This window comes from Streptomyces sp. NPDC048644 (genome assembly GCF_043199105.1).
Classification (GTDB): Bacteria; Actinomycetota; Actinomycetes; order Streptomycetales; family Streptomycetaceae; genus Streptomyces.
The window spans coordinates 1-56,853 of record NZ_JBICVO010000007.1 but is presented as its reverse complement, the minus strand read 5'-3'; the positions used below and the strand labels follow the sequence as shown (position 1 = coordinate 56,853).

At 71.5% G+C, this 56,853-nt stretch carries 50 protein-coding genes, 2 pseudogenes and 1 riboswitch (1 of these 53 only partly in view); of the genes and pseudogenes, 30 read left to right on the top strand and 22 right to left on the bottom strand.

What is annotated here, in order from left to right; translation table 11 throughout:
• Together ACGFNI_RS17730 and ACGFNI_RS17725 are read left to right on the top strand one after the other, a co-directional pair.
• Positions 1-614 carry the 3' portion of a LysR family transcriptional regulator gene (locus ACGFNI_RS17730; protein ID WP_393684752.1) on the top strand. It extends 457 nt beyond the left edge of the window, so the window shows 614 of its 1,071 coding nt (coding positions 458-1,071); its start codon lies off the left edge, out of view; the stop codon is at positions 612-614.
• A 14-nt stretch (positions 615-628) separates the two neighbouring features.
• Entirely contained in the window at positions 629-1,963 is a 1,335-nt protein-coding gene (locus tag ACGFNI_RS17725) for a methyltransferase domain-containing protein (RefSeq protein ID WP_393684750.1), read from the top strand.
• Between the two features lie 83 nt (positions 1,964-2,046).
• Here the strand turns inward: ACGFNI_RS17725 and ACGFNI_RS17720 are convergent, their stop codons facing one another.
• Positions 2,047-2,373 (bottom strand): nucleoside triphosphate pyrophosphohydrolase, encoded by a 327-nt coding sequence (locus tag ACGFNI_RS17720; RefSeq protein WP_393684748.1) that lies wholly within the window; start codon positions 2,371-2,373, stop codon positions 2,047-2,049.
• A 247-nt stretch (positions 2,374-2,620) separates the two neighbouring features.
• The gene (locus ACGFNI_RS17715; protein WP_393684746.1) at positions 2,621-4,267 is read right to left on the bottom strand and encodes an amino acid adenylation domain-containing protein; all 1,647 of its coding nucleotides are present in this window, start codon (positions 4,265-4,267) and stop codon (positions 2,621-2,623) included.
• A gap of 775 nt (positions 4,268-5,042) precedes the next feature.
• Here ACGFNI_RS17715 and ACGFNI_RS17710 point away from each other — a divergent pair.
• From ACGFNI_RS17710 to ACGFNI_RS17675, 8 genes are read left to right on the top strand one after another with little or no spacing between them, the layout of a single operon-like run.
• Positions 5,043-5,783 carry a class II aldolase/adducin family protein gene (locus ACGFNI_RS17710; RefSeq protein WP_393684744.1) on the top strand — a complete coding sequence of 247 codons (741 nt, stop codon included), beginning with the start codon at positions 5,043-5,045 and terminating at the stop codon, positions 5,781-5,783.
• 31 nt (positions 5,784-5,814) lie between these two features.
• Positions 5,815-5,946: a hypothetical protein gene (locus tag ACGFNI_RS17705; protein ID WP_393684743.1), complete on the top strand. Its 132-nt coding sequence runs from the start codon at positions 5,815-5,817 to the stop codon at positions 5,944-5,946.
• Positions 5,943-7,820 (top strand): non-ribosomal peptide synthetase, encoded by a 1,878-nt coding sequence (locus ACGFNI_RS17700; RefSeq protein WP_393684741.1) that lies wholly within the window; start codon positions 5,943-5,945, stop codon positions 7,818-7,820. Before ACGFNI_RS17705 ends, ACGFNI_RS17700 begins: the two co-directional genes overlap by 4 nt.
• The gene (locus ACGFNI_RS17695; RefSeq protein WP_393684740.1) at positions 7,817-9,523 is read left to right on the top strand and encodes a condensation domain-containing protein; all 1,707 of its coding nucleotides are present in this window, start codon (positions 7,817-7,819) and stop codon (positions 9,521-9,523) included. Before ACGFNI_RS17700 ends, ACGFNI_RS17695 begins: the two co-directional genes overlap by 4 nt.
• Positions 9,504-10,847: an MFS transporter gene (locus ACGFNI_RS17690; RefSeq protein ID WP_393684739.1), complete on the top strand. Its 1,344-nt coding sequence runs from the start codon at positions 9,504-9,506 to the stop codon at positions 10,845-10,847. The genes ACGFNI_RS17695 and ACGFNI_RS17690 overlap by 20 nt, the downstream gene beginning before the upstream one ends.
• On the top strand, positions 10,831-11,016 hold the full coding sequence (locus ACGFNI_RS17685) for an MbtH family protein (RefSeq protein WP_393684738.1): 186 nt from the start codon (positions 10,831-10,833) through the stop codon (positions 11,014-11,016). Before ACGFNI_RS17690 ends, ACGFNI_RS17685 begins: the two co-directional genes overlap by 17 nt.
• Positions 11,017-11,072: 56 nt before the next feature.
• Entirely contained in the window at positions 11,073-11,810 is a 738-nt protein-coding gene (locus ACGFNI_RS17680) for a class I SAM-dependent methyltransferase (RefSeq protein WP_393684737.1), read from the top strand.
• Positions 11,811-11,843: 33 nt separating this feature from the next.
• Positions 11,844-13,202 carry a condensation domain-containing protein gene (locus ACGFNI_RS17675; RefSeq protein WP_393684736.1) on the top strand — a complete coding sequence of 453 codons (1,359 nt, stop codon included), beginning with the start codon at positions 11,844-11,846 and terminating at the stop codon, positions 13,200-13,202.
• Here the strand turns inward: ACGFNI_RS17675 and ACGFNI_RS17670 are convergent.
• The gene (locus ACGFNI_RS17670; protein WP_393684735.1) at positions 13,183-13,932 is read right to left on the bottom strand and encodes a GlxA family transcriptional regulator; all 750 of its coding nucleotides are present in this window, start codon (positions 13,930-13,932) and stop codon (positions 13,183-13,185) included. The two genes, ACGFNI_RS17675 and ACGFNI_RS17670, sit on opposite strands and share 20 nt — an antisense overlap.
• A 36-nt stretch (positions 13,933-13,968) precedes the next feature.
• Between ACGFNI_RS17670 and ACGFNI_RS17665 the strand changes: the two genes are divergently transcribed.
• Positions 13,969-14,301, top strand: a complete 333-nt coding sequence (locus tag ACGFNI_RS17665; protein ID WP_393684733.1) for a cupin domain-containing protein — start codon at positions 13,969-13,971, stop codon at positions 14,299-14,301.
• A gap of 27 nt (positions 14,302-14,328) precedes the next feature.
• Here the strand turns inward: ACGFNI_RS17665 and ACGFNI_RS17660 are convergent, their stop codons facing one another.
• A complete protein-coding gene (locus tag ACGFNI_RS17660; protein ID WP_393684731.1) occupies positions 14,329-16,347 on the bottom strand; it encodes an NACHT domain-containing protein in 2,019 nt (672 codons plus the stop codon).
• Between the two features lie 118 nt (positions 16,348-16,465).
• Positions 16,466-17,389 carry a LysR family transcriptional regulator gene (locus tag ACGFNI_RS17655; RefSeq protein ID WP_393684729.1) on the bottom strand — a complete coding sequence of 308 codons (924 nt, stop codon included), beginning with the start codon at positions 17,387-17,389 and terminating at the stop codon, positions 16,466-16,468.
• A gap of 84 nt (positions 17,390-17,473) precedes the next feature.
• On the opposite strand from ACGFNI_RS17655, the gene ACGFNI_RS17650 reads away from it, so the two are divergent.
• From ACGFNI_RS17650 to ACGFNI_RS17630, 5 genes are all read left to right on the top strand, one after another.
• A complete protein-coding gene (locus ACGFNI_RS17650; RefSeq protein ID WP_393684727.1) occupies positions 17,474-18,235 on the top strand; it encodes a sulfite exporter TauE/SafE family protein in 762 nt (253 codons plus the stop codon).
• Between the two features lie 248 nt (positions 18,236-18,483).
• On the top strand, positions 18,484-20,436 hold the full coding sequence (locus ACGFNI_RS17645) for a potassium transporter TrkA (protein WP_393684725.1): 1,953 nt from the start codon (positions 18,484-18,486) through the stop codon (positions 20,434-20,436).
• Positions 20,437-20,564: 128 nt separating this feature from the next.
• Complete coding sequence (locus tag ACGFNI_RS17640; protein ID WP_393684724.1) at positions 20,565-21,206, top strand: transglycosylase SLT domain-containing protein; 642 nt, start codon at positions 20,565-20,567, stop codon at positions 21,204-21,206.
• Positions 21,207-21,312: 106 nt separating this feature from the next.
• A complete protein-coding gene (locus ACGFNI_RS17635) occupies positions 21,313-22,407 on the top strand; it encodes a TerD family protein (RefSeq protein ID WP_393684722.1) in 1,095 nt (364 codons plus the stop codon).
• Between the two features lie 537 nt (positions 22,408-22,944).
• Positions 22,945-23,727: a chitinase gene (locus ACGFNI_RS17630; RefSeq protein ID WP_393684720.1), complete on the top strand. Its 783-nt coding sequence runs from the start codon at positions 22,945-22,947 to the stop codon at positions 23,725-23,727.
• A gap of 143 nt (positions 23,728-23,870) precedes the next feature.
• Here the strand turns inward: ACGFNI_RS17630 and def are convergent, their stop codons facing one another.
• The gene (gene def / locus ACGFNI_RS17625; RefSeq protein ID WP_393684719.1) at positions 23,871-24,533 is read right to left on the bottom strand and encodes a peptide deformylase; all 663 of its coding nucleotides are present in this window, start codon (positions 24,531-24,533) and stop codon (positions 23,871-23,873) included.
• A 111-nt stretch (positions 24,534-24,644) separates the two neighbouring features.
• Between def and ACGFNI_RS17620 the strand changes: the two genes are divergently transcribed.
• Positions 24,645-25,223: a helix-turn-helix domain-containing protein gene (locus tag ACGFNI_RS17620; protein ID WP_393684717.1), complete on the top strand. Its 579-nt coding sequence runs from the start codon at positions 24,645-24,647 to the stop codon at positions 25,221-25,223.
• A 31-nt stretch (positions 25,224-25,254) separates the two neighbouring features.
• Here the strand turns inward: ACGFNI_RS17620 and ACGFNI_RS17615 are convergent, their stop codons facing one another.
• Together ACGFNI_RS17615 and ACGFNI_RS17610 are read right to left on the bottom strand one after the other, a co-directional pair.
• Positions 25,255-26,406, bottom strand: coding sequence for a cation diffusion facilitator family transporter (locus tag ACGFNI_RS17615; protein WP_393684715.1), 1,152 nt, complete (start codon positions 26,404-26,406; stop codon positions 25,255-25,257).
• A 150-nt stretch (positions 26,407-26,556) separates the two neighbouring features.
• Positions 26,557-27,492 (bottom strand): LysR family transcriptional regulator, encoded by a 936-nt coding sequence (locus tag ACGFNI_RS17610; RefSeq protein ID WP_393684713.1) that lies wholly within the window; start codon positions 27,490-27,492, stop codon positions 26,557-26,559.
• 123 nt (positions 27,493-27,615) lie between these two features.
• Between ACGFNI_RS17610 and ACGFNI_RS17605 the strand changes: the two genes are divergently transcribed.
• Positions 27,616-28,869 (top strand): MFS transporter, encoded by a 1,254-nt coding sequence (locus ACGFNI_RS17605; RefSeq protein WP_393684711.1) that lies wholly within the window; start codon positions 27,616-27,618, stop codon positions 28,867-28,869.
• 154 nt (positions 28,870-29,023) lie between these two features.
• Here the strand turns inward: ACGFNI_RS17605 and ACGFNI_RS17600 are convergent, their stop codons facing one another.
• The gene (locus tag ACGFNI_RS17600; protein ID WP_393684709.1) at positions 29,024-29,356 is read right to left on the bottom strand and encodes a hypothetical protein; all 333 of its coding nucleotides are present in this window, start codon (positions 29,354-29,356) and stop codon (positions 29,024-29,026) included.
• A 167-nt stretch (positions 29,357-29,523) separates the two neighbouring features.
• Positions 29,524-29,988, bottom strand: coding sequence for a redox-sensitive transcriptional activator SoxR (gene soxR / locus ACGFNI_RS17595; protein WP_393684707.1), 465 nt, complete (start codon positions 29,986-29,988; stop codon positions 29,524-29,526).
• A 55-nt stretch (positions 29,989-30,043) separates the two neighbouring features.
• Between soxR and ACGFNI_RS17590 the strand changes: the two genes are divergently transcribed.
• The 4 genes from ACGFNI_RS17590 to ACGFNI_RS17575 all read left to right on the top strand — a co-directional run bounded on the left by ACGFNI_RS17590 (position 30,044) and on the right by ACGFNI_RS17575 (position 37,156).
• Positions 30,044-31,576, top strand: coding sequence for an MFS transporter (locus ACGFNI_RS17590; RefSeq protein ID WP_393684706.1), 1,533 nt, complete (start codon positions 30,044-30,046; stop codon positions 31,574-31,576).
• Between the two features lie 241 nt (positions 31,577-31,817).
• The gene (locus ACGFNI_RS17585) at positions 31,818-32,534 is read left to right on the top strand and encodes a FadR/GntR family transcriptional regulator (RefSeq protein WP_393684704.1); all 717 of its coding nucleotides are present in this window, start codon (positions 31,818-31,820) and stop codon (positions 32,532-32,534) included.
• 25 nt (positions 32,535-32,559) lie between these two features.
• A complete protein-coding gene (locus ACGFNI_RS17580; RefSeq protein ID WP_393685220.1) occupies positions 32,560-35,502 on the top strand; it encodes an AAA family ATPase in 2,943 nt (980 codons plus the stop codon).
• Positions 35,503-35,557: 55 nt separating this feature from the next.
• Positions 35,558-37,156, top strand: coding sequence for a carboxylesterase family protein (locus ACGFNI_RS17575; protein WP_393684702.1), 1,599 nt, complete (start codon positions 35,558-35,560; stop codon positions 37,154-37,156).
• Positions 37,157-37,225: 69 nt separating this feature from the next.
• Here the strand turns inward: ACGFNI_RS17575 and ACGFNI_RS17570 are convergent, their stop codons facing one another.
• The 6 genes from ACGFNI_RS17570 to ACGFNI_RS17545 form a co-directional block, all read right to left on the bottom strand.
• A complete protein-coding gene (locus ACGFNI_RS17570; protein ID WP_393684700.1) occupies positions 37,226-38,161 on the bottom strand; it encodes a TauD/TfdA family dioxygenase in 936 nt (311 codons plus the stop codon).
• A 43-nt stretch (positions 38,162-38,204) separates the two neighbouring features.
• Positions 38,205-39,788, bottom strand: a complete 1,584-nt coding sequence (locus ACGFNI_RS17565; protein WP_393684698.1) for an AMP-binding protein — start codon at positions 39,786-39,788, stop codon at positions 38,205-38,207.
• A complete protein-coding gene (locus ACGFNI_RS17560) occupies positions 39,775-40,413 on the bottom strand; it encodes a thermostable hemolysin (protein ID WP_393684696.1) in 639 nt (212 codons plus the stop codon). Before ACGFNI_RS17560 ends, ACGFNI_RS17565 begins: the two co-directional genes overlap by 14 nt.
• Positions 40,414-40,428: 15 nt before the next feature.
• Positions 40,429-41,808 carry an aspartate aminotransferase family protein gene (locus ACGFNI_RS17555; RefSeq protein WP_393684694.1) on the bottom strand — a complete coding sequence of 460 codons (1,380 nt, stop codon included), beginning with the start codon at positions 41,806-41,808 and terminating at the stop codon, positions 40,429-40,431.
• Positions 41,805-43,115 carry an aminotransferase class III-fold pyridoxal phosphate-dependent enzyme gene (locus tag ACGFNI_RS17550; protein ID WP_393684692.1) on the bottom strand — a complete coding sequence of 437 codons (1,311 nt, stop codon included), beginning with the start codon at positions 43,113-43,115 and terminating at the stop codon, positions 41,805-41,807. Before ACGFNI_RS17550 ends, ACGFNI_RS17555 begins: the two co-directional genes overlap by 4 nt.
• 846 nt (positions 43,116-43,961) lie before the next feature.
• On the bottom strand, positions 43,962-45,401 hold the full coding sequence (locus ACGFNI_RS17545) for a glutamate-cysteine ligase family protein (protein WP_393684690.1): 1,440 nt from the start codon (positions 45,399-45,401) through the stop codon (positions 43,962-43,964).
• Between the two features lie 404 nt (positions 45,402-45,805).
• Between ACGFNI_RS17545 and ACGFNI_RS17540 the strand changes: the two genes are divergently transcribed.
• Positions 45,806-46,315 (top strand): DUF4232 domain-containing protein, encoded by a 510-nt coding sequence (locus ACGFNI_RS17540; protein ID WP_393684689.1) that lies wholly within the window; start codon positions 45,806-45,808, stop codon positions 46,313-46,315.
• Positions 46,316-46,347: 32 nt separating this feature from the next.
• On the opposite strand, the gene ACGFNI_RS17535 is transcribed toward ACGFNI_RS17540, so the two are convergent.
• Positions 46,348-47,058, bottom strand: coding sequence for a TetR/AcrR family transcriptional regulator (locus tag ACGFNI_RS17535; protein ID WP_393684687.1), 711 nt, complete (start codon positions 47,056-47,058; stop codon positions 46,348-46,350).
• An 81-nt stretch (positions 47,059-47,139) separates the two neighbouring features.
• Between ACGFNI_RS17535 and ACGFNI_RS17530 the strand changes: the two genes are divergently transcribed.
• The gene (locus tag ACGFNI_RS17530) at positions 47,140-48,090 is read left to right on the top strand and encodes an alpha/beta fold hydrolase (RefSeq protein WP_393684685.1); all 951 of its coding nucleotides are present in this window, start codon (positions 47,140-47,142) and stop codon (positions 48,088-48,090) included.
• A gap of 12 nt (positions 48,091-48,102) precedes the next feature.
• Here ACGFNI_RS17530 and ACGFNI_RS17525 read toward each other — a convergent pair whose 3' ends face one another.
• On the bottom strand, positions 48,103-48,948 hold the full coding sequence (locus tag ACGFNI_RS17525; RefSeq protein WP_393684683.1) for an alpha/beta fold hydrolase: 846 nt from the start codon (positions 48,946-48,948) through the stop codon (positions 48,103-48,105).
• A 92-nt stretch (positions 48,949-49,040) separates the two neighbouring features.
• Here ACGFNI_RS17525 and ACGFNI_RS17520 point away from each other — a divergent pair, with 92 nt between their 5' ends.
• From ACGFNI_RS17520 to ACGFNI_RS17510, 3 genes are all read left to right on the top strand, one after another.
• The gene (locus tag ACGFNI_RS17520) at positions 49,041-49,988 is read left to right on the top strand and encodes a LysR family transcriptional regulator (protein WP_393684681.1); all 948 of its coding nucleotides are present in this window, start codon (positions 49,041-49,043) and stop codon (positions 49,986-49,988) included.
• Positions 49,989-50,192: 204 nt separating this feature from the next.
• On the top strand, positions 50,193-51,170 hold the full coding sequence (locus tag ACGFNI_RS17515; RefSeq protein ID WP_393684679.1) for a sensor histidine kinase: 978 nt from the start codon (positions 50,193-50,195) through the stop codon (positions 51,168-51,170).
• Positions 51,158-51,820, top strand: a complete 663-nt coding sequence (locus ACGFNI_RS17510; protein WP_393685219.1) for a response regulator — start codon at positions 51,158-51,160, stop codon at positions 51,818-51,820. The genes ACGFNI_RS17515 and ACGFNI_RS17510 overlap by 13 nt, the downstream gene beginning before the upstream one ends.
• 86 nt (positions 51,821-51,906) lie before the next feature.
• Here ACGFNI_RS17510 and ACGFNI_RS17505 read toward each other — a convergent pair whose 3' ends face one another.
• The 3 genes and pseudogenes from ACGFNI_RS17505 to ACGFNI_RS17495 form a co-directional block, all read right to left on the bottom strand.
• Positions 51,907-52,542 carry a carboxylesterase family protein gene (locus tag ACGFNI_RS17505; protein WP_393684677.1) on the bottom strand — a complete coding sequence of 212 codons (636 nt, stop codon included), beginning with the start codon at positions 52,540-52,542 and terminating at the stop codon, positions 51,907-51,909.
• A 103-nt stretch (positions 52,543-52,645) separates the two neighbouring features.
• A pseudogene (locus ACGFNI_RS17500) lies at positions 52,646-52,894 on the bottom strand (carboxylesterase family protein); the annotation flags it as partial.
• A 30-nt stretch (positions 52,895-52,924) separates the two neighbouring features.
• Positions 52,925-53,485 (bottom strand): lanthionine synthetase LanC family protein, encoded by a 561-nt coding sequence (locus ACGFNI_RS17495; protein ID WP_393684675.1) that lies wholly within the window; start codon positions 53,483-53,485, stop codon positions 52,925-52,927.
• A gap of 245 nt (positions 53,486-53,730) precedes the next feature.
• Here ACGFNI_RS17495 and ACGFNI_RS17490 point away from each other — a divergent pair.
• From ACGFNI_RS17490 to ACGFNI_RS17480, 3 genes and pseudogenes are all read left to right on the top strand, one after another.
• A pseudogene (locus ACGFNI_RS17490) lies at positions 53,731-54,396 on the top strand (aldo/keto reductase); the annotation flags it as partial.
• 212 nt (positions 54,397-54,608) lie between these two features.
• Positions 54,609-55,430: a phosphotransferase family protein gene (locus ACGFNI_RS17485; RefSeq protein WP_393684673.1), complete on the top strand. Its 822-nt coding sequence runs from the start codon at positions 54,609-54,611 to the stop codon at positions 55,428-55,430.
• A gap of 115 nt (positions 55,431-55,545) precedes the next feature.
• A riboswitch (ZMP/ZTP riboswitch) is annotated at positions 55,546-55,631 on the top strand.
• A 21-nt stretch (positions 55,632-55,652) separates the two neighbouring features.
• Entirely contained in the window at positions 55,653-56,519 is an 867-nt protein-coding gene (locus ACGFNI_RS17480) for a bifunctional 5,10-methylenetetrahydrofolate dehydrogenase/5,10-methenyltetrahydrofolate cyclohydrolase (protein ID WP_393684672.1), read from the top strand.
• Between the two features lie 100 nt (positions 56,520-56,619).
• On the opposite strand, the gene ACGFNI_RS17475 is transcribed toward ACGFNI_RS17480, so the two are convergent.
• Positions 56,620-56,853: MTH1187 family thiamine-binding protein (locus ACGFNI_RS17475; protein WP_393684670.1), on the bottom strand; the 234-nt coding region annotated here is incomplete at its 5' end.

Genomic DNA, 56,853 nt, shown 5'->3' with positions numbered 1-56,853 from the left:
AGGAAGTCGAACTGAAGGTCGTGCATGTGCGCACCCGCGACTTCTGGACCCGCTTGGACTCCAACCAAGTCGACCTTTTGTGTGGTGGGTTGGCCGCCGATACCGCCGCCGAGCGGGTTGCCCCCGACTACGACTTCCTCGAATGGCATCGCGAGGGCCTCGCCCTGCTGACGAACCTTCCTGTGCGCGAACTCGCCGCCAAGACCGTCGGCGTCGACCGGCTGCGGAACCTGCCGTTGGTCATTCCTTCCCGAGGAGTGATCACCGACTTCGTCGAGCGCTGGTACGGGCCCGACTTCCGCTCACAACTGCAGATTTCCGCCGAGATCGACGACATCTATTACGGACTCGCCCTGCTGCGCTCCCGCATGACCTATGGGTGCATGCTGTGCGCCCGCTCCATCGGGCAGGCCGCCGTCGACGGCCGCCTGCCCACCAGCGACGACTTCCGGCTCATCGACCTCGCCGACGGGTTCGCCCCCACGCTCCAACTGATCTCCGGCGTCTTCGCCCGCAAAGGCGAACGCGAGACATATGACGCCTCCCACCCACTGAACATTCTGTGGGACGCCTTCCGCGACGAAGCCGCCTCCGGCAGGCCCCTTCCCCTGTGACGTAAGGAGCTCTCGTGCTGCTGGCCTCGATCAACCTCAACAAGCGTCTCGGCGCCGCCGGCGCCCGCGCGAACCTCACCGCGTGGCTGGGCGAGCACGGCGTCCAAGCTGTGCTCGCCCAGGAACCTTTCAAGCCCGCAGACCGGACACCGCCCATCCTGCAAGGCTTCACCTTCGCCGGCGGCGACGGAAACCTGGCCGCCTGGATCAGCGAGGACCTCACCTCGCCCACCGTGTCCTCACCCCACCCATGGGTCCAGCGGATCGAGCTGGCATGGCTGGTCGTCCTCCAGGTACATCTCGACGCCTATGCCGGCGCGGCCCGTGCCGCCCAACTGGCCGAACTGACCGCGATGGTCGTCGCCGAGGGGGGCCGCCCGCTGCTGATCTGCGGGGACTTCAACCTCGCCCCTCGCCCCGAGGATGGCCTGCTCGGCGAGAACATCAGCACCTTCACCACCGGAACCGAACGTGCGGCGCTGCGCAAGCTCATGCAGAGTACCGGCCTGATTGACACCACCGCCGAGGCTGCGCCCGTCTTCACCTTCGAGCGACTCTCCGCCGGCAAGCTCAGCCGCTTCCGTTGCGATCTCGCGCTGCTCAGCGACCACCTCACGGCCACCGTCACCGCCGACGCCTCGGTGCGAACCGGCCGACAGGCGTTCACCGATCACTCCGCGCTGCTCGTCGACCTGCCCGTCACCCTTCAGAAGACCGAGCCGGACGACGTGCTTTTCGCGCTGAGCGAGCTGACCGGTCATGACCCCAGCATCCCTTCCGCGAAAGAGGGGTACCGGCCGCACAAGACCGCGATGAGCCGCCAGGCCCCCTCACCCGCCTCCCGAGTGGTGACCGAGTACCTGACCGGCCCGCTGGGATTGACCAGCGTCCTGGACCACGGCTGCGGTCGCGGCGCCGACATCGCCCACTACCGCTCAATGGGCCTGGACACCGAAGGCTTTGACCCGCACGATGACTTCGGCTGGCCCCGCCCCGCCCGCACCGGCTTCGACCTGATCACCTCGGTCTACGTCCTCAACGTACTGCCCGACCCCTGGCAGCGGATCCAGGCACTCAAGGACGCGGCGTCCTTCGCCCGCCCCGGCGGCCACATCGTGATCGTCACCCGCTCACCGGAGGAGATCGCCAAGGCAGCTGCCGACGGCGGATGGGCGCCGCACCACGACGGCTTCTGGTCCAGCCCGAGCAAGGGAACCTTCCAACGGGGCATCGACACCGCCGAGATCACCGTACTTTCCCGCCGTGCCGGGCTCGTCCCTGCCTCTGATGCTCCCGCGCTGCCACTGGCCGGGGGGTGCCACGCCGTCCTGACCAAGCCTGAAGCTTAAGGCGCCCACCCACCAGCGGCGCCCATCGCGTGCGGCATTGCGCACGAAGACGCGTACCGAGCGACCACCGGAGTGGTCATCGATCAGCAGTTGCCCGTCCAGACGATCCGTTCGGCGAAGCCGCCCCGTTCGCTCGCCTTGGTCTCGCGGATCTTCTCCAACTGCTCCGCATCGATTCCCAGATCTGCGGCGAGCGCGCGTACGACCTCCAGCACATCCGCGAGTTCCTCCGGCGCCGCGTCCTCGTCCGCGGTGAGGAACTCCGCCACCTCTTCGCCCAGCTTGTCCCGCAGCCTGCTGCGGTACTCCGCCGGCGCCGCGGTGTAGGTGACCGGCTCGGCCCCGTCCTCGCGGATGATCTGCGGGATCCGGTCCCGCACCAACTTGCCGGATGCCCTGTAGCTGTCCATGCGTTGCTCTCCCCGCGCCGATCGTCGCGAGGCGGCCGGCCGCTTTGCCGCCGCCTTCATGCCGCCGCAGCCTAGAGAAGCCGCCTCACTACTGGCCATGGGGAACGTCAATCCCACCCGTTCGAATTGGTACCGCGACGCTGGGTGACGCGTCATGGCCGCCCCTATGGGAGAAACAGGCGTGAACTGGGCGGGGCCACGGCGTCACGGCGTCACGATGCCGCACCCCGCCTCGGTCTCCCGGAGTTCAGGCGCGCTCGTGGGGAACGACGCCCCCGCCCCCGGCATCCGATGGCCCCGGGCTCCGCCGGCGGCCTCGTGCGGGTCGTGGCAGTGCCGTGCGGTCCACCTTGCCGTTTGGGGTGAGGGGCAGGGTGGTGAGCGGGACGATGAACGCCGGGAGCATGTAGGGGGGAAGCGTCTTTGCGAGATGGGCGGTGAGGGACTGGGGCGTCAGCTCGCCGTTGCCCACCACGTATGCCGCCAGTCTGGGCGTGCTCCCCATGTCCTCCCGGACGACCACCACGGCGCGCGTCACCGCGGGGTGTGTCAGGAGCTGGGCCTCGATCTCGCCGAGCTCCACCCGCAGCCCGTCCACCTTGACCTGGTGGTCGGTCCGTCCGAGGAATTCCAGGTGGCCTGCCGGATGACGGCGGACGAGGTCGCCCGTACGGTACAGCCGGGCACCGGCCGTGCCCGAGACGTGGTCGGGGACGAACTGTGCCGCCGTCAGTCCCGGGTTCCCCAGGTAGCCGCGGGCCAAGAACCCGCCGCCCAGGTGGAGTTCGCCGGTGGCGCCGGTGGGGACCGGGCTCCCGGAGTCGTCCAGGACGTGGGCCGAGACACCTGCCATGGGGTGGCCGATGGGGACGGTGCCGGGCGGTTCGACGGCCCTGCACGGCCAGTGGGTGACCCCGACCGATGCCTCGGTGGGGCCGTAGAGGTTGTGCAGTTCCGCTGTCGAGACCTCCCGGAACCTGTTGGCCGTCGTCGACTGGAGGGCCTCACCGATGCACAGCACGCGGCGCAGCGACTCGGCGCCGACCAGCAGATCCCCTTCCACCAGGAGGGCGAGCAACGACGGAACGGTCTGCACCGTGGTGACGGACTCGGTGCGTATCAGCTCCGCCAGGTACGCCGGATCCCGATGCCCTCCCGGCTCGGCCAGCACGATGCGGGCGCCCGCGGTCAGCGGCCAGAAGATCTCCCACAGCGACGAGTCGAAGGAGTACGGGGCCTTTTGCAGCACCGAGTCGTCTCGCCCGAGCCCGTACCTGGACTGCATCTCGCCGAGGTTGGCGACTATCCCTCGGTGCGGTACCGCCACGCCCTTGGGTGTTCCCGTCGAACCGGACGTGAAGAGGACGTACGCCAGGTCGGTGGGCTGCGGCGGCCTGCGTGCCGGCGTCGGCGGATGGGTGGGGGAGTGCAGGAGTTCCAGTCCCTGTAGGGGGACGGATGCCGTGTGCGCATGCTCGCCGAGTGCCTGTAGGGCCGTCGGCCGGTTCCGTTCGTCGGCGAGCACCAGCGGCGTGGCCGTCACCCGCACCATGTGTGCCAGGCGCGCCACCGGGTGCTCCGGGTCGAGTGCCAGGTAGGCGCCGTCGGCCAGCAGGATGCCCAGGAGGGACACCACCAGCCGTACGGAACGTTCCATGCAGACTCCGACGAGTGCGTCGGGGCCGGTGCCGGCCGTGCGCAGTGCGGCGGCCAGCGCGTCCGCCCGCGCGAGCAACTGCTGGTAGGTCAGCGCCTCTTGGGGGTCCTGGACGGCGATGGCATCGGGAGTGATCTGTGCCTGTCGTAGAACGAGATCGTGGAGGAGGCGGGGGCCGCCGGAGGAGCTTGGTGTGGTGTCAAGTTGCCGTCGTTCAGGGGGTGTTCGGTAGGGCATGCGGGTCCTCTCCTGCCGCTACCGCCTCCGGAATGCCTGAGGGAATACCCAGTGAATGGATATGGCAAACGGAATCGGGTGTTTCGGTGTGTGAATCCAACGGCCGCACATGCGTGTGGCGTATGTCACATGCGCTTTCGGTCGGCTCGCGAGGAGCCTTACCGGCATGCGGAAATTCACTGCTCAGAGCCTCGCGGCGGACCGTCCGGCGGAAAGGGAACGGAGAGTTCCTCCCGCGGATTCCGGGCCGCGGTTTCGGGTGAGGCGTGTGAGCCCTCTTGTTCATCTCGTCGATCGTTGCCTACCTTCTCATTGGTCAGCAGTTCCGTGATCGCCTGACTTCCCCCCACACACACAGACCATTCGTCGGCTGCCCCTCCTTCTGTAATGACGCGATGTGCCCTATGAGCTGCCGTGTTCCTGCACGGCGATCTGGTGATCTGTCAACGTCCACAAGGAGGTGATTTTCATGACGAACGAGGACTTCCTCGCTTCCCGCGAAGCCGGTGAGGCTGCCACCAAGTGGTAGTCATTCGCCTCTCGTAAGAAATCGGCCCCGGGCGGACCGGTCGGTCCGCCCGGGGCTCGCACGGGCCGCAGGCGAACGGGGGCGCGGGATGCCGGGAAAGCCACGGATAGTATTCGGCTCAATTCTTTGGGTGGCGCGGGGTATCGCGCCCGCATCCGCGAGACCGCATCGGAAATCGCCGGTGACCAGGCATAGCGAATTCGGTTTCCGGTGCGTATGCGACGCCGTCCCGCAAGGAGAATGAGAATGTCCCAGACCATGGCAGCAGCCGCGCGGGACCACCTGCCGCGTACCCGGGAAGAGCAGCGGCACGCCCTGGTGGAAGCGATCCACCTCTTCGCCGCACTCGGATACAGCGAGGGGATCGCCGGCCACATCAGTGTGCGGGACATCGAGAACGAAGACGCCTACTGGGTCAATCCCTTCGGCCTCGACTTTCACCAGGTGACGGTGGACGACCTCCTGCTGGTGGGGAACGAGGGCGTCATTCTGGCCGGTGAGGGGGAGTTGAACCCGTCGGTCGATCCGATCCACGGGGAACTCCACCGGGCGCGCCCCGACCTCGTCGCCTTCGCCCATACGCACTCGATGTACGGCAAGACCTGGTCGTCCCTCGGCAGGAAGCTCGACCCCATTACGCAGGACGCCTGCGCGCTCTATCAACGACACGGAATCTATTCGCAGTTCCTGGGGCTCGTCGACGCCAGGCGGGAGGGAAAGGCGATAGTCGAGGCCATGGGGGAAGGCACGGCCGTCATCATGCAGAACCACGGGTTCCTCGCGGGCGGGCGGAGCATCGGCGAGGCCGCCTGGCTCTTCATCGTGATGGAGCGGGCGGCCAAGTCGCAGCTCATGGCGGAGGCGGCCGGAAACCCGCTGAAGATACCGCACGACGTGGCTCTGGACACCGGCCGCGCCCTAGCGAAAATCGAGTTCGCGGAGAAGCAGTACCGGAACCTGTACGACTCGACGTGCGGTCGCCGATGAGCTGTCCCCGACGCGGTCAAGGGGCGAGGAAATGAAACGTGGACTCACCTTCCTTCCGGCCGTGGGTCCGAAGGAGTACGACGCGGACGGGTTCTACGACGCGTGCACGGAGCTGTCCGATTCGGCCGGTGAACTCGGGTCGCTGTCGGGGAACGCCGCGTGACGGAACCGGGCCGGAGCACCGTACCCGGCGCCACCGACGCGTCCTCGCCCCGCGCCGCGACGCACGAGCTGTTCGAGCGGCAGGCCCGGCGGCGGCCCCGGGCCCCGGCCGTCAGGGGAGGCGGCCGGACCGTCGGCTACGGCGAACTCGACAGCCGCGCCCACGCCCTGGCCCAGCGCCTCACCGCCGCAGGGGCGGGCCCCGGCACCCCCGTCGCGGTCGCCTCGCCCCGGTCGGTCGGACACATCGTCGCCACGCTCGCCGTATGGAAGACGGGCGGGGTCTGCGTGCCCGTGGACCCGCTGCTGCCGAGGGAACGCAGCGAGCGGCTGCTGGTGATGTCCGGCGCGCAGCTCGTCGTCGGACCGCACGAGCAGATCACCGGGGCCGGCGCCGCGGGGGAGCGGGGCACCGCGTGGTCACCCCGGAGCCAGGGCGACGAACGGACCGCGTACGTCTTCTTCACCTCCGGATCCAGCGGCGAACCCAAGGCCGTCGGCATCCCGCACCGCGGCATCGTCAACGAAGCGCTCTGGACCCGGGACACCTTCGGGCTCGGCCCCGGCACCATCGGCAGCTGGCTGTCCTCACCCGGCTTCGCCCTCACCCGCTGGGAGCTGTGGTCACCGCTGACCAGCGGCGCCTGCGTGGCCTTCGCCGACGAGGGCACCGAGTGGGACGCCGCAGCCGTGCAGCGCCTCCTGCTGGCGGCGGGGGTGACCTGGAGCGTGGCGGTCACACGGCTGGGGGAACAGCTCATGGAACTCGACTGGCCGACCGGGACGTCCCTCCAGGCCCTCGTCACCGGTGGCGAGCAACTGCGCACCTGGCCACGGAACCTCCCCTTCCGCGTCTACAACTCCTATGGCATCACCGAGACTTCCGGCGTACGCCTGATCGCCCCGCTGCCCGCGTCCCCACCCGGCCCTGACGGGGACTCCCTCCCCCCGATCGGCCTCCCCATACGCGGCACGCACGCCTACGTACTCGACGACGAGCACACCCCGGTGGCCGAAGGCGCGGCGGGAGAGCTGTACATCGGCGGCATCGGTCTGGCACACGGCTATCTGGGCAGACCCGGCATGACGGCCGCACGTTTCCTGCCCGACCCGTTCCGGGGCCGGGGACAGCGGATGTACCGCACAGGTGATCTCGTCCGCCGGCCGGCCGACGGACTCCTGAGATACGTCGGACGCGCCGACGACGAGGTGAAGATCAAGGGCGTCAGGCTCAGCCCCGCCGAGGTCGAATCGGCGCTGCTCGCCCACGACGCGGTCGCATCCGCCCTGGTTCGGGTCGATTCCCGTTCCGGTGTGGTCTGTTACCTCGTCCGCCGCCCGGGGCACACCGTGACCGCGCACGACCTGCGCGCCTTCCTCGCGCAACGGCTGCCGAGCGTCGTCGCCTCCCCGGTATTCGTCGAACTGTCCGCCCTTCCCTTGCTCAGCAGCGGTAAGGCGGACCGCAGGGCGCTGCCGGAACCGCACCCGGACAACACGCTGACGGATACCTTCGAGCAGCCGCACGACGGGCTTGAGACGACGGTGGCCACGGCGTTCCGCACCGTCCTGGGCGTACCGGCGGTGAGCCGGCACGACGACTTCTTCGCCCTGGGCGGCGACTCGCTGCAACTCGGCCGCCTCAAGGGCCTGCTGGAGCAGGACCTCGGCCTGACGGTGCCCGCCTCCGCGCTCTTCGCGGAGCGCACTCCCAGGCAACTCGCCTCCCTGCTGTCCGCGCTGCCCGCAGCCCCCGCGCCGGAAGCGGCAGCGGACCTGGCACCGCGGGCGGCGGACACGCGGTGGATCGACGGGCTCAGCGACGACGAAGTCGCCGATCTGCTGACGGTCATCGAGCGGACGGAGGGGCCATGAACCGCGCACCGGCCGCCCAGGACCCGGAGTCGGCCCGCCGGCGGCTGCGCGCACTCGCCGCCCGGCACGGGAGCGCACCCGGGCCAGACCGGGAGCCGCCGCTCGCCGTACCGCTCTCCGGCAGCCAGCGCAGCATGTGGCTGCACGACCGCCTCGCCCCGGAGTCCGCCACCTACGTGGAGACCGTCGCCTTCGACCTGTCGGGCCCGCTCGACAGCGCGGCGCTCCGCAGCGCCCTGCGCACGGTCGTACGGGACCAGGACGCGCTCCGCACCGTCTTCGTGACGGGGGAATCGGGCCCCGTCCAAGTGGTGCGGACCGGCCCCGATGCCGGGCCCGGCCTCACCGAGGTGACGTGCCGGGCCGGTGCGCACACGCTGGACGACGCCATCGCCCTGGCGGACGCCGATGGCCTGTTCGCGCCCTTCGACCTCGGCAACGGGCCCTTGGCACGGGCCCGCCTCTACCGGCTGTCACCCACGCGCGCGGTGTTCGTCCTCGCGGTCCACCACCTCATCTGGGACGGTGCGAGCACCGGCATCCTCCTCCACGCGCTGTTCACCGCGTACGAGACCGCGCTTGGCGGTACGGCACCCGCGCCGCAGCCACCCGCCGTGACCTACCCGGAGTACGTACGCGCGGAGCGCGGCCGGTGGACGAGCACCCGGTTCCGCGGCTCCGTCGGCCACTGGGCGAACCGGCTCGCCAAGGCAGCCCCGCCCGGCGGCACCCCGGCTCCCGGCATGGCGTCCAGGCCCGGCGCCGTTCTCGAACGACCGGTGCCGGCCGCGGTCGTCGACACCCTGCGCAGCACCGCTCCGCGGCTCGGATGCACCCCCTTCATGCTCCTCGTCGCCGCACTGAGCGCCGCCCTGCGTCCCGCTTCGCTCCCCGCCGACACCGTGCTGGCGGCCCCGATGTCGGTACGCACACCCGGCACGGAAAGGCTGATCGGCAACCTGGTCCACACCCTGCCCATCCCGCTGGAACTGCCGGCCGGGGCCTCGCGCCGGGCACACGTCGAGCAGGTGCGTACGGCGTGCGCCGAAGCCTGGGAGCACCGGGCGGTCCCGCTGGAGCAGGTGGTGGCATCGGTGCCGCAGCACCGGGCGGCACACGACCGCTACACCCGGACGATCCTGGACCACGTCCGGCTGCCCGACCCCCTGCGCGGCCGGGCGGGACTGTCCTGGACCCCGCACTGGCTCCCCGGCCGCACCGCCAAGTGCGAGCTGCTCATCGCCTGGATCGAGACGGCCGACGCCACGATCATGCGCGTCGAGTACGCGTCCGCCACACGGTCACCGGAATCGGCCGGACTTCTCGCGGACCGGGTGCTCGACACGCTCCAGGCACTCCTGGACGACCTCGACGCCCCGCTCGCCACCCTGCCGACGACGGAACCGGCGCCCGCCCCCGCCTGCCCGTCCGCGCACCCGGCACCCGGCCCGTCGGCCGCAGTCCCCCCACCTGTGCGGGCGGCGGCACACCAGGCGTGGCAGGAGGTGCTCGGCGTCGACGACCTGGAAGACGAGGACGACTTCTTCGCGCTCGGCGGGCGTTCGATGGACGCCGCGCGGATCGCGGCGAAGTCGGGCGCCGCGCTGGACCTCGTCCTGCGCACGCGCACCGTCCTGGAGGCGGACTGCTTCGGCGACTTCGTGGCACGCGTGGGAAGGATCTATGAAAAGAACAGCGACTGAGCCGCCCGGCGCCCTCTCGTACGGTCAGGTACTCGCCGACCGCCGACTGGCCGCGCTGCTGCTGGGAGACATGTTCTCGCAGATCGCCAACGGCATGATCATCGTCGCGCTGCCGATGGAAGCGCTCAGGATCCACGGCACGTTTCCCGCCTCGCTCGCCGTGTCCCTGGTGGCGACGGCACCCTTCGTGCTGGCCACCGTGCTCTCGCTGGCGATGGGCCTCGGCCGCAGAAGGCCGCCGCCCCGGGTGCTGCTGCTGAGCGACTGCGTGCTGCGGTCCCTGGTCTCGGGAACCGTGGGCGTGCTCGCGCTGACCGACGCGCTGAGCCTGCCCGTACTCGTCGTCGGGCTGCTGATGGGCTCCTCCTTCCGGCTCGTCGGCAGCAGCAGCCGACGGCTGATCGCCACCGGAATGGTGGGCGCCGAAGGCCGGTTGGCGGTCAACGGCCTGCTCGGCTCGATCAGCAGCGGCGCCCAGTACATCGTGGGCCCGGTGATCGGCGGGCTGCTGGTGGTGACGAAGGGCCCCGGCCTGGCACTGCTCTTCGACGGTGCCGCCGCTCTGCTGCTCCTGGTCGTGGTGGCGACCGTGGTGCCCAGGACGCCGTCCGCCGGGCGGCCGGCGCCGCACAGCCCGAAGACCGGCGACGATCACGGGGCGGCGGGTCCGGTCTCGGGATGGCGGGTGCTGCGCGCCGATTCACAGGCCGCCCGGCTCTTCGTCGTGGTCTGCTGCTTCAACTTCTTCTACATGCCGGTCGAGATCGCTCTGCCCCTGCTGGTCCGGGGGCCGCTGGACGCCGACGGCGCCGGACTCGGCCTGCTCTGGGGCATGTTCGGAGCCGGCGCCTTCGTCGGCGCGCTGGGCATCAACCAGCTGCGCAGGCTCCCCGTCCAGCCCACCCTGGTGACCGGGATCGCGCTGTGGGCACTGTGCCCCATTGGTCTCGCGGCGGCCGGGGACTTCTGGCTGGTCGCCGTGGTCTTCACGCTCGGCGGCCTGGTCTGGGCGCCCTTCACCCCGCTCGTCTACACGTTCCTGCAATCCACCCTCAACGAAATGGAGCAGCAGCCCGTCGTCACGCTCTGGGCCGCGGGTACGAGCCTCGCGGCCCCGGCCGGCCTGTCGCTCGGCGGGCCGTTGGTGCAACTGCTCGGCGTACGGCCGAGCCTGGCGGTGTCGGGTCTGCTGACAGCGCTGCTGGTGCCGGTGGCGGGCTGGGGCCTGCTGCGTACCGGCCGGGCGGCACAGGACAAGGATCCCGTGACCGGCAGGGCCGGGATCCCTTCACCCGAGGAGGCACGCGATGAACCCGGCCGATGACCTCACCTACGCGGTGGTGGTCAACGACACCCGCCAGTACTCGATCTGGGACGTGTCCCGCGCCCTCCCCGCCGGCTGGCGGGAAGAGGGCTTCCGCGGCTCCGAGCGGGAGTGCCTCGCCCATGTGGACGCGGTGTGGACCGAGATGAAGCCCTTGGCCGAGCAGTAGTCCGCGCCAGGAACGAGGCGCCGGATCCGGCATCACCGAGTGGGGAGGACCAGGCCATGGAGTCGTACGGCAACACGGAGTGCTGGGACCGGGTGGAGGACTACGACGGTCTCGGCTGGGCGACGGCCCAGGACGCGGACGAAGCCGCCGGTTTCCTCGCGGAACTGGCGGGCCGGGGGAGGGCCCTGGAACTCGGCGTGGGAAGCGGCCGGGTCGCCGTCCCCCTGGCGCGACGCGGAGTGGAGGTGGTGGGAATCGACTCCTCCGAGCCGATGGCGGACCAGCTCCGCCGCAAACCCGACGCCGCGGACATCGAGGTGGTCATCGGGGACTTCGCCGAGGTTCCGGTGCCCGGAACGTTCGGCGTCGTCTACTGCGTCCTCAACACGTTCATGCTGCTGCTGACCCAGGACGAGCAGGTCCGCTGCTTCGAGAACGTCGCCGCCCGGCTCGACCCCGGAGGCTCGTTCGTCCTTCAGCTGTCGCTGCTCAGCCCCGCTCACTACGCCCAGTCGACCTTCGCCGAGACGATGCACGCCGCGGCCGACTCGGCCGTCCTCATCGCCGCGGAGCACGACCGCGCAGGCCAGCGCGTCAACCGCCAGCAGATGGTGGTGACCAAAACCGGCGTGCAGTTCTACCCGATGTCGTACCGCTACGTATGGCCGTCCGAACTCGACCTGATGGCGCGGATCGCCGGTCTTGAGCTCGCCGGCCGGTGGGCGGGATGGACGGGCGCGCCGTACCAGGGGAACCCCGGCCGCTACATCACGGTGTTCCGCAAGAGCGTCTGACAAGAGCGTCCGAGCGCCCGGGAGGCAGCCGAGATGGAGCCCGTGCCGCTGATGTGGGGGCAGGAGCACTACTGGTACGGCCGGTACGCGCACCCCCGCATCAACACCAGGATCCCCGTGGTCTGGGCGCTTCCCGCGCACTGCACGTACGCGCGGGTGGTCTCCGCCGTGCAGGCACTGGTCCGACGCCACCAGGCACTGCGGACGACGTTCCCGGCCGGCGGTGACGGCCGGCCCGTCCAACTGGTCCATCCACCGGACGGGCACAGCACCGTGGAGTCGCAGGCTCTCCGCCCCGGTGAGGACTTCCCTGCCCTGCTCGCCCGGGTGGCCGCGCGGGACATCGACCCGGAGCGGGAGCGTCCGGTGAGATTTCTGCACGTCACCGGCGACGGGACGGCGGGGCGGCTGATCGCCGTCTTCCACCACATCGCGGTGGACGCCGCGAGCATCGAGCGGCTGTGGGAGGACTTCACGTCGCTGCTCGCCGGCGCCGGGACGGGAGACGCGCCGGACGGCCCGGGGGAGGGGGAGCCCTGGACGCCCACCGATCAGGCACGCCTCGACCACTCCGCCGAGGAGCTGACGTACCGCGCGAGCGCCGCCTCCCACCTGGAGCGGTGTCTGCGGAAAGTGCCGCGGACGCTCTTTTCCGCCTTCCGCCCGCTCCCGCTCACCGCCGACGGGGGCTCGGCCGAACCGGAGCCCGTGTACTGGCGGTTGGCGCTCGGCTCGGCCCTGCTGCACGCCGCGGTCGAAAGGCTGTCGGTCCGGTATCGGGTAGTGCCGTCGGTCGTCTATTTCGGCGCGTTCGCGGTGCTGCTGAAAACGCTCTCGGGGCAGTCGGCCTTCGTCATCCGTTCGGCCTTCTCCACCCGGCCCCCCGCCCATCCCACCGCCGTCGGCTGCTTCTTCCAGCGGTCGCTCGCCGCCGTCGACCTGTCGTGTGCGCGCACGACCCGGGAGGCGCTCCATGCGGCGCGGGACGCGTACACCGACGCCTGGGAGTTCGCCCGGCACTCCTACCGGGACGCGCGGCTCGCCAAGGCCGCCGAGGAGGCGCGGCGCGGGAGCCCCGTCCGTCTCTCCGTCTCGTACAGCTACTTCGCGTCGCCGGTCACGTCGCAGGTGTGGCAGCAGACCGCCGGCCTGCCGGAGATGACCGTCCGCCCGAGGGATCCCGCGAAGCTCGACAACGACGCCGATCTGAACCTGGAGGTCCTGCTCGGCGAGGAGAACCGGGTGGAACTGTCCCTGCTGGTGCACAGATCGCTGTACGACCGCGCCGAGGCGTCCCGCATCCTCGTCGACCTCGCCACGCAGATCCTTTCCTGGGACAGCGCAAGCACATCCGGCCCCCGCCCGCACGGCGTCACCGCGAAGCGGCCCTGAACGCCCTGCGGTAGGCGCCCGGTGTCGTGCCCAGGGCCCGAAGGAAGCGCCTGCGGAGGTTGGTGGCCGATGAGAGGCCGACGCGGTGGGCGACGGCGTCCACGGGAAGGTCGGAGGTTTCCAGCAACTCCCGTGCCTCCGCTATCCGTTGGGCGAGCAGCCACTGGCCGGGGCCGGTGCCGAGCTGGTCGGTGAACCGGCGGGCCAGCGTGCGGGACGAGACGCCGGCCCGCGCGGCCAGGTCATCGACCGTGAGCGGTTCACCGAGCCGCCCCGTCACCCACTCCAGCAACGGCGCGAGCGAACCGTCGATCCGGGCGGGGTGCGGCGGTGCCGCGTACTGCAACTGCCCGCCCTCGCGGTGCGGCGGCATGACCATGCTCCGGGCGACCTGCGCGGCGTATCCGGCCCTCTGGTCCGTGCGCAGCAGGTGGAGGCAGAGGTCGATGCCGGCTCCGGCGCCCGCGCTGGTGGACACGTCACCGTGATCCACGTACAGCACGTCCCGATCGATCCGGACGGCCGGGAAGCGGGCGGCCAGTTCGTCCGCCCGCGCCCAGTGCGTGGTCGCCCGGCGCCCGTCCAGCAGCCCGGCGTGCGCCAGCGCGAACGAGCCGGTGCAGATGCTGACCAGCCGCGCTGCTGAGTTCGAAGGTCGACTGCGGTGGGTGGACGAGTGCGACGACGCGATGCATGGCAGGAAAGTACCGCAGGATGTCATCTCTGACACTCGGCCGGGCGTGCGTCGGCCGGAGAGGCTGGCTCCATGACGCCAGACCAGAAAACCCCCGGCTACGAGTGGTTCAACGTCCAGGACGCCCCGGTCCGCGAACTCTTCCCCGGCATCCGCCTGCGCCCGCTGTGGCGCGGCGGTGACGGCGCGCATGCCCACGTTCTTGAGATGGACCCGCACACGTGCTGGCAGGGAATCGACGTGCACGAACCGGGGCCCGAGGAGGTCTTCGTGGTCTCCGGAGTCTTCAACGACGGCGACCGGGACTATCCCGCCGGCTCCTTCATCCACGCCCCCGCAGGTTCCTCGCACGTCCCGCAGACGACGACCGGCTGCACGCTGTTCGTCTTCTACCCCGAAGGTTAGGTACCCCCAAGGCAGACCCTAGGGCTGTCACCGGCGAGCGGGATGGGCCGTGAGCCAGTCCTGGAGCTCACGGTGCCGGAACTGGTAGGCGATGCCGGAAACCCTCAACAGGCCGGCCCCGTAGGCCCAGTGGAGGAAGGCGCCAGGCCGCCACGGCACCTTCCCCCGGCCGCACAGCACGAACGTCAGATAGCGGCGTCCGGCCGATCGGCGGGTGCCGAGCCACCCCGCGTAGATCCCCACGGCGCAGCCCAGCGCGCCACCCCAGATGAGCCCGCTGACGACGCCCAGGAGAACGGCACCGGTGACACGTACGCAGCACAGCAGGGTCAGATCGTCCCTGATGGGGGTGCGGGGGTCGGTGGGAGCGGCCACCAGATCCACGCTGCCCAGATGCGGAAACAGGTCAGGGACGACATACGGCAGCGTCGAGGCGATGCCGATGGCGAGCCCCAGCACCACCCCGGCCCGCAGACCGAAAGCCGGGCCGCGCTCCACCCCGACGGTGAACCCGCCCACCACCCCCAGCAGCAACCCGCTGACCAGCAGCTGGAGTTGCGGGCGGCGGTAGTCATGGGACCGCAGCTGATGGAGCTGCAGGATACGCGGCGGAACGAGGGGCAGGGGCAGCCCGCAGACCGCCAGTACGAGGAGCACGTACCACGGGCCCCACAGGAAGGCCGCCACCGCCAGCGCCGCGGCGGAGATGAGCAGGCTCACGGCCCGGACCCGTCCGACGCCGGCGAGTGGCCACATCTGATGCAGCACCACATCGGAGCGTGGCCCCGCCGGCCGGCTCGGTTCGCCCGACGGCGTCCGGTGCCGCCCGTCAGGGTCCGCCAGATGGACGGCGATCTCGGCGAGCCAGTGGTGCACGTCCTCCGGGGCGTATCGACCGGGCCGGGTCGGATGGTGCCGGACGGCGGCCGGCAGGTACGCCGCCAGCAGATGGTCGCGTACCGCGCTCGGTGCGGAGAAGCCGAGCAGTTCGGCGGGATCGCTGCGGAAGAGGTACGTCTCCGGGTCGCGTTCCTCGTAGACCGTCACCGCCAGATTCAGCCGCCAGGGCGTCTCCAGTGCCTCGGCCAGCGGACCGCCGGGGTCGGTCACCAGGGCGTCCAGGACGGGTCGCCAGCGTGCGGGGTTGGTGATGCGCGCCGCCAGATATCCGGTGGCCTGGGCTGAGCTGACCGGCGCGATCTCGATGCGGGCGGCCTCGCGCATCCGCACGTCGGCGCTCGCCAGCTCGGCGTACTGGGCGGTCCGGCAGGTCAGGATCACCGGGGCGTTGCCGTGGGCGTCCTGATAGCGGTTGAGCTGCGCCAGGGCCCTGGGCGCGCGGCGGTTCGCCAGCGGCGTGGTGTCGAGGTCCATCTCGTCGAGACCGTCCAGGACCGGCAGCACGCGATGCCGTTCGAGCAGCCTGCGGGCGTCGTCGAGACTGACGCCCGTACCGCGCAGTTGGTCGTGGACCTGCTCGGCAAGCCAGGCGATCAGCGGGCGGGTGGTGTCCCAGCCCGCCAGAGAGGCGCGCACCGGCACGGGAGCGACGGCGGGCCGCGACGGATCGGCGAGCAGGCCGATCATGAGCTCGACGGCGAGGAGTGTCTTCCCCGCCCCGGGGTTTCCGGTGATCACCAGCCGGGCCGGACGCAGCCTGCCGTAGTAGGCGACGACACCGCTCAGACTGCCTTCGGGCTCGGCGCCGGAAGCGTTGTTGGTCGGCTCGCCGCGGTACACGAAACGCACGTCGATACGGTGCCCGCCCTCGCCGATCAGCTGCGCGCGCTGGTCCGTCTCGGCGGCCAGCACCGTGGCGGCCAGCACGTCGGCCTTCGGCTGCACATCGAGGGCCGCCTCTTCGCGGTCCTTGCGGTAGGAGAGCCACGCCAGCCAGCCGCCGGGGACCGTGGGCACCAGCGCGACCGTCGTCGCGGACACCCGGGCCACGTGAAACTGCTTCGACAGCCAGAGCGCCACCACGATGGCGGCTGCCTGGGTCAGCAGATAGATGAACGACATGCGTCTGGTACGCGATCCCCCCATGGGGGCATTGTCCAGACGCGCCAACCCCCGCAGGCCGAGCGCCCGTTGCCGGTACGGGACTGTTACCGAACGGGCCCGCATCCGCACAGCGGTGCCCCCCCCCGGGGCTGCGCAGCCGCTACGCGGGCCGGGCCGCCGCAGGGGGCGCGGGCAGGGACAGTGCCGCCTGCCGCAGGTGTGTGGCGAGCGCCTCCGTGGCCGCCGAGGGTGCCCGGTCGCTGACGCCCCGGGCGAGGAGGTGGCGGCGGCGGGCCCACGGGTCCTGGAGTGCGCACACGTCGAGCGGCCGGTCGGGGTCGATGGCGCGGCGCGGTACGACGGCGAGCCCGACTCCGGCGGCCACCAGACCGACGAGGACGTTGAGGTCGGCGACGCTCGTGCGGTACCGCACGACCGGAGTGTGCGGGCCGAGGTGCTTGTCGATCCAGCGCCGCAGCGAGGAGTCGGTATCGAGCCCGACGAGGGGATGCTCGGCGACTTCGCTGTAGGCCAGCGCGGTGCGGCCCGCGAGAACCCCGCCCGCCTGGCCGATCACCACGAGGGAGTCGTCACCGAGTGATTCCATGGCCAGGCCGCAGTCGCGTGCCTCGTCGTCGACGACGACCCCCAGATCCGCCTCGCCGTCGGCCAGTGTCCTGACCGTCTGCGGAGTGCGGCTCTCGGAGACCGTCACGTCGGCGTCGGGGTGCGCCCGCAGGAACGACACCAGGGCCTGCGGTACGAGACGGTGCATCGCCGAGCCGCCGGCCAGCAGGGTCAGCGGAGCGGCCGGGGACCTGGCGTAGCTCGCGACAGCGCTCTCCAGGCGCGCCGCCTGCGCCAGGACCTCGCGGGCGTGCCGGGCCAGGGCCGTCCCCGCGGGAGTGGGCCGCACGCCCCTCCGGCCGCGGATCAGCAGGGCCACACCCGCATGGTGTTCAAGCGAACGCACCCTGGCGCTGGCCGACGGCAGGCTCAGGTGCATCTGGCGAGCGCCCGCCGTGATCGACCCCTCCGCCACGATGTCGAGGAACAGCCGCAGGTCGTCGAAGTCGTAGCGCACCCTGCTGAGCCTATGGCACTGCCTAATACCAGGTACGCCGATTACGCATTGTGGGCCCGCCGGTCACCGGGCGACCATCGGCGGGTGTCAGAGATATTGCTCGTCCTGTTGGCAGGCGTGGGCGCCGGCGTGCTGAACGCCATAGGCGGCGGTGGCAAGTTCGTCGCGCTGCCCGCTCTGGTGGCGGCCGGCCTGCCACCCGTCACGGCGAACGCGTCGTCCACCATCGCCCTCGTCCCCGGTGCCGTGGTCAGCGCATCGGTCTGCCGACGCGAACTCGTCCCGGTGGGAGGGGCGTCCACGAAGGCGCTGACCCTGACCAGCATGGCAGGGAGCGCGGTCGGCGCCGGTCTCATGCTGGTGCTGCCCGCGGCGTCGTTCGAGGCCGCGGTGCCCTGGCTGCTCGCCTTCGCCACGCTGCTCGTCGCCTTCGGGAGCCGTATCTCCCGGGTGTTGAGCAGCGCGCTCGACCGCCCGGTCGGGATGAGTCCGCGGGCCGTGCTGACCGGCCAGTTCGTCCTCGCCGTCTACGGCGGATACTTCGGCGGTGCCGTAGGCATCATGATGCTGGCCCTGTGGAGCGTCGGCCTCGGCCTCGACGCGGCGGTCAGCAACCCGATGCGGGTCACCCAGCTCGCGGCCGTCTACGTCAGCGCGACCGTGCTCCTCCTCGTCACGTCGGACGCCCTGGCATCGCCGCTGCTCCTCGTCACCATGCTGGCCGGCGCGGCGGTGGGCGGCTTCGGCGGCGCCCACCTCGCCCGCCGCCTCCCCGCCCGGATACTGCGCCGGCTCCTCGTGGCCTCCGCCGGTACCACGACCGTCCTGTACTTTCTCCGCGGCTGATCCCGAACGGGAGCCGCGGGGACCGGCGTTGAGCCCCGAAGGTGAGCCCGGACGGTCAACTCCGTTGGCCAGTCGGCCCGTTGTGGAAACACTGGGGGAGCGAGGGGGGCTTGGCGGCGCCCACTCGGGCACGTGCGCGCCCGGTACATCGACCGTGCGGATCAGGGTTAAATGATCTTCAGGACGGTAGTGATGACGGCGCCGCCGACGTTCGGCGGCCCCGGTGGCGGAGGGCGAGGTCTTCTGTAGTGCGTGCGAGACTGCGGGACCGATTGCGGTACTGGTTCGACGCGACGATGGACCGGGGGACACCGGCCCTGATCGGCTGGCTGGGCCTGGCGTCGGTCGTGCTGATCGCCGTCGTGACCGGCCTGGTGGTGCTGCTCACCGACGAGGACACCGAGCAGAACGGCGGCTGGCCAGGCGTGGCCTGGATGAGCCTGCTGCGCACCCTCGACCCCGGCACGATGGGCGGGGACGCCGGCGGGCCGCTGTTTCTGGGCCTCATGCTGACGGTGACCGTCGGCGGGATCTTCATCGTCAGTGCGCTCATCGGTGTGCTGACCACCGGCCTGGAGGCCAGGATCCAGGAGTTGCGACGGGGCAAATCACGGCTGATCGAGCGTGGGCACACGATTGTGCTGGGCTGGTCGGAGCAAGTGTTCACGGTGATCGCGGAGTTGGTGGAGGCCAACCAGAGCGAACGGCGCTCGTGCGTCGTCATCCTCGCCGACCGGGACAAGGTCGAGATGGAGAGCGAGATCCGCAGGCACATCCCGGAAACCGGCCGCACCCGGGTGATCTGCCGGTCCGGCAGCCCGCTTCAGCGGGCGGACCTGGAACTGGTGAGCCTGGACGCGGCCAAGTCCATCATGGTGCTGCCTCCTGTCGGGGACGACAACGACACCGACGTCATCAAGGTGCTGCTGCTCCTCAACAGCCGCCGCTGGAAGGGCACCCGTCCGCACGTCGTGGCAGCCGTGCAGAATTCGGCCAACACCGCGGCGGCCCGGCTGGCCGCGGGCGAGACCGCTCTGGTGATCGACGCCGACGACATCGCCGTACGCCTGATCGTGCAGTCGCACCGGCAGTCCGGCCTGTCCACCGTCTTCAACGAACTGCTCAGCTTCGTCGGTAACGAGTTCTACCCCTACCCTGCGACCGCGCTGGCCGGCATCACGTACGGGGAAGCGCTCAACAGATTCGATCTCGGCGTACCGGCCGGATTGCGCAGGGCGAGTGGGGAGATTCTGGTCAATCCCCCGATGGATACGGTCATCGCCGCCGATGACGACGTGCTGGTGGTCGCCGAGGACGACCTCCTCATCACGCTGTCGGACACCCCGCCTCCCGTCATCGAGCCGGCGATCACCTCGTCCCCCGGCAGGCTGCCGGTACCGGACCGCACGCTCGTGATCGGCTGGAACTCCCGGGCACCCAAAATCATCATGCTGCTCGACCGCCTGGTGGAGCCCGGTTCGCTGCTCGACATCGCGGCCTCCCGGCAGCCCGATGACGCCTTCCGGCAGCACCTGGAGAACCTCACGGTGGGCTACAAGCCCTGCAAACCGACCCTCAGGACCTCGCTGGAATCCCTCGGCCTGGAGGGCTACCGGCACATCATCGTGCTGACCGATGACGACATCGACTCCGAACGCGCCGACGACCACACCTTGGTGACGCTCCTTCACCTGCGGGACATCGCGATCAGGTCCGGCAGCCCGTACTCGATCGTCACCGAGATGAACAGCGACGCCAACCGCGAGATCGCCCAGGTCACCAAGGCGGACGACTTCATCGTCAGCACCAAGGTCATCAGTCTCCTGCTGACCCAACTCGTCGAGGACCGCAACCTGTACGCCGTGTTCACCGACCTCTTCGACCCGGCGGGATCGGAGATCTACCTCAAGCCCGCCGCCAGTTACCTCACACCGGGCACGACGGTGAACTTCGCGACGGTCGTCGAGGCGGCCAGGCAGCGGGGCGAGACGGCCATCGGCTACCGGATCGCCCGCCACAGTGACGAACCCCCGGCGTACGGCGTCTTCCTCAACCCCGCCAAGACCGCGCCGTTGTCGCTGGGCGAACGCGACGCCATCGTGGTGCTCGCCGAGGACAGCCGCGTGGCCGTGCGCCTGCCGGCAGCCGGAGACGGGCACGTCGCGGGCGGCGGCACGGCAGAGACGTCCGCACTCCCGTAGCGGACCGGGACCGCCACCCGGACGAGACGTTGCCGCACTCCGCGCGCACCCCGCGCATAATTCATCCATTGCGCAATCATGGAACCAAGGCGGGGGCCCGGAGCGACACCTACGTGGGAGAGCGGCACATGGCTGATTCGCGGCGGCACTGGCGCTGGCTCGCCGTACCGACCTTCGCCCTGGTCATCTGGGGCGTGGCCCACGAGGGTCACGCCCCACGGCACCCCACCACACCCCACACGGAGCCCTCCGCCACCCCCGGCGGCACCTCCCAACCCTCCTCGGCCTATGACCCCGCCGACTATGCCCCGCAGGTCCGCAAATACGCCGCGCGGGCCGGTGTCGAGCCGCGGCTGCTGATGGCGATCCTGTACTGCGAGGCGTACAAGCCGCACGACCCGGAGCTGGAGCGCACCTGGCAGCGCTACAAACCCGACGCGGCATTCGGCATCGCGAACATGCACCGCGCCGCCTTCGACGAGACCCGCAAGGGACGGGACTTCGCCGACCGGAGGTGGGACGAGCTGCCCGACGACCGGGACCTGGCCGTTGAGGCGGCTGCCTGGTATCTGCACGACCTGGCCCGGCAGTTGCCCCCGAAGTGGCCCGCTTCGCACTCGCGTCAGGACCTGCTGGCGCTCGGCTACAACGCGGGGGCGGGCAACATGCTGGCCTTCGCGCGCGGCGTGCCCCCCGGCGGGCAGGCCCGCTCGTATCTGGACCGCCTGCACGAGAACTGGGCCGCCGCCGGGAGGGTCACCGCGCCCTGAGCCGCCGCAGCTTACTTTAGGATTTGCGCAAGCCAGGAACCCTGGCGATTTCCGCCGCGTTGAAGCCGAAGGACGCCGGAAGTCAGCACAGTTGTGGAGGAAGCAGATGAGTGTGGCCCTGACCAAGGGCGGCAATGTGTCGCTCGGCAAACAGGCCCCCGGCCTGACCGAGGTGAGCGTCGGGCTCGGCTGGCAGGTGGGAGGTGCCGGCTTCGACCTGGACGCCAGCGCTCTGCTGTGCGACCAGTCCGGGAAGGTCCTTTCCGACCAGCACTTCGTCTTCTTCAACAACCTCCGCAGCCCGGACGGTTCGGTGCGGCACTCGGGGAGCGGGCCGACCGGTGCGGGCGGCGGGGACGACGAGCAGATCCACGTCGAACTCGGCGCCGTGGCCCCCGAGGTGGCGAAGATCGTCTTCCCGGTCTCCCTCTACGAGGCCGAGCAGCGCGGCCAGAACTTCGGCCAGGTCCGCAGCGCCCACATCCGCGTGACCGACCGGACCAGCGGCACCGAAATCGTCCGCTACGAACTGCGGGGCGACGCCGCAACCGAGACCGCGATGATCTTCGGTGAGCTGTACCGCCACGGCTCGGACTGGAAGTTCCGCGCCATCGGCCAGGGCTATGCCTCCGGGCTCGCGGGCATCGCGCAGGACTTCGGCGTCGACGTCCTGCGCGCGGAACCGGCCGCCCCCGCCCAGCCCGCGATTCCCGCCCCGCCCCCCGAGCCGCCCGCCGCCCCGGCAGCGGGGACCGCCGCCTGGGAGGCACCCGTGCCCGGCTCCGCCGCCATCTCACCGCAACCAGCAGGGAGTTCCCCCATGACGTGCTTCTTCGACCCCCACCACGGCCCCGGCATGACACCCGTGACGTGGTCACCGCAGTGGGGCGTACCGCGTCAGATCCAGGCGTGCGGGAGCTGCGCCCAGCGCGTGCAGACCACACCGCCGCCGTACTGCACCGAGCCCCAGGCGGGGTACCCGCAGCCGGCCCAGCCCGGCTATCCGCCGGCGCAGCAGGGCTACCCGCAGCCGATGCAGCAGGAGTACCCACAGCAGCAGGGTCAGCAGCAGGGACGCCGCTTCGGCACGGGCGCGCTCATCGGCGCCGGCGCGGCGGGTCTGGTCGGCGGCGCGCTGCTCAACGAGGCGTTCGACGACGACGAGCCCGACGTGGTCGTCAACAACTACTACGAGGACTGAGCCACCGAAGCCCCACCATCCGGCGCCCGGCCTGCGCCCTTCCCCCGCAGGCCGGGCGCCTTGCCGTCCCTGCCGTGACGGCGCATGAACTCCTTCCGGCGAAGCCGGCGACCGGACGGCTCGCCGACGTGACAACGACGAGGCCGCGTGCGGCAGCCCGCCCGTCGTGAGGACGCCCCCGTAGCAACTGCGGCAGGGCATATCCCGTTGCAACTCGCCACGATGCACGGCCACTTGAGGTCACCCCGCCAGGATGGGCGGCGATCCCGCTTCCCTCTGACGGGCTATGGACGCGCTCGCCGCGGCACCTCTAGCCTGAAGTTGGTCTAGACCGCAGCCCGGCTTCACGGCCCGGCCATGTGGTCCTGTCCAGCGTGCCGTGGCATCCCTCCGGCCCTTCGGCGATGCCGCCAACAGATCAGCTCCGTAAGGCAATTCCCCCACAGCGGCTGCTTCCCGCCCGGTGTTCCGGCGACCCGGCGTGAGGTCCGGGGTCCGGTGCCCGGCGGGCGTGCAGCCGCACGAAGGAGTTCCTCGATGAGATCACGTATCGCCGCACTGCTGAGCGCCGCGGCCCTGGCCGTGGGAGTGGCCGTCATGGTGCCGGCCGCGCCCGCGGGGGCCGCGTCCGGCTGTTCCGCGTCCGCGCATGCCCAGGCCGGCCATGCCTGTGAGGGCGCCGGGGCCAGGACCAAGGCGGAGGGCTTCGTCGTCAGCGAAGCCCAGTTCAACCAGATGTTCCCGAACCGGAACGCGTTCTACACCTACCAGGGTCTGACCGACGCGCTCAGCGCCTACCCGGAGTTCGCGAACACCGGCAGCGACACCGTCAAGCGTCAGGAGGCCGCGGCCTTCCTCGCGAACGTCAGTCATGAGACGGGCGGTCTCGTCTACGTCGTGGAGCAGAACACCGGCAACTACCCGCACTACTGCGACGCCACCCAGCCCTACGGCTGCCCCGCGGGCCAGGCCGCGTACTACGGCCGCGGCCCGATCCAGCTGAGCTGGAACTTCAACTACAAGGCGGCGGGCGACGCGCTCGGCATCGACCTGCTGAACAACCCCTCGCTGGTGGAGCAGGATGCCGCCGTGGCCTGGAAGACGGCGCTGTGGTACTGGAACACCCAGACCGGCCCCGGCACCATGACGCCGCACAACGCGATGGTCAACGGCGCAGGCTTCGGTGAGACCATCCGCAGCATCAACGGAAGCATCGAGTGCAACGGCGGCAACCCCGGACAGGTGCAGAGCCGGATCAACAGCTACCAGAGCTTCGTGCAGATCCTGGGGACCGTCCCCGGCGACAACCTGAGCTGCTGAGACGGCGAGAGGCACCGCTGGAGCGGTGAGTTGACCGCCCGCCCGAGGTCCCGTGCCCTCGGGCGGGCGAGGGGGAACCGGGCCTCGCCGGTGGGATGGCCGGCCGTGAATCCGCCCGCCCGCAGCCGTCGGGCCCGCGGCGCCTACCGCCCCAGACCGGCGGCTTTGGCCGCACGCCGGGCGAAGACTTCCTCGCGGCGGTCCGTCATCTGACGCAGGGCGTCCTTGCGGTCCCGTTTGGAGAGCCGGTCGAGATAGGTGTGGCCGAGGAGATGGTCGGTCTCGTGTTGCAGGCACCGGGCGAAGTACCCCGTCCCCTCGATGACGAGAGGGGCGCCTTCCTTGTCGAAACCGCGGACGACGGCGCGGTCGGTGCGGGGGACCGACTTGCCGGCGCCGGGGACGGACAGGCAGCCCTCGAAGTCGTCGACGAGCCGGCGGTCGCCCGGAGCGGGCAGGTCCAGGACCGGGTTGGCGATGTGGCCGGTGTGCCGGATTCCGTACTCGTCCGGGCAGTCGTACACGAACAGCCGCAGGCCGACGTCCACTTGGTTCGCGGCCAGCCCTGCCCCGTCGGCCACATGCATCGTCAGGAACATGTCGTCGATCAGGCTCGACAGCGCGGGGGAGCCGAAGGCGGTCACCTCCTGGCACGGACGGCTCAGGATCTCCTCGCCCACCTCCGTGATCCGGCGCACCGCACCCCGTTCCGCCTCCGGCGGCAGAGCCGGAAAGGAGTCGACGGGGCGCCCCTGCACGCGGACTCGCCGGTCGACGGAACGGGGCCGCTCGTGATGAACGGACATAGCTGCCTCTCCTTCTGCGCACGCCACAGATGCCGCGGGCGCCGCCGCGGCCTGACGCCTTCCAGCACGGACTGCTTGCCAAGCGCTTTGCAAAGTAGCAGACTTTGCAAAGTGACTGATGAGGACGTCAACATTCCGCACGACCGGACGCGCGGCGCCGACGAGGAACTGCGCGAGCACGAGGTCCGCACCGCCCTGCTGGACCTGCTCGCCGAAGTCGGCGCCGTCACGGCGACCGAAGCCGCCTCCCGGCTGGGCTACAGCTCCGGCCTCTGCTCCTTCCACCTGCGCCAGCTCGCGCGCCACGGACATATCGAAGAAGCCCCCCACAGCGGGGGCCGCGCACGCCCCTGGCGGCTGCGGCAGCGCACCCCCGCTGCCGACGGGCCCCCGGCCGAGCAGTTCGGCGACCTGGCCCGGGGGCTTGAGGACGAGAGCTGGCAGCGCTGGCTGACCCAGCGGGACGAGGCGCCGTCCGCATGGCGTCATGACGAAGCCTTCAGCGCCGTCGCCTACCTGACGCCCGAAGAGATGAGCCGGGTCGCGGACGTGGTCCGACGAGCGCTCGCGCCCTACGAAGACCGCGAACTACGCCCCCTGGCCCGGCCCGACGGCGCCCGGCCGGTGGCACTGATCACCCGGCTGTTCCCCCTGCTTCCCCATCCGACGGACGACGCGGACCGGGACTGAGGAGCCGTCGGCCGTTCCTTACGGGATGTCCTTACGGGATGGGGCAACCGCTGCCCGCGCGGCCGGCCTTCGTCCACCGGCCGGGCCGGGCCGCTCCCACCGCCGGCGCGCCGGGCCGCTCGCCGTGGTGGGACAGAGCCGCGTGCGGGTCGGTTGCGCCGGTGGGGGCGTGGTCGGTGTGGAGGGTTGCCGCGGTCAGCCTCGGGATCGCGTGGATCAGGGCGTGCTCGGCGGCGACGGCCACCTCGTGAGCCCGGACGACGGTCAGGTGCGGGGCGACCACGATGTCGGCCTCGGCGCGCAGGGCGTGACCGATCCACCGCATCCTCACCTGCCCGACGCCCAGCACGCCGTCGACCCCACGCAGCGTGTGCTCCGCGTCCTCGACCAGGCCGGGATCGACGGAGTCCATCAAACGCCGGTACACCTCGCGGGCCGCGTCCTTGAGCACCAGCAGGATGGCGACGGTGATGAGCAGGCCGATGACCGGGTCGGCGACGTGCCAGCCGAGTGCCGCACCACCGGCTCCCAGGAGGACGGCCAGGGACGTGAACCCGTCGGTGCGGGCGTGCAGGCCGTCGGCGACCAGCGCGGCAGAGCCGATCCGCCGGCCCGTGCGGATGCGGTAGCGGGCCACCCACTCGTTGCCGACGAACCCGGCAAGCGCGGCGGCGGCCACCGCCCACAGGTGGGTGATGTCGCGGGGGTTGAGCAACCGGTCGACGGCCACCCAGGCGGCCAGCGCGGCAGAGGCGGCGATCGTCGTCACGATGAGCAGGCCGGCCAGGTCCTCGGCACGGCCGTAGCCGTAGGTGTAGCGGTGGTTGGCCGCCCGGCGCCCGAGGACGAAGGCGATGCCGAGCGGGACGGCGGTCAGTGCGTCGGCGGCGTTGTGGATGGTGTCGCCGAGGAGCGCCACCGACCCGGACAGCGCGACGATCATGGCCTGGACGGCGGTGGTCAGGCCGAGGACGGCCAGGGAGATCCACAGCGTGCGCATCCCCTCCCTGGAGGTCTCCATCGCCGCGTCGACCTTGTCACCGGCCTCGTGACTGTGCGGCCTGACGAGGTGGGCGATCCGGTGCCGTACCCCGGCCGGCCAGGAGCCGCCCCTGCGACCGGGCCCGTGCGGGTCGTGATGGTGGTGGTCTCGATGAGCATGGCTGCGCTGATTCCCCTCCATACAGCTCACCGTGGCACACGAAACCGATTGCGGCTACCACTGATTTACCCCCTGTGACCAGGTGCGATGCTGTCGCAGGCGCACTCGATCGGCAACTGGTCGGCCCGCCGGCCCAGCCGCTCTTCACGGTGGAGGACCGGACCTGCGGCGTCAGGAGCGCGGGCCCGCCCAGCTCGGTGCCCACACCTCGGCCGGCGGGGCCGGCCGTGCCTGGAGCAGGTGCCTGCGCAGCGCCGCGAGCACCGGGTGCGGGTCGGCCGTCCGGTACAGGAAGGAGTGCGGGTAGACCGGCGTCGGCCCTTCGACCGGGATCCGCCGCAGGCCGTGGGCCACCGGCCACACGTACCTGTCCCGGCTTCCCACGAGCGTGGCCAGCGCGGCGGAGTCGGCGATCGCGTCCATCAGGGCTTCGGTGCCGAAGTGCGGGCCGATCGCGTCGATGCGCAGGTCGAACGCCTCGGTGAGCTCGTCGTAGTAGGCGGCCCACTCGGTGCCCTGCTTGATGCCGGGGATCCAGATCCGGTGCCCGGCAAGGGCCGCCGGGGGCAGCGACTTGGCGGCGGCCAGCGGGTGGCCAGGGCCGACGAGCAGTTGCAGCGGGTCGTCCAGGACCCGCTCGGCGCTGACCCCATCGGGCGGACCGCCCGCGGGCACGGCACGGAACGTCGCATCCACTTCGCCCGCCAGCAGGGCATCGACCGCCCTGCTCACGTTCGTGTCCGGGAGCGTGACCACGTCCAGGTCCGTGCCCGGGTGGGACCGGTAGAAGTCCTGCAGGGCCAGGGCCGGGGCGATGCGGCGGTTGAGCACGTCCACCCGCAGCGCCCGCTCTCCGGGACGTACCGAGGAAGCGGCCCGCTCGACGGCCCGCAGGATGTCGCGGGCGTGCGGGAGGAACGCCTGCCCGTCCAGGGTGGGACGGGCACCGCGGGCGGTGCGGACGAACAACGCCACGCCGAGCGTGCGTTCCAGGTTCGCTACGCGCTTGGAGACGGCCTGCTGGGTGAGGCGCAGGTCCACGGCGGCTTCCTGGAACTGCCCGGTTTCCGCGACGGCGACGAAGGTGCGCACGGCTTCGATGTCCACGCCCAGACCCTACGGGCCCACAACCCGCGGTTGTAGCTCGCCGTGCTGCCGTTGTTGGATTCCCGGTGGGGCCGCCTGATCGAATCCTCGCCGTCAACGACGGTGTGGGACGGAAGGATCTTCATGGCGCGGCAGAAACTCGGGCGCTCGTTCGGATGGCTGTGGTCGGCGTTCGCCGCCTCCACGGTCGGCACCTGGCTGGGGTTCGGTGCGTTCCCCCTGATCGCGATCCAGGTGCTCGGCGCGGGACCGGCCGCGGTCTCGGCGCTGGCAGCCGCGGGTCTGGCGGTCGGCGCGGTCCTGGCGCTCCCGCTCGGCCCGTGGGTCGAGGCGCGGCGCAAGAAGCCGGTCATGATCGTCGCCGATCTGGTGCGGTGCGCCGCCCTGTTGACGATTCCGGCCGCTTACGTCGCCGGCCGGCTGAGCTATCCGCAGTTGGTGATCGTCTCCGTGGTCGGTGCGGCGGCGAACATCGCGTTCACCTCCGCCGGCGGTGCCTACCTCAAGCAGATCGTGCGGCCCGAGCACCTGCTGGTGGCCAACGGCCGCTTCGAGTCCACCACATGGACCGCCACGGCCGTCGGCCCGACCCTGGGAGGCGCGGCCATCAGCCTGCTGGGGCCCGTGGTCACCGTGATCGCCAACGCCGTCGGGTTCCTGCTGTCCGCGCTGGGGATCGGCGCGATCCGGCAGCAGGAGACCGGGCCCGAGCGGGCCGGGGCCGAGAAGTTCCGGGCCGCGGACCTGGCCCAGGGATGGAAGTTCATCCACGCCGACCGGCAACTGCGCCCGCTGTTCTGGAACACCGTGGCCGTCAACGCGCTGATCATGGCCACCGAACCGCTGATGGCGGTTCTGCTGCTGGACGATCTGGGCTGGCCGGCCTGGCTCTACGGGCTCGCGTTCGGCCTGCCCTGCATCGGCGGGTTCGCCGGAGCCCAGCTCGCCCCGCGCCTGGAGGTCCGCTACGGGCGGCGCCGCATTCTGACCGTGGCCGGGGCGCTGCGTGCCCTGTGGCCCGTGGGGCTGTTCCTCGTCATGCCGGGGACGGCCGGCGTGGTCCTGGTCATCGCCGTCGAACTGGCCCTGATCACCTGCATGGGAGTGTTCAACCCGCTGTTCGCGACCGAGCGTCTCCAGCGGGTGCCGGCCGAGCGGGCCGGCCGGGTCCTGGTGGCCTGGAACGTGACCACCACCGGCGCGATCGCCGTACTGACCGCCCTGTGGGGAGCCCTGGCCACCGTCACCGGCGCACGCGTCGCGATCGGCATCGCCGGACTGCTCCTCCTGGCCACGCCCCTCCTTCTGCCGCGCGACGACACACGCAGGCCGTCGGCCACCGAGCCGACGGAACCCGCTCTGACCACCGTGGCCTGACCCGCGAGCAAAGAGCCCTCCCCTTCGGTGGGCAACCGTGAAATACGGTGCCCGCCGAAGGGGAGGGCGCTATCGGCCGGCCTGACTACGCAGGCCGGCCGCGCAGGAGATTCTCGCGTGCCCGTTGGACAGCCGAGAAGAACTCAACCGACGCTCAGCAGCTCTTCTTGTACGCGAACTTGATCGGCTTGGTGACGAACGCCTTGTGGCCCTTCGCGCCCCCCGCCACCGAAATGCACTCGTGGGAGAGCCCGGAATTGGTCGTCACGTAAAAGCCGTGCCTGCCCTTGCACGTGTTGTGGTAGTACACGGTGTAGGTCGCTATTCCGGCCGGGTTCCACGAGTAATTGAAGCAAGTGACGCTGCCGCGCTTGACGCTGCGCAGGGAAACGTCGCTGCCGCTGGCGGCGCTTGCGGGGGTGGCTGCCACCGTCCCGGCGACAAGCGCCGCTCCAGCCAGTGCTCCGAGGATCTTGAACTTACGCATGGTGGTGCGTCCTCCCGTTGATTTCGTCTGGAATATGCCGGACGAAAGATCACTTTGCCAGCGCGGAGAAGGGAACGCAATGGCGATATGTCAGGTTTTGAAGGAATGTGATGTAAGTGAGCCGGCTGGGGGAGTTCCCGTGCATTACGAACGGGTAACCACGGGTCTCAGCTCTTTCGTTGCCGCCGCTTTCCCTCCCCGAGTTCCAATGCCGTCCCCGGCGGGGCCAGTTCGTCGTTGGGGTTGACGATGGTGCAGCGGTTCATGGAAAGGCAGCCGCAGCCGATGCATTCGATGAACTGGGAACGCATCTGCTGGAGGGTCTGAATGCGTTCCTCGATGGCGTCCCGCCAGAGACCGGTGAGGTGTTCCCATTCGAGGCGATTGGGGGCGCGGTCCTCGGGGAGGGAATGCATCGCATCGCGGATGTCGGCCAGGGGAATGCCGACGCCGGAGGCCATGCGGATCAGGGCGATACGGCGCAACAAGTGGCGGGGGTACCGGCGTTGATTTCCCGCAGTGCGCTGGGGGGTGAGCAGGCCGAGGTCCTCGTAGTGGTGGAGGGCGGCGACAGTGGCCCCGCTGCGGTGGGCGGCTTCCCCGACGGTGAGCAGCTGATGGGCGTTCGACATGCCCCGGACGATACGGGGTTGACCTCATGTCCTCCTGAGGTTTTATCTTCGCCGCATGTCCAGTGATCAGGGTGAGCAGGATGAGCAGGCGAACGGGTCTTCAGGCCACGGCAGTTGGGGAGACTTACTAGGAGGGCAGCACCGGCGGGTGGCCGTGGTCCTGGCCGGTGGTGTCGGGCTGTACGCGACGAACGTGTTCCTGACGACGAGTCTGCTGCCCGCCGCGGTGGAGGACATCGGCGGCGGGCGGTTCTACGCCTGGGTGACGACGGTCTTCCTCCTGGCGTCGGTGATCTCATCGACGCTGGTGAGCACGGTGCTGCCGCGGCTGGGCGCCAGGAACGCGTACTTCCTTGCGCTGGGGTCCTTCGCGGTCGGCACCGTGGTGTGCGCGGTGGCGCCGAGCATGGAGACGATGCTGGTCGGCCGGTTCGTACAGGGGCTGGGCGGCGGCCTGCTGGCCGGGCTGGGATACGCGCTGATCAGGTCGCTGCTGCCGGACCGGCTGTGGTCGCTCGGCACCGCGCTGGTGTCCGGTATGTGGGGCGTGGGGACATTCCTCGGCCCGGCGGTCGGCGGGGCGTTCGCACAGTTCGACCTGTGGCGCGGCGCGCTGGTGACGCTGCTGGTGGCGACGGTGCTGGTGATGGCCGTGGTGCCGCTGGCCGTCCCGGCGACCAAGGCGGGCGACGTGCCCCCGGTCGCGTCGCCGCTGACCGTCATCCTGCTGGTGGGATCGGTGCTGCTGGTCAGCATCGGCAACGTGGTGGGTTCGACGGCGGCGCTCGTGGCGCTGCTGGTGGCCGCGGTGGCCGGACTGGTGCTGGGCCTGGCGTACGACCGGCGCAGCGGCGGACGCATCCTGCCCCGCTCGGCGTTCTCCTTCTCCTCGCCGCTGCCCTGGTGCTACGCCGCCATCGCGCTGCTGTCGATGGCCTCGCAGATCGAGGCGTTCATCCCGTTGTTCGGGCAACGGCTGGCCGGCCTGGCCCCGCTGCTGGCCGGATTCGTCGGCGCTGCCATCGCGCTGGGCTGGACGCTGGGCGAGATTCCCAGTGCGAGCGTCGCGCGGCTGCGCAGCAAGAGCCGGGTGGCGTCGGCCGGACCGCTGCTCATCACGGTGGGCTTCGTGGCCACCGGACTGCTGGCCACCCAGGACATGGGCGCCGGAGTCGTCGTCGCCTGGGTGGTGGGCCTGCTGCTGGGCGGCGCCGGTATCGGGATCGCCTGGCCGCATGTGGCCACCCGCGTCATGGGCGGCGTCCGCTCGGAGGACGAGGGCGACACCGCCGCCGCGGCGATCAACACCGTCCAGCTCGTCTCCAACGCCATCGGCTCCGCCATCGCCGGAGTGCTCGTCCACCTCGGCGGTCCCGAATCCGCGGGTGAGGCGCGGCTCTCGCTCTGCGGCATCGGGCTCGCGGGCGTGCTCGGCGCCTGGTGCGTATGGCGCGGTACGGCCGCCTGGCGCCGGCGCGACGGCGCGGACGGCGCGCGGGATCAGGCCGCCGCGGACGGCACGGCTCCGGAGGAAGCGGGCGGTCAGCAGGCGGCGGACGCCGCTCCCGGGGCGGCCACCGAACGGTGAGCAGCAGGGGCGGGCGGCTCGACCGGGCCTGCCCGCCCCCGCGCCCCTGCCACGGAGGCCCATGCCCCGGCAGGGGCCGAAGTGGCCTCCGGGGACGGAATCCCACCGGGCGCCCGGCCCGATGCCATGGCGCTCACGTTGAGGTGACGCCGGCGACCGGGCGCGTACCGGCGTCACCGGGAGCATCAGGAGCAACCGACGCCGGTACCGGTTACCAGACAACTGAGACCGAGGACACCACGTGACCCTGCGGCACATCGGCAAGCAGCGCACCGTGCACGAAGTCATCGCGCGGCTCCACGACGAGCTGGAGAGCGGCAGTTGGCCGGTCGGCTCGCGCATCCCGTCCGAGGGCGAGCTGGCGTCCCGGCTCGGGGTGAGCCGGCCCACCGTCCGCGAGGCGGTGAGCGCGCTGGTGCACACCGGCATGCTGGCCCCGCAGCGTGGCAAGGGCACGTACGTGTGCTCGACGTGCAGTCCCGCCCCGATGCTCCGCGAGATCGAACTCGCCGGAATCCGGGACATGTTCGAGGTGCAGCTCTGCTTCGACGTGCAGGTCGCGCGCTTCGCCGCGCAGCGCCGCACGGAACGGGACCTGGCGCGGCTGTGGCAACTGCTCCGCGAGCGGCGCCGGGCAGCCGCGGGCGAGGGCGGCGACTTCGCACGGCGGGACGCGTCCATGCACCTGGCCGTCGTCGGCGCCGCCCACAACGCCGCGCTGACGGAGAGCTACCGGTTCTTCGTCGGGCGCATCCAGCACAGCCTGGACCTCATCGGCGGACAGGACCTGCAGCCGGCGTGCGGGGCGGAGCCGCACGAGACGCTGGTCCAGGCAATCGCGGACGGGCACCCGGAGGACGCATCGGCGGCTGCCCGGCAGATCGTCCGGGCCAGTTGGGACGCCCTGGACGGCCTGTTGGTGCGCCGGAACGCCAGGAGAACCGTACGGCAGCGGTAACCGGATCGTAGGAGAGGTGAGCGTGATGGAGCGGGAGAGCTGGGCGTCGGTCACAGGGGAACGACCTCTTGTGGGGCGGGGGACGGAGCTGGCGGTGCTGCGGGCCGGTCTGGATGCCACCGCGGCGGGCCGGGGGCGATGCCTGGTGCTGTCCGGGCCCTTCGGGATGGGCAAGCGCCGGCTCCTGGAGGCAGCCGCCGAGGAAGCGGCGGAGCGGGGCATCGGCGTGGTCGGCACACGGGTGGCCGAGCCGGCCGGACGCGCCGCGCTGGCACCGCTGTTCGCCGCACTCGGCGACGGACCGCTGCCGGTCCTGGACCCCGGCGAGGCGGAGGAACTGGCCGTCCTGCCCGAGCAGCCGACCGGCTGGGGGCGGCTGATAGGCCGGCTCGCCACGCTGATCGCGCGCCGGGCGGGCCGTGCCGGGCTGCTCATCACGATGGAGGGCGCCCAATGGGCCGACCCCTCGACGCTCGCCGCGCTGACGGATCTGGTGCACCGCCTGGCCGACGCGCCGGTCATGTGGCTGCTGGCCCATACGGACGTGCCGCGGGAACGGTCGGCGCGAGAGGCGTTCGCGCAGTTCGCGAAGGAGGCCGCGGAGGTGGTGCCGCTGGCGCCGCTGGACGGCCCGGCGGCGCGTGAGCTGGCCGGCCGGCTGCTCGGCGGGACACCGGACCCGGCGGCCGAGCGGCTGCTCGGCACCGCGGCGGGCAACCCCTTCCTGCTGGCCAAGCTGGTCCGGCTGCTGCACGCCGCAGGCCGGATCCGGACCGATCACGGCACCGCCCGGGTGCGCGGCAGGGAACTGCCCGAAGGCTGCGCGGAGTCCATCTCCCCCGTCTGGCACGGGCTGTCGCAGAAGACGTACGACGTGCTGCGCATCGGCTCCTTATTAGGCGACGCGTTCTCCCTGCGGCATGCCGCAGCCCTGGCCGACACCACCGCCATGGGGCTGGCGTCCGCGGCCCAGGAAGCGGTGGACGCAGGACTGCTCGCCGACACCGGGCCGCTGCTCGCCTTCCGCGCCCCGCTCGTACGGCAGGCGCTCTACGCCACGCTGCTCGGTCCGGTACGCCAGGCGCTGCACGCGGAAGTGGCCAGGACCTACCGGCAGGAGGGGCGGCGCGGCAGCGAGGTGACCGCGCACGCCGTGCTCGGCAGCGAAACGGAGAACACCGAACCGGCCGCCGGCCTCGTCCGGCAGGAGGCGGCGGCCACGGACCCGGCGTCCTGCGCCCGGGACGCGGCGCGGCGGCTGCTCCAGCGGCTGCGCGCCTACGAACCCGTCGCCGCCACCCCCGTCGCGACCGCGGTGCGGCTCCTGACCGAGGCAGGGGACGCGCCACGGGCGGCCGGACTGGTCAGGGAAGCGCTGGCCCAGGCCCGCTGGGAGACCCCGGCCGGGGCGCAGGCGGCCCGGGAGCTGGCCGTGCTCGCCGTCCACACCGGTCACATCGGCGAGGTCGCAGCGCACTTGGAGCGGGCGCTGCTGGACGTGGCGCCGCAACAGGGCCTGCGGGCCCAGGTGTACGCCCTGAAGGCGCTCTGCTCGGCGTTGCGCCCCGGCGGCCGGGAGGAGGCGGACCGCACCGCGCGCTGCGCCCTCCAACTGGGCGCGGTGCTCGGCGACCGGACCGTGGTGGCGCTGGCCGACGCCGCGCTCAGCCTGGCGGCCAGGGAAAGCGGCGACCTGGCGTGCTCGACGCACCTGGCGCGCGAGGCGGTGGCCGCTCACGCCCAGGAGAGCGTGGGGGCCGGCACCGGAGAGCTGCTCCGGCTGTGGCTGGCCTCCGCGCTGACCTCGTACGGCCGGCCGCTGGAGGCCGCCGATGCGCTGCGCGAGGTGCGCGACGGCCGGGACCATCCGGTGCAGGCACCGGCCCTGCATCTGGTCAGGGCACAGCAGGAGTGGGCCTGCGGGCGGCTGGCGGAGGCGGCGCGGGAGGCACAGAGCGGGCTGCGGGCAGCCGGCGCCGGCACCTCGTCGCTGGAGTGGGCGCTGGCCGGGATGCTGTCGCTCATCGCGACCGTGCGGGACGATCCGGGTGAGGCGGCCGGTGTGCTGGCCCGCGTCCCGGCGGATGAGGCAGGGACGCCAGGACCGCTGGGCTCGCTCGCGGCGTTCGCCGGCGCGGTCCACCTGGACGCGCAGGGGCACTCCGGCGCGGCCGTGGCACACCTGCGGCACCTCTACGAGGCGCCGGGGGAGCACGTGGCGTTCCTGACCGCCGACCCCGTCGTCCTGCCGCATCTGGTGCGGATGGCGCGCAGGGCGGAGGCGGGCCGGCAGGCGGCGGCGGTGACGGCGCTCGCGCGACGGCTGGCGCGCCGCAACCCCGGCGTACCGGCCGTGACGGGGGCGGCGCTGCACGCCCAGGGGCTCCAGGCCGGCGATCCGGCGGCGCTGGGCCGGGCGGTGCGCGTGCTGCGGGGCGCAGGCCACCCGCTGGCGCTGGCGTCCGTGCTGGAGGACGCCGGGGTGGCGGCGTTACGGGCCGGGCAGCAGCGGGACGCCGTCGACCGGCTGACGGAGGCCCAGCAGATCTACGTGACGAGCGGCGCGGCGCTGGGCCGCAAGCGGGTGCAGCGGTGGCTGGGCAGCCGGCCGGTGTCCGGCACGGTGACCGGCACGGACAAGGCGCCGGCGGCGCGGGCGGCACGCGGCCCGAGGGAGCCGGTCTGCCCGCCGGAGCGCCCGGCGGCCGGGCGGCCGGACGCCGAGGCGGGTGAACCTGCCGAGGGCTGGAGCAATCTGACACCGTCGGAGCTGCGCGTCGTACGACTGGTCGCCGACGGACTGACGAACCGTCAAGTGGCGAGCCGGCTCTCGCTGTCCACCCACACCATCGACTCCCACCTGCGGCGCTCCTTCGCCAAGCTGGGGATCTCCCGGCGGGTGGAGCTGGCCCGCCACGTGCTGGCGAACACGCCGTCCGGCTGGGTGCCCAGCCGGGTGGCCAAATGACCGCGGAACCGCTCCGGTGACCGCACGAACGCAGAGCAGAGGAAGAACCGACGCCATGGCATTGACGAACGAGTCCGTAGAGGTGCAGGTGCAGGTCTCCCAGGGGCCGGTGCGCGGCCGGCGGGAGGGGTCGGACGGGCGCGTGGCGGCGTTCCGCGGGGTGCCCTACGCGGCGCCGCCGGTGGGCCTCCTGCGCTTCGCGCCGCCCGCCCCGCCGCCGCCGTGGCGCGAGCCGCTGGCCGCCGACGGGCCCCGTGGCACCGTTCCCGTGCAACTCCCGTCCCCCGTCGGTGCGTTGATGGGCGACCCGGAGACGGAGCAGACCGAGGCGTGCCTGACGGTGAACGTCTGGACGCCGGGGCCGGGCGGCGGCAAGCGGCCGGTCCTGGTGTGGCTGCCCGGCGGCAGTTTCCTGACCGGCGGCGCCGACCTGCCGCGCTACGACGGCGCGGAGCTGGCGGCGCAGGAGAACCTGGTGGTGGTGCTGGTCAACTACCGCCTGGGCGCACTGGGGTTCCTCGCGCCGGAAGGTGCCGAGCCCGCCACGATCGAGGGGACGGGCACGGAGCTGACCTTCCGCACCGCGTCCCCGGACGGATTCACCACCAACGCGGGCCTGCTGGACCAGATCGCGGCGCTGCGCTGGGTCCGGGCGGAGATCGCCGCGTTCGGCGGGGATCCGGAACGGATCGCGGTCGCCGGGCAGTCGGCCGGCGGACAGGCGCTGGCCGCGCTGCTCGCCCTGCCGCAGGTACGCCCGCTGTTCCGGCGCGCACTGCTGCACAGCGCGCCGCTCGGCATGGACCCGCTGACCCGGGAGGCAGCCGCCACGACCGCGGACGTCTTCCGCACGGCGGCGGGCGCGGCAGGACCGAAGGAGCTGCGGCTGATGCCGGCCGAGCAGATACGGGCCGCGCAGCAGCACGTACTGACCCGGCCCCGGCCGGCCGGCGACGTGCGACCGCCCTTCCAACTCGTCGCGGACGACGCCGTCGTCGCCGCGGACCTCGCACGGGCACTGCGCGACTCCCCGCCGCTGGACGGCACCGAGATCCTGCTCGGCACCACCCGGCACGAGTGCGCCCTGTGGTTCGGCGGCCAGCCGGATGCACCGGACCGGGCGGCGGTGCTCGCGGAGTTCCGCGCCGAGTTCGGCGCCCGCGCCGATGAGGCGCTGGCGCGCTACACGGCAGCCGCCCCGGCACCGTCCCGGGCGCTGGCGACCGCATTCGAGGACCTCAAGACGGACGCGTTCTTCGCCGCCCCCACCCAGGAGTTCGCCGAAACCCTGCACGCACACGGCGCCCGCACCTGGCTCTACCGCTTCGACTGGCAGCTCCCCGGCCGCCACCGGGTACTGCGGGCCTGCCACTGCCTGGACATCCCGTTCCTGCTGGGCCGCGAAGAGGCCCGCCGCGCCCCGGTCTTCGACGGCGCCGACCAGGACGGGATGACCCGCCTGCGGCGGCAGGTGCGGGCCCTGTGGGGCGCCTTCGTCCGCACCGGCGCCCCGGCCCCCGAGTCGGCCTGGCCCGCCCACCGCCCCGCCCGCCCCGCGGTCCGCACCCTCGGCGGCGAGCCGTCCGACACCGTCCACGACACCCTGCTGGAGCCGGGACGCGAGGAACTGTGGCGGGCGCGGACACGCGGGTGAGGACGCCCTCCTGACGCGACCGGGCCCCGGCCGGCAGCTGCCGTCCGGGGCCCGGTCCGTGCGTGCGGCTCACGCGGCCAGAAGCTGGGTGTCCAGGTCGCTCTGGGCGTTGAAGATGGTGCGCTCGGTGTCGACGATCGGGCGACGGCCGTGCATGACACGGGTGTTGTCGATCAGGGCGACGTCGCCGTCGGCCCAGTCAAGCTCCTCGGTCTGCTCCTCGGTGACCTTCGCCAGTTCCGTCAGGACGGCCTCCGGGAGGTCGGTCCCGTCGGGGAAGGTGATGCGGGGCTTCTCGTAGTGGTTGGAGGGGCCCAGGATGCTGTTGGCGAAGGCGGGACGGGGCCCGAAGAGCGTGGCGTGGACGGCGGGTATGCGGTAGGCGTAGCGGATGGCGCCGTCGTCGAGGGGATCGATGACGGTCTCGCCGTCACCCTGCGCCAGCTCGCGCAGTTGCTCGACGGTGACCGAGGCGGCGTCATCGGTGCCCAGGTGGAAGGCGGCGAACCCCTTCCACTTGGCCTCCTCCACCCGCCGGGTGTACACGATGTCCCGGGCGTCGAAGAGGGCGCGGGTCCGCGGGCTCAGTGCGTCCCAGACCCGGTAGCCGTCGCACACCGTGGTCTGTGAGCCGGCCGAAGCGGCCTTCTGGCAGTAGAACCAGGTGATGGTCGGCGCGAACGGGCTGTTGCCGTTCTCCAGGTGCAGGCCCACCGCGTCGTATCCGGCGTCCACCTTCTGGGCGGTGGTGCCACCGTGGAAGGAGCGGGCCGGGTCGAGGGTGACGCGTTCGGAGTGCGCCTCGACGAAGGCGGAGAACGCCTCCAGGCCCGCGTCGTAGCCCCGGAACAGCAGGAACCCGGCCCGGCCCAGGGCGCGTACGACCTCAGCGGGCGGCAGCGCGGACAGGTCCGTGCGGCCGTCGCGGGGCTGCACCAGCAGCCCGGTGCCGGAGCCGTACGGGGTGACGACGGCGTTCTCGATCGTCGGGGTGTGCTCGGTCATGGCTGATCTCTCCTCCTACACATGGGGATCGTCAGGTGAGGCGTCAGGCGAGGCGGCCCGTCGTCACCGCTTGCTGGATCACGGCGCGGCGCGGCCGGCCGGTCACCGTGAAGTACTCGGCGTGCAGGGCCTCGTCGGCCGGCAGCAGATGCGCCACCTCGACCCGCTCGACCTGCGACAGGCGGGCACGGGCGACGCTGTCGAGCCGGTCCCGTACGGCATCGGCGTCGGCCGCCGGGTCGAGCAGGAACAGACCGTGCAGCGCGGGCAGGCCGTCACCCACCACGGCCACCGCCCGGATACCGGGCACCGTGCGGTACTGGGCCTCGACCCACTCCGGCGCCACGTTGCGGCCGGCCGCGGTGATGATGACGCTCTTCTTGCGGCCCTTGATACGCAGGTAGCCGTCCTCGATCTCGGCGAGGTCTCCGGTGTGCAGCCAGCCGTCCGCGTCCACCTCGCAGCCGGAGGGGTCACCACCCTTGTAACCGGCGAACAACGAGCTGCTGCGGACGAGCAGTTCACCGTCAGGGGCGGTGGTGACACGGACGTGGGCGAGCGGCCGGCCGACGGTGCCGATCCGCCGGGCGGCCGGGGTGTTCCAGCTCACCACGGAGCTGTTCTCGCTCAGCCCGTACCCCTCGTACACGGCGATGCCGTAGCCGTCCAGCTTCTCCAGGGTGCGCGGATCGACCGGCGCGCCGCCACAGCACACCAGGGGCGCTTCGGGGGAGCCGAACAGCTCATCGGAGGGGGAGCGGCCGGCTGCCTCGGCGGCAGCGGCGCGGGCCGCCAGGGACTCCGCCAGTGCGGGGGTGGCCACCAGGGCCGTCGGCCGGGCCGCCGCCAGATACGGCAGAACGGCCTCGGGGGCGAACGAAGAGGTGCCGACGAGCGGAACGTCGGGCGGCAGCAGGACGACCGTGCCGCCGTCGCACACCACCAGGTAGATCCCGGTGACCTGCTCGATGAGCAGGCTGAACGGCACCAGCGAGAGATAGCGGCGGTAGGCGTACGCGGGCATGGCGTCGCGCAGCGAGGTCAGCAGCGCGTCCAGGCCGGCCGCGCGGATGCAGACGCCCTTGGGCCGCGAGGTGGTGCCCGAGGTGTGGATGACCTTGCAGATACGGTCCGGCTCCGGCGGCCTGCCACCGGGCAGCGGCCCGGCGGCGGTGAGCCGGCCGATGTCCACCACCTCCAGCGCGGCGGCCGGCGGCAGCACCTGCTCACGGCCCCAGGCCGCCAACTGCTCCCGGCCTTCCGCGTCGACCAGGCAGATGTCCACCTCCGCCAGCATCGAGGCGGCCTGTTCGGCGGTGAAGGCCAGCGGCACCGGCACCTGAGCGGCGCCAGCGGCCAGCACGGCGAGGTCGGCGACCACGAACTCGGGGCTGTTGCCCATGACGACGCCGACGTGCAGCTGGCCGGGGTCGGTGGGGTCGCCGTCCGGCCGGGGCCCGCGCCCTGCCACCGGGCGGGCGCGCAGCTCGGCGGCGAGCGCCGATGCCGCCGCGACGCCGTCGCGGTAGGAGAGCGCGTGGGCCACCGACCCGTCGGCCGCCAGTACCTCGACCAGGGGCCGCGGGTCGTCGGCGAGTGCGGTCAGTGCCTGCTCAAGCGTGCGCACCGGACACCGCCTCGGTCAGCGGGACGGGGGTGCGGACGACGAGGTCCGAGAAGCTGTACCGGCCGGTGGAACTGTTGATCAGCTGGCCGATGTTGTCGAGCGGCACCGCGCCGGTCGTCGGGGTGTGGTCGTAATAGGTGCCCCAGGTGCGGCGTTCACCGGTGTCCATCCAGGACGGGTCGGCCGGGGCGAGCGGCACGAACGGGACGTGCAGCCGGGACATCAGGTCCCGCACCCGGTCGGTGACGGTCGCCAGAATGAAGCGCTTCCCCTGACACCAGGCGATGATCGGCAGCAGCCGGATCAGTTCCTGCCCGGCGCCGCCCGCACCGGCCAGCGGGCCGACCTCCACGACCTCACCGCGCCGTACCGGGTCGGGTGAGACGGCGGCCAGGGCGTCCTCGATCCGAGCCTTGAGATAGTGCTCCGAGAAGAACGTGCCCTGCTCGGCGTTGCTCAGCCCGGCGCACGCGATGACGGGGCCGTCGGCTCTCTCCCGTACGGTGACGAATATGTCGGGTTCCGGCGCGGTCAGCGCCCCGTACATGGCCCGGTAGCTCTCCCGGGCGAAGTCCCGCGCCTCGTGCCACTGGGGCGAGCGGGCGGCGGTGATGGCGATCTCCATGTCTCCCCCTACGGATTACCAGTTCACCTTGAGATTCGAGTGCATGAGCTTGAGGACGAGCGCAGGCGGCAGCCGGTACTGGCGGCGCAGCAGCCAGGTGATCCGCTCCATGAGCCAGGCCGGCCGCCGGTCGAGCCACGCAAGGGACTCGTCGAGCGCCGTCAGGACCCGCTGGATGTCGGCAGGTTCCACCGTCAGCGGCGGGTAGAACCGCAGCACCGGCTGATCCATCTGCTCGTTCAGGGAGTGCCCGAGGTGGATGCCGCGCGCGGCCATCTGCATCGAGATGAGGTTCTCCACCGACGGGTTGCGGGTCCGCAGCCCGGTCATCAGGCCGATGCCGGGAGCGTCGACGAGGTGCCGCGGGTGCCGGCGCACCGCCTCCCGCAGCCCCTCCCGCAGCGCCTTGCCGACCTGCTCGGCCCGCGCGGGAAGGTCGCGCCTGCGGACCTCGCGGACGGTGGCCGCCGCCGCTGCCATGGCCGCCCCGGACGGGGTGGTGCCCTCCAGCACGCCGGGGTGCCAGTCGGCCGAGCGGCGGGCCGCGTCGAGGACATCGCCGGTCATGGCGGCCACCGCGACCGGCAGGAAGCCCCCGGTGAGCGCCTTCGACAGCAGGATGATGTCGGGCACCACGCCGGAGTGCTCGATGGCGAACAGCCTGCCGGTGCGCCCGAAGCCGGTCTGGATCTCGTCCGCCACGAGCAGCGTCCCGCTCTCCCGGCAGGCGCGGGCGACGTCCGGCAGGAAGTCGGCCGGCGGGACGCGCAGGTACGCGCCGCCCAGTACGGGTTCGACGAAGACGGCGGCGACGTCCCTGGCGGCCAGCGCGCGGCGCACCGCGTCCGCGTCACCTGGCGGGACGACGACCAGATTCGGGTCGCGGGGCAGAAAGTCGCGGCGGTGCTCCTCCTGGCCGAGCACGGTCAGCGCGCCCAGCGTCTTGCCGTGGTAGCCGCCGTCGACGATGACCACCTTGCGGCGGTCGGGCCGGGCCAGGAACACGGCGCGCAGCGCGGCCTCGGAGACCTCGGCGCCGGAGCAGCCGAGGGTGAACCGGTCGAGCTCCTCCGGGAGCACCTCGGCGAGCTGCGCGAACAGATCCGCGGTCGCCGGGTGCACGGCGCCAGGCGGGACGGCAGGCGCCTGCTCCAGCGCCTCCAGGACGGCGGTGCGCACAGCGTCGTTCTGGTGGCCGACGAGGAAGACGCCGTAACTTCCGGCGAAGTCCAGGTAGGCGGAGCCGTCCTCGGCGAACACCTCGCTGCCGCGGGCGTGCGACTCGACCTGACGGGACGTCGCGGCCAGCATCAGTGCGGCGGTGGGGTTCCAGTGGCGGCCGAGCGCGGTGAGCACCCGCTGCCGGTCCCATGTCGCGGCGGTGGTGGCGGTCATGCGGTGGCCTCCTCGGGCCGGTGCGCGGCAACGTCCTTGAGTGCGTCGGCCAGGCGCGCCAGGATCTGGTCGGTGTCCGTCCGCTCCGCGGTGAGCGGCGGCAGCAGGGTGAGCAGGTCGCCGGACGGGGGCCTGGTGAGGACCTCGCGCCGGGCGAGCGCGCCGGCCAGGGCAGTGGCGGTCGCCGCGTCCCGGGCGCGCACCCACAGCAGCGAGCCGTCGGCGTGCAGTTCGCGCACGGTGTCCCCCAAATCCGCCAGACCGTCCCGCAGTCGGGCGGCCTCGACGGCGAACTCCCGCTGTCTGACAGCCAGTTGGTCGGAAGCGACGGCGCCGAGCACGGCCGATACGGCGGCGGCGGACAGCGGGTTCGCGCCGAACGTGGAGCCGTGCAGGCTGGGATTGCGCCCGCCGTAGACCCGCTGGTAGGCCGCGGCAGTCATGACGGCGGCGCCGACCGGCACCGCGTCCGCGCCGAGCGTCTCGCCCAACAGCAGCACGTCGGGGAAGATGCCGAGGGCGCCGGTGCCCAGGTCACTGCCCAGGCGGGCGGGACCGGTGAGCCGCTCGTCGAGTACCAGCAGCGCACCGGTGCGGTGGCAGCGCTCGCGCAGCTCCACCCACCAGGAGCGCGGCAGCCGCTCCAGCGGGCGGCCTGGTGCGGCGGGAGCGATGACCACGGCCGCCACCGAGGCGTCCACCCGCTCCAGCAGGCTCTCCGGCGCGTCGGCCGGGACGGTCTCGGGCCGCAGCGGCGCGCCGGGCAGGACGGGACGCCCCGACCGCAGGGACTGACCGTGGCTGAGCGTCCCGTAGGACTCGCCCCGGATACCGAGGACGGTGGGCCGGCCGGGATGGGTTCCCTTGGCCAGCTTCAGCGACGAGTCGAGCGCCTCGTTGCCGCTGTTGCACAGGTAACTGACGGCCAGCGGCCCCGGGCAGAAGGCGGCCAGGTCGGTGACCGCGCCGGCCAGCGGCCTGCTGATGAGAATGCGGCTGGACAGGGCGGTCCTGCGGGCCTGTTCGGCGAGCGCGGCCCGCACGGCGGGATGGCCGCTGCCGAACCCGCCGCCGGCGGCGTCGAGCCAGACCGTGCCGTCCCTGGCCTCGATCCGGGCGCCGTGCTGACGCTCGATGACCGGTACCGGGAGGCCGGTGGGCGGCTCCTGGATGAGATGGCGCCGCACCAGGGCGACGGGGTCGGCGACCGCCGTGGCGGGCGCGCTGCGACTGTGGGCTGGAGAGATATCGGCGGGGTTCGCCGTAGCGGATGGGGTCGCGTGATCTGCGGTGTCCGGGAAGGTCATCGTCTCTTTCCGTAGCTGCGGAGCGAACGGCGTCGGCCGGCACGGCGGGCCTGACTTGCTGCCCGGGTGCGTGCATGCAGGAGAGGGCGAAGCGCAGGTGAAGTGAGAGGGGGAGGGACGGCGAAGGCGCGGCGGGGACGCCACGCACACCGTGCGGTACCGATGCGGGACCGCACGGACGGCGCGGCGTGGAGGGCACAGCCGGTACGTGGCAGCGCGCGTGCTCCGCCACGGAGCCCCGGAGACGTGACGAGCGGCAGGTCCGCGCGTCAGCCGGTGCTCACCGGGACGACAACGGGGCTACTGTGTCCGCCCCTTGGCTACCGGGGCCCTGGCTCATGAAAAGCGGCAGTCACCATCGGCCGCAGGGCAGCCGACCGTGATGGCCGGGCCTTCGACAAGTAAATCGCACGTCGCTCACCGAGTTCCCCCTGACCTCGTTGACAGCCAGAGCCACGATGGTCACTGGCCGATCTGCAGTCACCGTAAGCGCAGCAGAACCCTCGACCATCACGTGAACACGTAGGTGACATCCGGCATCCCGCAAACACGGGGTACCTCCCGTCACACACACCACCGAAGGGGAATCCGCCCTGCTCGGAGCCGTGCGGCCGTGCCCCGTAACCACCGCCCGGCCCCCACTGACCGCGCGCCGGCGCCCCCGACCACCTCCCCGTCATGGCTGCCCGGCACATGCCCGCCGCTTGCCCACACCGGCACGTGAGCGCTTTTTGGCCCCGGCCGCGTCACCCGGCGCAGGCAACCCGGCCGCACATGACGCACCGGAAAGCGGCGGCCACGCACCGGCGGCCAACTCCCCCCACACACCGCCCCGGAGCGGACGTCTTACAACGAGCGCCCGAAGTCCGACAGCAGCCCCGGCACCCCTCCTGCGCGGAAGGCGGCGATCATGCGGTCGGCCGGCGTCTCGCGCCGTTCCAGCCGGGTGAAGAGGGGCGCCAGGAAAGCCTCCTCACCCCGTCCGCGTGCGCGCAGTCCGGATGCCGCGAGTTCGAGCACTCTGCGCATCACGGCGATGGACCGCTCGCCTTCGGCGCTCAGACCGTGGGTGCTGGCCCGTAGCCACCACCTGCGCCACTCCTGCCACGGCAACTCCTTCAACAGCGCCTCGGCGTCATCGAGCCGCTCCACGATGCCCAAGGTCAGTGCCGCGGCCACACCTTCTTCCCCCTGCGGAGCCACCCCGCACGTCCGGTTCTCCACATAGCAGTTGACGGCGTGTTCCTCGACGTAATCTCCGATCGTTCCTTGCGTGAGGGCGGCGCGCACCCCATCGAGATCGGTGCGGGAATCGAAGGCGTAGTGCAGCTTCGCGGCGGGCCACCCGTATTGATGGATGCGGTCGAGCATTTCCCGGTCGGGCGCGACCTGCACCAGGGTTCCGTCGATCTGCCGAGCCGGCACGGAATCACGGGAGAGAAGGAAATCCTTGAAGGACTTCCCGCCGAGGACTTCGCAGCCACCGCTCTTGCGGTTGGTCAAGAAGTAGATGCGCGAATCCCAGAAGTGCTCGATATAGGCACTCATATCGGAGAAGGGTTCCTCTGGAATTCCGTTCGACGTATACGCGGCTTCCGGCGCCGGCACCCTCATGGACCGCTCGTACCACACCCAGTTCCGCATTTCCTTCCACGGCTGAACGGCCCCACGGGCGATGGGCGAACAGGCTGTCAGCGCCGTGAAAACCCCCGCGAACCCACTCAGTACGTTGACGGCGCGGACCGCCTCGTCGGGCGTCACGTCAACCGCCGCCTGATGGGAGGCGATGGGGACGAACCAGTGGTGGAAATGCCACCGCCGGGTCAGGAGCAAGTACCAGTCCTTCCGGGTCTTGCGGGCAGGATCGACCCAGGTGCGGGGCTGCACCCCCGCGCACAGGATCGTGTACCCCATGACGTCCAGCAGACCTTGAAGCATCCGCAGGACATCGCCCGCGGCTTCGACCGCCTGACCCACCGTCTCCTGAGGAGCCAGCGAGATCTCGACCGTGCAGACCCCGGTGTCCGTGTTCAGAAGCTCATCGAAGCCCGCCGTCCGCCGGCGCACACCGGTGACACCCCCCACGACCGTCTCCTCGACCAGGGACCAGGACGTGTCGTGCGCGGCCAGCGAGCGCCACAGCCGCTGCGCCCCGCCCCGGTCAAGTCCCTTCTCGGTGGCGGTCTCGACCACCGGGAATTCGAGTTCGAGACCGACCCGGCGCGGAGACACGACCATGGAAACACCCTTCACTTCGCAGAAAACGGAGACGGCGCTGCGGCACACAATCCAAAGTACTTTTCCCTGCTCAAGGGAAGGTGGATACCACGGCGACTTCGGGCATTCCCGGATTCCCGGAACCGGCCGGCCCCTTTGCCGCCCCGGAGGCTCGCCTGCTTCGCCCTTCGCCCTCCGCCCTTCGCCATGCGCCAGAACATTCCAACTACCTGCCCGCAGCAAACGGCCTGGCCGGAACGGACTGCCGCCCGGACCGGCAGGGGAGGCCACCGCGCAAGCCTGGGCGCGGACGAACGGCACCGGTACATGTGGCTCGCGCGTCCTGCGGCACGACTGTGACGTTCCTCCGACATTTCCCCCAACGGGCAGGGGAAGGAGTGGTGTTGACCATGGCTCCGGCGGAGAACGGGAACATCCGGCAGGGCCATCGAGCAAGGCAAGGAGTGTGCAAGATGCGTACCAACCGGAAGATCGCCGTCGCCCTCGCCGCCACCGCGACGGTGGCCGCCGCGGGTGCGGGAGTCGCGCAGGCTTCGCCGGCGACGGCCGACAGCGACGCCCCCTCCGCATGCCGTCCGGCCAACCACACCGGGAAGATCACCGTGGCGCCCGACAGCGCGAAGCACCATCACTACCGCGTCACCCTGACCGCGCCGCGCGGGTACGAGTCGTGCACGCTGGCAGGTTCGCCCACCGACGTGCGCTTCTCGCACCAGGGCAAGGACAACGGCGTCACCGCCGGCCACTACGGCACCCAGCAGACCGCGGTCACCTTCGGCCCCGGCCACCCGGTGCACTTCGACATCCAGGTCCCCGCCGGCGCCCACGGCGGCACCGCCGCGGACGAGGTGTCCTTCACGCTCCAGGCTCCGGGCGGCGAGATCCCCGGCACGTCCGTCGCCGACGGCAAGCTGAAGGTGGCCACCGGCACCCTCATCGGCCCGGTGCAGCGCGGCGCCTGAGCCGCCTCCGCACCGCCGGGAGGGCGGCCCGCCTATTTTCCGCGGGCGGTTCCGGACGAAAGGAGCCCCGTGAGTACCTGCCGCAGCGCCCGTTCGAAGAGGGCTTGCGGGGCTTGTGCGGGGTCCGCTTCGGTCTGATCGGCCATGGCGGACGCGACGTACGGATGATCGCCTTGGGCGGCTGCTTCGCTCAGGTAGGCGGCCTGCGCCGCCTGGCGGCTCGCATGCCCGCGGTTTCCCTGGAGTTCGGTCCTGGCGAACTGGGCGACAAGGGCGCTCATCAGCGCGACGACTTCCAGCTTGGTCCGCCCTGCCAGCGGGGCGGGTGCCATCGCCCGCAGCGCGTACTCCAGGTAGTCCAGACCCTGGGGGCCGAGCCGCAGAGGTTCCGGCGGGACGTCGGACAGCCAGGGGTGCCGCAGATGGACCGTCTTGGCCCGGGTCGCGAGGGCGACCAGGTCCTCGACGGGATCACCGCGCAGGGGGACGTCAAGGCCGACCTCTCCCGTCGCCGCGTCCGTCATCAGGTCGAGCAGGTCATCGCGGCTGGAGAGGTAGCGGTAGAGCGACGCCTGGCCGGTGCCCAGCGCCTTGGCCACCTGGCGCATGGATACCGCCGACAGGCCGTCCCGGTCGGCCAGTTCGACGGCGACGGCGGTCAGCTCCGCGCGGCTGTGCACGGCCGTGGGGCCGCGGGTGCCGCGTCCGGGCCGCGCCCAGACGGACACAGGTTCCTGGGGCAAGTTTCCACCTTCCTCATCCGTTCCCGTGGTGCGTCTCTTATCCTAAACTGCGAACGATGATCGCAGTTTAGGGAGGTTCTTATGTCCTCGTCATCGGCATGCCTGTGGAGCCCGGTCCGCTGGGCCCGGAACGGCGCGGTCCGGCTCGCCTTCGACCTGCTGACCGAAGGGGCCGACGGTGAGCCGCTTCTGATGGCCATGGGGCTGGGCGCCAACCGCCTGTGGTTCCCTGACGGCCTGTGCCGGACGCTGGCCGCGCAGGGTTTCGCAGTCGCCCGCTACGACCAGCGCGATGGCGGGGAATCGACCCACCTGCCACCCACCGCCACCCGCAACCCCCTCTCCGCACTGTTCAAAAAGCGCGGAGAGGCGTACACGGCCGAGGACATGGCCGATGACGCCGTCGCCGTCATGGATGCTCTGGGGTGGCAGTCGGCGCATCTGCTGGGCGTCTCACTCGGTGGCGCCGTCGCCCAGCGCGTGACGCTACGGCACCCGGAACGCGTCCGGACGCTCACGTCCATGGCCGCCGTTCCCGGAGATGTCGCGGGCCTTCAGGCCATGCGGTACATACGGATGACAACCCTGGCGAAGTTCGCCCGCATGAAGTTCCCCGACACCCCCGATGGCGCCATCGCGGCCGGCGTCGCCGTCTCCCGTCTCCTCGCATCGCCGAACCGCCTCTTCGACGAGCGCGCGGCCCGGGAAGCCGCCGAACGCAACGTCGACAACGGCGTACGGGACCAGCAGGCGCAGGGCCGCCAGATCGGCGCGCAGTGGCACGGCCGGCCGATCAGCGCCATCACCCGGCCCACCCTGGTGCTCCACGGGGCGGACGACCCCCTCATCAAGCCCGCGGCGGCGAAGGCGATTGCCTCCCGGATCCCCGACGCGCGCCTGGTCCTCCTGCCCCGAGTCGGCCACGAGCTTCCCGAGCCCGCATGGGACGGCGTCGCCGCCGAACTCCGCGGGCTTGCCGACACCACACGCACCAGGAAGGACAAGAGCGCCACCGCGCCCCCGAAGGGCTGAACGGCTCGATGCTCAGGGCAGCAGAGCAGCGGCGAGCTCGCGGGGCCGGGCGGCGAACGGGGTGTGGCTGCCCGGGAGGGTACGCACGGTGAACGGGTTGCCCGGCACGGCCCGGTCGGCCTCCGCGATCATCAGATCCTGCACGGCCGGCGGCAGCGCCCGGTCGTCCGCGCAGCGCAGGAAAGTCCGAGGGATCCGTCCCCACCGCGCGGAGGTCACCGTGACCGGCGTGGTCGGGATCGCCAGCGGCAGATCGGTGCTCAGCGCCGAGCGCCAGCGGTCGAAGCGGTCCGGTGGGGTGTCGTGGTAGTGGGTCTGCCGCAGATCCTCGACGTAGGCGGGATCCCGTGAGAGCGGGTTGATCCGTATGGCGCCAAGCTCCTCGGGGTCGCCGAGGTGGAGACGCTGTCCCCGTGCCGTGGCGTTCTCGGGCGAGCTGATGTAGTCGGAGAACCGCGGCCGTCCGGCGGGGACGAAAGCCGACAGGTAGACGAGGGCGTCGACGAGTTCGGGCGCCCGCTCGGCGGCCAGCGACGCGGGGCCGCCGCCCGCGCTGTGCGCGACGAGCACGACACGGCGGTGAGGGCGGACCTGTCGGAGTGTGTCCAGCACGCTCTCGGCGCAGTCGTCCATCGTCACGGTGGCGAGCGGGGACTTCTCGGTCAGCAGGCCCGGCTGTCCTGGCAGGAGGTATCCGCTGGGCAGCAGTGCGTCGAAGCCGTGCCCGGGGAGGTCGACGGCCACGCCGGCGGCACCGAGTCCGGCGAGCGCGCGCTGCGTCGCCGCCCACTGTCCGGAGCTGTGCCAGGCACCGTGCACGAAGACGAAGACGGTGTGGCTGGGGGAGAGGTCTGTCATGACGGCATTCCACGCGACCCGGCCCCGGCCATCCAGTAAAAGATCTGGCAAGCTGCCCCATGATACCCAGGAGATATTGCCGGGAGGCTGACATGGAGGCGCGGCACCTGCGGTACGCCCTGGCCCTCGCCGAGCACGCACACTTCGGCCGGGCGGCCGGCGCTCTGGGCATCGCACAGCCTCCGCTGTCCAAACAGATCGCCGACCTCGAACGCGAGGTGGGCGCCAGGCTGTTCAGCCGCACCCGCCAGGGGGTGTTCCCGACGGCGGCGGGTGCGGCCTTCCTCTCCCGGGCACGCAGAGCGCTCGACGAGATCACGGCGGCCTCGGTCGACGCGGCCAGGGCCGCACGCGGCGAAACCGGCCGACTGCGCCTGGGGTTCATCGCATCGGCGCTGCTCGAACCCCTGCCGGACGTCCTCGGCCGGTTCGGACGCGAACGGCCCGACGTACGGCTGGAATTGCACGAGATGGCGACCAGCCGCAGCACAGCCGCCCTGGTCGCCGGCGAACTGGACGTGGCGATCACCCTCGGCCGGCCACGGGGCGCCGGCGCCGAGCGACTGGTGTCCGTCCCGATCGGACACGACCACCTGGTCGCCGTCGTGAACAGCACGCACCCCTACGCGGGCCAACCGACGGTGAGCGCGGACCAGTTGCGGCACCAGCCACTGATCGTGGCGCCAGGCGAGGACGAGCCCACCGTCATCACCGGCCTGCACACCCTGCTGGGCAAGGATTCGCCGGCCCTCTCCGGAGCGACCGTCGCGAGGGACATCCACACGATCATCGGCCTCGCCGCCTGCGGTGTGGGCGTGGGACTGGGGCCCTCCCGCATGCTGTCGGCCCCACGACGGGGCACCTGGTTCTGCGAGGTGACCCCGCGCACGCCCCTGCCCGACCTGGTCCTGTCCTTCGCTGCCCGGGACCGTTCCCCGGTGCTGAACGCCTTCCTCGACACCATCCGCAACAACTGCCCCGACGTCGGCGCCGCACTCGACCACTGGCTCGGCCCACCCTCGCCCCAACGCCTGACATGACCAGGTGACAAGCCCGTCGAGCGAAGCAGCCGTCGAGCGATCGGCATTGCTGCCGGCGGCGCTGCGCGCGGGATGCGGCCGGGCATCGGTACGGGACCGCAGCGTGGATCTCGGCCTCGTACTGGTCTCCTCGGGGCCGGCCGCCGGGACGCTGGCCGGGGAGTACTTCTCGTCCGCCCGTCCGCCCGTCCGCCCGTCCGGAGGGTGGCTGCTGATCGACGCCGCCGGCCGGTTCCGGTGGCGGTGGGCCTGGCGTTGGCCTCGGCGCTGGCGCGGACGGCGGGATTTCCGGCCGGGGCGGCGGCCTTCGGGGTGGCACAGCGTTGCCGTACGGGGCCGGCGGTGGCCGTGGCGGTGCTCCTGGCGGCTGTGACGGTGTGCGACCTCGCGGTCCGTCAGCACGGTCAGGGCGGCCTGCTGGCATATGGGTCCGTGGTACTGCTGAGCGGCGTGGGGCTGCTGGTAGGTCTGTTCGCGCGTGCCCGGCGGGAGTTGGTGGCCGTGTTGCGGGAGCGGGCCCTGCGCGCGGAGGCCGAACAGCGTCACCGGGCCGAGGAAGCCCGCCGCGCGGAACGCCTGCGCATCGCGCGGGAGATGCACGACGCACTGGCGCACCGCCTGTCGGTGCTGAGCCTGCACGCCGGAGCGCTGGCGTCCCGGCCGGACGCACCGGCCGCGCAGATCGCCCGCTCCGCCGAGATCGTGCGAGCGGGCGCGCACGACGCGCTGCTGGACCTCAAGGACGTGGTCGGCGTCCTCCGTGGCGCACAGCCTCCTGCCGACCCTCCGTCAACTCCCCGGAATTTCCTGGAACTTGCCGACGAAGCCCGCCGGGCCGGCAGTCCGGTGGCACTCGACGCGTTCCCCGCCTCCTGGGACGGCGTCCCCGACTCCGTGCGGCGCGACGTGTACTGCGTGCTCCAGGAAGCACTGACCAACGCACGCGAGCACGCCCCCGGGCACCTCGTCACCGTTCGGATCGACCGCACCGCACACGGCATCCGGATCGGTGTGCACAACCGACTTACCGCTGCCGCACACCGGCCGCACACGATCCCAGGCGACGGCTTCGGACCGGCCGGGCTGCGCGAGAGAGCGGCGCTGGCGGGCGGCAGCCTGGAGCACGGCCGGCACCCCGACGGCACCTTCCGCCTGTCGGCCTGGCTGCCCTGGCAGCCGTGACCGCACGCATCGGCGTGGCCGTCGTCGACGACGACGCCCTCGTACGCCTGGCCCTGACGACCATGCTTGGCGGCCTGCCGGACATCGAGATCGTCGGCGAGGCCACGGACGGCGCCGAGGCGAAGGCGCTGGCTGCCGAATACGCCCCGGACGTCGTCCTGTTGGACCTCAACATGCCGGGCACGGACGGGCTGCGCGCCGCCGCGACGCTCGCCGCCGGGCCCGCCGCGCCGGCGGTTCCCGTCCTGACCGCGTTCGACACGGACGAGAACGTCCTGGCGGCGCTGCGCGCGGGAGCCTGCGGATTCATCGCCAAGCACACACCGCCGCCGGACATCGTCACGGCGATCCGCCAGGCCGCCGCGGGCGATCCCGTCCTGTCCCCGAACGCACTGCGCGGGCTCATCCGGCAGGTCACCACCCCTGAAGGGCACGACGCACGCCGGCGCGCGCGGGCCCTGCTCGACCGGCTCACCGAGCGGGAACGCGCCGTCGCCGGATGCGTGGCACAGGGCAGCACCAACGCCCAGATCGCCGCCGAACTGCACCTGAGCACCGCAGGCGTCAAACTCCACCTCTCCCGCACACTGGCCAAACTCGGCGTCGGCAACCGGACGCAACTGGCCCTGCTCGTCCACGACGCACGCTGACCCCCACCCCCAGGGCGCGCAACGGCCAACAAGCCAGGCCGACAACCGAGCACCGACCCCCCAACTACCCTCCACCACCGGGCAGTTCACGCATCCTTCACGGTCCGCCAGAAGGCGCAGTGATGTTCCCGCGCACCGTCGACCGGCCTGATTCCACCCGCGCCCGGTGCGAACGCCAGCTGAGGGGAGCCGGCCCGCCCCGGCACAGCGCGGGGCCAATAGCGAACGCCGGCCGAACCGGGACGCCCGGTCCAGGCGAAGTGCGTCCAGTAGTCGATCATTCGGGCGCCCAGCCGACGCTGCCCACGGGTGTAGGACAACGCATGCCCCTCAAGATCGACCGGCTTGCCCTTGATGTCGAACAGGTAGAGCAGCTCCGCCGCGTGCGACGCCCCGACACGGGAGCCGGCGGGCACCGGCGCATACGGAGGGGCCTCCGCGTCGGCGAACTCGTAACCGTAGACAGGCGACCGCCGGGAGAGCGCATCACCCACCGCCATACCCGGACACACGAACATCCGGTCGCTGTAGGCCGCATACAACTGCTCCCACGAATCCCCCTCAGCCGCCGGGGGATACAACGCCGCCACCCGCCGGGCCCCACGCACACCGAACCCCGACTCCAGCCGCCTGCGATACTGACTTGCCGTCAAATGCAGTCCCTGCACCCGCATCAGCGGCGCGAGGAAACGCAACTCGTCCCGCGTCTGCCCGACAACCACCGGAACGCGGTGGAACCGCCCCGCCCGCAGCGCAGCCGAGCGGACGGAAGTGCGAACCGGCCGCGCCACCCGGCTTCAACCCACCCCTGGGCCACGAAACGGCACACGACCCGCTCTGCAACACCACCTTGTCGAACAGCCCCGCCGACCCCGGCGACACCAGATGCGCACAGGCCCCCACCGCACCACCGGACTGCCCGAACAACGTCACGTTCCCGGCATCACCCCCGAACGCCCCGGCATTCTCACGCACCCACCGCAACGCCGCCTGCTGATCCTGCAACGTGAAAGTGCCCGACCCACGCATCCCCGGCACCCCGAACAAACCGAACACACCGAGCCGGAAGTCCACCGACACCACCACATCGCCCCGCAGCCGTGTTCACCACAACCCTGCCGGGGTCTGCTCGGCCGTGCGCAGGTAGGGCTCCAGCGCGAGGACGGCCAGGTCGGTGTCGCCCGCTGCCAGCGCGCCGAGGCCGATGCCGGCGTTGCCGCCGATCAGCTCGAACCAGTCGCCCCAGCGCGTCCCGTCGAAACGTGCGCGCACCAGATCCAGAGCCCGGTCCGCGGCGGCAGCGGCATCCGGGGCGCCGAGTTCATCGTGGACCGCCCTTAACGCGAGCGCCATGCCTGCCAGGCCGCAGTAGAGGGAGTTGTCCTCCCAGCCGTCGACGACGGCGGACAGGCTGCGGGCGGCGCGCAGGGCGGCGTCGCCGTACCGGTCGTCTCCGAAGTGCCGCCACGCTTCCAGCAGGACGGGGACGATACCGGCCGTGCCACTGTAGAGCGAGGGGTCGGGCTCGTCATCGGAAGGCATGGCGGCCCAGGCCAGGCCCTTGTCACCGACCTCCCGCGCGCTCCCGAGCAGCCAGCGCAAAGCATCGGCTGCCAACGCTTCGACCTTGTCCACCGCTACGTTCGTTGTCTCCGCTGCCGTCATAGCGCTCACCTTGGCACGTGACACCGAACGCGCCCAGACAGCCAGTGTTTTGACGTCGTGCGAGAAGCGAAGATCCAGACGGCAGAACCTGGCTCGTGACCGCAACGCTTGCCTCGTGAGCTGGGGCGTTGCCGCACCGCTGCCGAGCCGTCGGGCGTGGTCCAGGTTCCTCTCAAGCCGGGCAATCCGACGACTGAGAGGCGACTGGGAGACGTACAGCCGGCCAGCGGATTGCGGGTTGCACATCCACCCTGCGCTTCATCGAGGACAGCCTCAAGCGCCTCAAGACCGACCGCCTCGACATCGTGTGGGTGCACGACGTCGCGCAGGACTTCTACGGAGACGACTGGCTGGCCGCCGCCTACGAGACGGCCCGCACGGGCGCCTTTCCGTGTCCTGCAGGAGCTGCGCGAGGAGGGCGTCATCAAGGCCCGGTGCCTGGGAGCCAACCGCGTGGAGCCCCTGGAGCTCACCCTCGACCTGGACGAGCCGAAGCCCGACGCCTTCCTCCTCACCGGCCGCTACACGCTCCTCGACCACGACCGCGCCCTGCAGCGCCTGCTGCCGACCGCCTCCGCCCAGGACGTGGACATCGTGATCGGCGGCCCCTACAGCTCGGGAATCCCCGCCGGAGGAACACACTTCGAGTACCAGAAGGCGCCAGCGGCCGTCATCGACAAGGTGGAGCGGATCAAGGCGATCGCCGAGCGGCACGGGGTCGGCATCAAGGCCGCCGCCCTGCAGTTCTCCCTCGCCCATCCGGCCACGGTTGCCGCGATCCCCGGCGCCACGAAGCCCAGCCGCATCGCGGGAGACGCAGCCGCCCTCCGCGAGACCGTCCCAGCCGCGTTCTGGACGCGCTACGCGAGGAGAAGGTGATCGCCGACTCCGCGCCCGTACCGGCCGCCTGACCGCTCAACACTCGGATGCTGTCGACCTCTGAACGGCCAGCCCTCGCACCAAGGGCTACAAACCGAACGCTCCGAGGGCGGCCCCGTTACGGCGTTCACGTAGAACGCCAATGAGCGCGGGGAATCCCGGCGACCGCGCAGCACCCGCGGATCGCGGCTTTCGGTGCACGTCCGCAAGGGCGCTGATGGCGAGCCTGGCAGGATCTCTGCCCATGAGTTCCAGCCGATGGGGCACCCACGCAGTCGAGATGACCGCTGACCATGTGATCAAGAGGTTCCCGAGGAAGGACGGTGGTTGCGCCCAGCGCGAGTGGCGGGCTCTGACTTTGCTGGCCACGTACGCTCCGGGACTGGCCCCGGAGCCCCGGGCGGCCGACCTCGCAGCTCTTGAGCCGGTTGTGGTGATGTCTCGACTTGCCGGTACTCCCTTGCGTGGCACCGCTGTTGAGGGCAAGAAGATCGAAGCCTTGGCCAAGGCAGTGACCACTCTGCATGAGGCCGTGCCGGCCGACGTCGTCTGCCGGATCCCGCTCAGACCCGGGCACCAAGACGAACTCGTCAGCCACCTCGACGAGTGGGCCGTGACGATTCGCCCCCGAGCGGGCGGCCCGGTGAGGCAGGCCATGGACACCGGGTTGGACTGGCTGGCCCGGTCGGGGCTGGGCGCCGACACTCGGCGGGAGGTTCCGCCGGTCTTCGGCCCCGGTGACGGCAACCTCGCGAACTATCTATGGGACGGCTCCCGCATCCAGGTCGTCGACTTCGAGGACTCGGGCCGCAGCGACCGGGCATTCGAACTGGCGGAAATCACCGAGCACGTGGGCAGTTGGGTGGAGCATCCGCTGGACGTCTCAGCCTTCCTGGAGCAATTCGAGCTTTCCCCAGTGGAGACCGCACGTCTGCGGGAGAGTCGCCGACTGCTGGCCCTGGTCTGGCTGTTCCTGCTGGCAGGCGAGGCAACGGACCGTCCCCGAAACCCTCCCGGCACGGTGGAACGGCAAGCCGGCCGCGTGTTGGAGCTGTTGGCCCGATGATGACGTCCGCAGCAGTCCTGGACGCGTTCCACCTCGCAAGTCCTGGCCGAACTGGCCCCCCAGAGCCCCCCGATCCCGTCGGTGCCTGGTGAGGATGCGGCGTCTACTACCGTGCGGCGTGGGCCGTGACTGGCGCTGAGGTGGAGCACCACCGGGGAGCGGTCTGACGAGAAGTCGATGCCGTGCGCCTGGGCGAGTGGTCAGCAGCGCCTGGAGGCAGCGATGTTCCCGAATCGGACGGCCCAGCTCATGGACGGCGCCGGCCTCGCCAAACGCATCGTCGAAGAGGCCGCAGCCAAAGCGGCGGAGATCTCACGGCGCACGGGAACCAGTCCCTGTCTGGCAACGGTGCTGGTGGGAGAGGACCCCGCCTCGGCCACGTACGTCCGCATGAAACGGGCCCGCTGCACCAAGGCAGGCATCCAGTCCCGGCACATCGGCCTGCCGGCCACCACCACGACCGCCGAACTGATCGACACCCTCGCCGCCCTGTCCGACGATCCGGAAGTCCACGGCATCCTGCTCCAGCATCCTTGCGGCCCGCACATCGACGAGCGGGCGACGTTCGAGGCCATTGCCCCCGAGAAGGATGTCGACGGGGTCACGATGCATTCCTTCGCCGCGATGAGCTTCGCGCTGCCGGGCTTCGTGTCCTGCACTCCCGGCGGGCTCATGCGGCTGCTGGACGCGTACGACGTCGAACTCCCTGGCAAGCACGCCGTCGTGGTGGGACGCAGCGCGATTCTCGGCAAACCGATGGGGATGCTCCTGCTCGCGAAGGACGCAACGGTGACGTACTGCCACTCGCGCACGGCGGACCTGTCAGCGATCGTCCGGGAAGCGGACGTCGTGGTAGCGGCCGTGGGACGGCCCCGGCTGATCCGGGGCGAAGACATCAAGCCCGGCGCGGTGGTGATCGACGCCGGATACAACCCGGGCAACGTCGGCGACGTGGACTTCGACACCGCCCTCACCCGCGCCCGTCTGATCACGCCGGTGCCCGGCGGCGTCGGACCGATGACCATCGCCGTCCTGCTCGCCCAGACCGTTGCTGCTGCCGCGAACCAACTCGGAATCCAGGAGCACTGAAGGTTTCCCCGCAGAACGGAGAAGCGCAGGTCTGCGGGCCTGGTCAGGTGACGCCGTCGGTGGACGGCTCAGCCCTTCAAGGGCACCGTCCGCTGCGTGCTCAACCCCTGCTTCCCGGCTGGGATTCGTCGCCGCCGGTGCCCGAGATGCGCTGCTCAAGGAGAGCGATTTTGTTGTTGAGCGGGTCGGGCATATTCGGCCACACGTCGACCTTGATGCTCACCTGGACGCGGGGTGCTTTGAGCGCGACCGCTTCCGTGGCGCGTTTGATGACGCTCATGACCTCGTCCCACTCACCTTCGATCATGGTGTACATGGAATCCGAACGGTTGGG

Excerpts from the sequence above, each read along its gene's own strand:
- ACGFNI_RS17720 (WP_393684748.1), bottom strand. The coding sequence starts at position 2,373 with ATGGACAGCTACAGGGCATCCGGCAAGTTGGTGCGGGACCGGATCCCG.
- ACGFNI_RS17715 (WP_393684746.1), bottom strand. The coding sequence starts at position 4,267 with ATGCCCTACCGAACACCCCCTGAACGACGGCAACTTGACACCACACCA.
- ACGFNI_RS17710 (WP_393684744.1), top strand. The coding sequence starts at position 5,043 with ATGTCCCAGACCATGGCAGCAGCCGCGCGGGACCACCTGCCGCGTACC.
- ACGFNI_RS17705 (WP_393684743.1), top strand. The coding sequence starts at position 5,815 with ATGAAACGTGGACTCACCTTCCTTCCGGCCGTGGGTCCGAAGGAGTAC.
- ACGFNI_RS17695 (WP_393684740.1), top strand. The coding sequence starts at position 7,817 with ATGAACCGCGCACCGGCCGCCCAGGACCCGGAGTCGGCCCGCCGGCGG.
- ACGFNI_RS17690 (WP_393684739.1), top strand. The coding sequence starts at position 9,504 with ATGAAAAGAACAGCGACTGAGCCGCCCGGCGCCCTCTCGTACGGTCAG.
- ACGFNI_RS17685 (WP_393684738.1), top strand. The coding sequence starts at position 10,831 with ATGAACCCGGCCGATGACCTCACCTACGCGGTGGTGGTCAACGACACC.
- ACGFNI_RS17680 (WP_393684737.1), top strand. The coding sequence starts at position 11,073 with ATGGAGTCGTACGGCAACACGGAGTGCTGGGACCGGGTGGAGGACTAC.
- ACGFNI_RS17675 (WP_393684736.1), top strand. The coding sequence starts at position 11,844 with ATGGAGCCCGTGCCGCTGATGTGGGGGCAGGAGCACTACTGGTACGGC.
- ACGFNI_RS17665 (WP_393684733.1), top strand. The coding sequence starts at position 13,969 with ATGACGCCAGACCAGAAAACCCCCGGCTACGAGTGGTTCAACGTCCAG.
- ACGFNI_RS17660 (WP_393684731.1), bottom strand. The coding sequence starts at position 16,347 with ATGGGGGGATCGCGTACCAGACGCATGTCGTTCATCTATCTGCTGACC.
- ACGFNI_RS17640 (WP_393684724.1), top strand. The coding sequence starts at position 20,565 with ATGGCTGATTCGCGGCGGCACTGGCGCTGGCTCGCCGTACCGACCTTC.
- ACGFNI_RS17635 (WP_393684722.1), top strand. The coding sequence starts at position 21,313 with ATGAGTGTGGCCCTGACCAAGGGCGGCAATGTGTCGCTCGGCAAACAG.
- ACGFNI_RS17630 (WP_393684720.1), top strand. The coding sequence starts at position 22,945 with ATGAGATCACGTATCGCCGCACTGCTGAGCGCCGCGGCCCTGGCCGTG.
- def (WP_393684719.1), bottom strand. The coding sequence starts at position 24,533 with ATGTCCGTTCATCACGAGCGGCCCCGTTCCGTCGACCGGCGAGTCCGC.
- ACGFNI_RS17615 (WP_393684715.1), bottom strand. The coding sequence starts at position 26,406 with ATGGAGGGGAATCAGCGCAGCCATGCTCATCGAGACCACCACCATCAC.
- ACGFNI_RS17605 (WP_393684711.1), top strand. The coding sequence starts at position 27,616 with ATGGCGCGGCAGAAACTCGGGCGCTCGTTCGGATGGCTGTGGTCGGCG.
- ACGFNI_RS17600 (WP_393684709.1), bottom strand. The coding sequence starts at position 29,356 with ATGCGTAAGTTCAAGATCCTCGGAGCACTGGCTGGAGCGGCGCTTGTC.
- soxR (WP_393684707.1), bottom strand. The coding sequence starts at position 29,988 with ATGTCGAACGCCCATCAGCTGCTCACCGTCGGGGAAGCCGCCCACCGC.
- ACGFNI_RS17590 (WP_393684706.1), top strand. The coding sequence starts at position 30,044 with ATGTCCAGTGATCAGGGTGAGCAGGATGAGCAGGCGAACGGGTCTTCA.
- ACGFNI_RS17580 (WP_393685220.1), top strand. The coding sequence starts at position 32,560 with ATGGAGCGGGAGAGCTGGGCGTCGGTCACAGGGGAACGACCTCTTGTG.
- ACGFNI_RS17575 (WP_393684702.1), top strand. The coding sequence starts at position 35,558 with ATGGCATTGACGAACGAGTCCGTAGAGGTGCAGGTGCAGGTCTCCCAG.
- ACGFNI_RS17570 (WP_393684700.1), bottom strand. The coding sequence starts at position 38,161 with ATGACCGAGCACACCCCGACGATCGAGAACGCCGTCGTCACCCCGTAC.
- ACGFNI_RS17560 (WP_393684696.1), bottom strand. The coding sequence starts at position 40,413 with ATGGAGATCGCCATCACCGCCGCCCGCTCGCCCCAGTGGCACGAGGCG.
- ACGFNI_RS17555 (WP_393684694.1), bottom strand. The coding sequence starts at position 41,808 with ATGACCGCCACCACCGCCGCGACATGGGACCGGCAGCGGGTGCTCACC.
- ACGFNI_RS17550 (WP_393684692.1), bottom strand. The coding sequence starts at position 43,115 with ATGACCTTCCCGGACACCGCAGATCACGCGACCCCATCCGCTACGGCG.
- ACGFNI_RS17540 (WP_393684689.1), top strand. The coding sequence starts at position 45,806 with ATGCGTACCAACCGGAAGATCGCCGTCGCCCTCGCCGCCACCGCGACG.
- ACGFNI_RS17530 (WP_393684685.1), top strand. The coding sequence starts at position 47,140 with ATGTCCTCGTCATCGGCATGCCTGTGGAGCCCGGTCCGCTGGGCCCGG.
- ACGFNI_RS17525 (WP_393684683.1), bottom strand. The coding sequence starts at position 48,948 with ATGACAGACCTCTCCCCCAGCCACACCGTCTTCGTCTTCGTGCACGGT.
- ACGFNI_RS17520 (WP_393684681.1), top strand. The coding sequence starts at position 49,041 with ATGGAGGCGCGGCACCTGCGGTACGCCCTGGCCCTCGCCGAGCACGCA.
- ACGFNI_RS17495 (WP_393684675.1), bottom strand. The coding sequence starts at position 53,485 with ATGACGGCAGCGGAGACAACGAACGTAGCGGTGGACAAGGTCGAAGCG.
- ACGFNI_RS17485 (WP_393684673.1), top strand. The coding sequence starts at position 54,609 with ATGAGTTCCAGCCGATGGGGCACCCACGCAGTCGAGATGACCGCTGAC.
- ACGFNI_RS17480 (WP_393684672.1), top strand. The coding sequence starts at position 55,653 with ATGTTCCCGAATCGGACGGCCCAGCTCATGGACGGCGCCGGCCTCGCC.